Below are 54,886 nucleotides of genomic sequence, written 5' to 3' on the forward strand. Positions count from 1 at the left end.
CTAGCCGGCGGCACCTGGGACAGGATCGAGCCTCTGATCGTCGCGCACCTGTGCGACAACGCGGTCCCGGTCACCGTCTACGACCCGATCGGGCACCCACCCTCCCCGCACCATCGAGCATCGGAGCCGACATGATCTCGGCGAGCCCCACCTCCGACCGCGAGCCGAACTGGGCCGCCCAGCGGCGAAAAGCGCTCGCAGCATTCGAATTCGGGAAACTCGCGAACCCGATCCAGCCGCACCCGCGGCTCCGGGTGCGCACACCACTGCCCTCGGCGGACACCCGCCCGAGCAGACCGACCGGCACGGGACCACGCCGGACCGAAGGCCAGGCCACCGACCCAGCCATCGCCGAGGCTCAGCGCGCTGCGCAGCAGTTCGTCGACACCCTCGCCGGCGCCCGCACCGCCTGGTGGCGGGGATGCTGAACGCAACGACACAGCCCGAATCGAACAACCTTACAAGGCCGAAATCCCCTCTGCTGTGCAATGCTCCTGAGTTTGCGCGTCGCCGCCACCGGCCCAGCGCCACGATCTCCAACGCTGCCGAGCTGTATCGACTTGCGCTCAGCCGCCCGACTGACGCCAGCACCCTGCCCCGGGACGTGTCATCGCCGCAGGTAGAAGGCTCGCCTCAGGTGCGTGCAGGAGCCGACTCCGTCGGCCACCCACCCCCAGATGATCATCAGGTTCGTTACGCCTCGACAGGAGTGTCGAGGCCTTTCCTCCTGACCCGCAACTGTTAGCAGCACACCGACCCGCAGGAGTGGTCAGGCGCGTCCGTCGACGTCGACGATGATCTATTCGTCGCGCGTCGCCCGCATACAGGGTGCCCTCGTACTTCCACATGCATTTGGGGTGGTACCCCGTGGAGTCAGCCCAGGCGGTGGCGGGCATGCACCATGTCGCCGACGAGCGATTCCGAGTCCTCGGGGCAGTCGCAGGGCTTGCGAACAGCAGGGATGTTGCATTCGGCGATCGCCGCGCCGTTCAGTGTGACCCGTACGGGTTCATCCCTGGCGATGGGAGGCGCGACAGTCGGGGTGCGGGGGCGGCGTTGATGTCCTGCGGGCTGGTCAGTTCGGTTCGGCCGACGCAGTCGGGGACCGCTGTCGCCCGGGCACGCGGGCAGCGGCCCGGCGCCCTGACTGGGCCGATCCCGGACCTGCCGCGCCCAGAACGGAAAACAACACCCACCCACCCCCACACCGCCTCGCTAGCGAGCCAACAACAACCCCAAACGCCTGTGCAACAACATAACCCAACTAACACAACTCCAAATACACTCCCATACAGCAGAACTCAACAATGCACACCAATGCAACGGGCTACGCCGTCGTCAACACACTACGTAACAGAACCGGTATCTCACACCGAATAGACAATACCCCCCAATAGGGGGTATTGTTGGAGCAACGGGGAAAGCCAGCCGAAAACGACGCAAAGGCAGAAATGAACCAGCGCCCGCTGCACACCATGACCACCGAAGAACTCATCGCCGAACTCGCTTTGACCGACCCACGCGCAGCCGCCGAATACCAAAAGATCACTAAGGGCGAGACCGACGCGGAATTCACCAAGCGAATCAGTAGCGAACTGCACGCGATTGTCAACGAATTCAGCAGCACACCTGCCCGAAAGGGACTGCTGAGCAAGCTGTTCCGCCGCTAGCCACCAATACGCTAAACCTTTTCGCACTGCGCCACCGGAACCAGAAGGGTGACAGTAGCGCAGTGCCCATACGAGCCTGAAAGGTGTCGAAAATGAACGCCACTATCAACGCCGACAGCACACTGTTCGACATCGTTACCGCCGAAATCGGCATCGGCACACAGACACCCGGAGTCGAGGCTGAGATTCGCCGACTCGTCTCGAAAGCCGCTGACATCCTCATCGCCCAGGACGGCTTCACCCCGCTGTCACTCAATCAGCGCGTGATCCTCGACAAGGCTGCCCAGATGGCAGAGGCCATTGCATACTTCGCCCTTCCCGAGGACCGCGACCTCTACAACACCGTTCATGACCTTCTGGTCATCGCCTGATCTCCTGCCCCACTTGAATTTCCAGGTCCGGCCAAAAGCGCGCAGAGTGAGCACCTCTCGGCACGCTATCGCCGATGACCACATCGTGCTCTACCGGAGGGAAACATGACCAGCATCGAGGCTCAGAGCAAGATCTGGACACTCACAATCGAGCCGCTCCAGATAGTTGACGGCGAATCACTCCCGAAATTTTCTGTCATCGTCACCGCCGAGGATGAGACACAGGCCATTCGGCGAGGTAAGCGCAAAGCCGCCCGCCTCGGACAGAAAAGCAACGATGACCACATCAACTACTGCAAATACGAGGATGACGGGCTGTATCACGCTCTCCGAAGATCCTGACGAATACGCTGCCATTGAAGTCTCCTACAAGCTGACCGGGCACACTGCCTCCCCCTTCGACTCCGACGCATTAATCGCCGAGTTCCGTAGCCTGATGGCCGAAATGCCGACCCTTGAGGGCACCGCCCGGGAGCAGGCGTTCGAACGAGCCACCGCAGCTATGACGTCCCTTGACTGGTACCTGAGCCGCTCGGGCAGCCATTTTCCCCGCGCTTGGACACGCAACCGGTAATTGGGACGGAAGAACGGAACGGATAGATGGAATGGTAAGTGCCCCGCCTGCTACTACTCGCACATCACCATCGGAGACCCGGACCTATCACGCCACGATCGAAGCGGCCGACCGCACGCAGTAGTCGGGCGGTGTACCAGCACTTCACGAAGAGGATGGGACGCAATGACCACCGAGGCGACCCGCCGCCGCGAGTACGCCCAATTCGAGACCCAACTCAAGGCCATGCCCCCGCGCCGGATGACCGGCGCCCTGCGCCGCTATGTAACCGCGACCACCCCGGCCGGACTCGTGTACGTCGTCATCATGCCCACCGGCGCACGGCACCACATCGCCCACACTGCGGACGGGCGCCGGTGGCTGATCGTGCGCCGCTGGTGGGGCCGGATCGCGCTGCGAATGCCGGTAGGCCAGTGGTCCACCTCGGTTTCCGAGGTGCAGCGAGCCGGCGGAATCCGGTTCCTCGCCACCGATTTCGCCGCCAGCTGGAGAGCCGTCCGCGACCTGATCGAGTGAAAGGGCACGCGATGACCAGGCAAGCCGTGGTCGCGGGCGACGCCACCCCTGGCCCTGCGCGTCGCCGACGAGGAGTAAGCAGTGAGGAGTAAGCAGTACAGCACCGCAGAATTACCGAACCGATTGGAGTGAAACATTATGGCGGACAAGAGCTCTGCTGTGAGTGAACGCAAGAGTGGGCCGCAGACCGAGGGGCCGGATTGGGCGCTTCGGTTGTGCCCGATATGCCGCGGCCGCGGCGTCGCCTCGATGATCGTGCTGCGCGGCACGGGCGAAACCGATGCGGATCCGGTGATATTTCCCGCGCACGGCGACGGGGGATGCCTGGACCGAGACACCCCCGCGCGGATCGTGATCGATGCCGTCCTCGCCGCGGGCGCTCACACCATGGCCGAGGTGACCGAAGATCCGGCCATGGCTGCGGCGGTGCTGCGGATCATCCGGTCCCGGGAGGTCGAGCAGTGAACCAGCCACACACCGCGGCGCAATTGGTCGACACCGGGCCGATCTGCTGCACCGCTTTCGACGACCACCGGTTGGTGTGGCGGCCCTGCCGCACCTGGCACACCCCCGAGGGCTACATCAGCGTGGTCACCGAGATCGGCCACGACGGCCCCTCGGTGACCAACGCCACCGGAAAGGTCTACGCGGCCCTCCAGCGAGTCAGGCCCGGATGCCGCGTGATCGAGCACTACCTTGCCGACAGCACAAGCCCCGAGCGGTTCGCCGAAATCCTGCCCGCCCCACCAGGAGTCACCGCAGGGGTCCGGGTCGGCGACGGGATCATCTGGCAGCACATCCCCATGGCCGAGCTGCGCGCGGTGCTCGGCGACCCCCTAGAGACCACCCGCCCCGCCGGACCGGTCGAGCACGGCACATGGCCCACCGAGGCGGGGCGATGAACCGGCCGTCGGTGCAGGCGGATCCGTCTACCGCCGGTGCACTGACCCCGCAGAAAGCGCCCGAACCACCAGGTGCCGTGTAGTTACTGCAGCCAACCGCAGCTACATATTGCAAAGCTGGCCGGCGGGTTCCACCGACCGGGGACCTGCCATCTGCACAGGTCAGACCCGAAGGATGGACAGTCGACCACAATGGCCACCGAAGTGTGTGACGCCTCAAGCCCGCTGGTAACCGAAGATGCGTACCGGTGCCTGCTTGACGAACTCGATCGCTATCGTCTGCAGGACAGTCGATCTCACACCCGCGTTGGACATTGACCACGGACGACGGCTGGATTCGCCTGGTTGCTCATCAGGCCGGGGGTACTTGACGGGTTTCTCGTCCGCTTTCGCTCAGCGGGCGCAACAGGCCGGTACGAGGCTGACCGTGGCTATCGACACCGAGCCGAGCCAGTGGTGGCGGCGCCGATTCTTCGAGCGTCAGGGATTCGTGAATATCCAAGGCAGCGCAGTGCATTCCGCCAAGCCTCTCCCCTGACCCGCCCAGCGTGGTGGCCCCTGCGGGGGCCCAATGCGGCGCCAGCCACCGCCGTCGGCGGGATCGGCGGAACCCACTCCTCCATACCGTCCTCGACCACAAGCTTCTCCCCTGGCTCGAAGTGCCATTGTCCGCCAGGCCGCCACCACGCACGAGCTTCAGCAGGAGATGCTGTTCGTGGACCGGCCGGTCGTCCCATCTCGTGGTGAGCGCCCGGAGCCCCGAATCACAGGCTATCGTGATGAACATGGCATTGCCCAGGCCCACCACAGCGGTCGCTCCCGCGTTGGTTGCACCGACCACCCCCGAAGCGATCCGAGACGCCCTGGTGGGACCGGAGCGCGCCGAATTCGAACGCCAATACCGCGAGGAAATGACTGCGGCGGCCGAATCGCTGAACCTCACCGGCGTGCTGGCGGTACTCGCCGCATGGCGCGAGATCGCCGACATGACCCAGCGCCAGGGCGGCCCGGCCCACGAACGGATGCTCGCCGTAGTCCAGGATCTGCAGCTGGGCAATCCGGTACCGACCATCAGCGCCGCTCAGGCCCGCGCGTCGATCACCGCACGACTGGCGCAGTAACCCCGCTTGTACTCCTACGAGCAGACCCTTGAGGTCGGCGAATCTCTCCAGACAATGCCGGCCGAGCTCCTGGGACACTTCGCCGAGCTGATCGCCTTCCTCGAACTCACCCCTGGGGCCGGACAGCCCTACCAGCCCAGCAATCCCGACGGCGCCATGCGCAAAATGACCTTCGGCCCGAACAACGAAGCCCTCGCGACATACGTGATCCTCGAAGAACAACGCCGCGTCGTCCTGGTCAGCCTGATCTGGATTTGACCAGCTCAGCCGGGCGCGTGCCTCACGACGGTTCCGCCGAGCCATCCCCACCCGACAACCGACAGGGCCTCACCCCAATGTCCTTCGTGACGGAGCCGACCGGGCTATTCGGTCTCGTTCGCCGCTGCACACAGTTGTGTGCGCAGCAGGGAGAAGGCCGCGAGGGCTTGCCGACACACCACGCCGTTGCCAATCAGCCTGAGTTGGTCTCGGCGTGAGAGTCCGAGGTCGGGGTCGGTGACCCATCCGGCGGGCCACCACAGCATCCACTCGCTGAACGCTGCCGCCAGGCGTGGCCGTCCGTGGGTGTTCGGTTCGGTTGCTGCTGGCGCGGGCCGGGACAGGAGTTCCTGGCGGCGGATCGCTAGCGTGTAGCAGCCCCAGCGGTCGCTGCCGTCGAGCAGTGCGTAGTCGGTGAGTTGGCGGGTGTGGCCGTGGCGGCGGTCGGGGTGCACACCACCGCCGCTGCCATCCGAGGCGGTAGGGGTGGGCAGCAGTGCGTTGATCGCGGCCAGCGATGGGGATCGGCGGCGGCACTCGGCATCGCTGTCGCTGCGACGGCTGTCGCTGGCTTTGGGTGTCGGGAGCATCGCGATCACCGCCGAGGACAGCATGAGATCGCCGGAGCTGCCGCGCTGGCCTGGGCTGCCGTGGGTACCATCGCTTGCGCGCGGGGTCGGCAGCAGCTTGCCTTGGGCAGCGGCGGCGGCGATGCCGCCCAGCAGTAGCTCTCTTGCCCTTGTGCCCGAGCGTGAGCGATGGCCCCCGGTGGCGTCGGCGACGGTAGGCGTGGGCAGCAGCCGGTCCGAGCGGGCGTGGTGTTTATCGGTGCGTTCGGGTTTGGCGGCTTCGCCGGCTTGGCGGCGCCGGGCGGGCGAGGATGAACACCCGCGCGCGCTGGTGGCAGGCTCCGACGTCAGAGGCGCGTAGCACTGTCCAGCACGCATCGAACCCGAGGCTGGCCAGATCGCCGAGTACGACGCCGAAGGCCCGCCTGCCGGGTTGGGATCGGTTGTCTCCCACTGCATTGCCGTGTGGTTCCAGGTCGCGAACGGTTGCTTGGGCACGGGCATGGAGTAGACCCCTGACATTTTCGATGAGCACCCACTGTGGGTGCAGGGACTCGATGGCGGCGGCGGCGTGGGACCACAGGCCCGAGCGTGTGCCCGGTCCGAGCCCGGCGCGGTGGCCGGCGGCGCTGACGTCCTGGCAGGGGAACCCCGCGGTCAGGATGTCGACCGGCTCGACGCCGCTCCAGTCGACCTGGGTGATGTCGCCCAGGTTCGGCACGGCAGGCCAGTGGCGGGCCAGTACGGCGCACGCTGCCGGGTCGGATTCGCAGTGCCAGGTGATCGCGGCGCCCGGGAACAGGCTCAAAGCGGCCAGGTCCAGGCCGCCCACACCACTGAACAGCGATCCGACCCGCAGGCCGGGGGTGGAATCGAGCGATATCGACCGAGCCATGCCGGACAGCATCGCTTCGTGCAGCGGGTTGTTGAACGGTCGAAGTACCGGAATAACGCCCGGAGCTTGGAGGGAATCACCTCCAGTGGAACACTTTTCGCTGACATGCATCAAAGTCGGCGACAGGCGAAGGGTCTGTATGAGGGTCACATGCAGCTTTCCCACGCGCCGATGTGGCAGATTCCCTTGCCCAGCAGCGCTTTCCGCACTGATGACCGTGAATACCGCGTACTACCTGACCGACGACGATTGCGGGCGCTCGCTCACAGGGCTGACCCGCCTGCTGCGTCCGGGAGGGCGAGTGGTGGTCGGTCTCGGCGACTCCGATTACATGGGCCCCTGCCCGTCAGCACTTCGGCCAGGCTGCAGCTACGGCAGCAGATCATCGAAGCCTTGAGCACGGCCGGGTTCAAGTTCACCGGCCATACCCGGATAGGGAACAGTGCCAAGGCATTTCATGTCTACACTGCACATGCTGCCGATCACCAGGCATAGGGGTCGGGCCGACGGGCGGGGAGCTGTCTCGCCACGACCGCCGGCGCCGGGGATTCGCCGACGGCGAGGGCCACCCAAGCGCCGGTTGACCAGCCCCAGCTCCCACGCGGTCCGGCCCAGCAAGACCTCGAGCGCGCACCGGGTCGCCCTCGTAGGCCAGCTGATCAGGCCCCGCTCGAGCCGCGAGACGTAGTCGGCATCTATGCCCGTGGTTTTTCCGGTGCTTGCGAGAATGTGCTCGGCCACCGCGGCGGCCAGTTCTGCCTGTGTCCACCCCAGCGCCAGTCGAGCTTCGGTGAGTTGCTCGTTGGCCACCCGGCCGCACAGTCGCCTGGCTGATCGGCTTGGAATTGCGTCTCGCTGAAGGGCGGCCATGCGCGGCGAGGGGTTCGCGAAGCACGTGAATTCGTTGGTGCCCACAGGGTAGTACTTCCTCTCCGGCGACGGCCGTCTCGGGTGAAATTGCCTGCATCCGTAGTCATTCCCAGAGTGACATCACACTGGCAGACCAGGCGTTAGGAGCGCCGGGCATTCGAACGCGGCGCGCCATCGCAAATGGGTGCGGCACAGCCTGCTTGACCGGGAGGCAACCTTCTCCTTTCACTCCCGGCCAATCCTGCTGCGCTGCAAGCTCTCGTCGAGCTTCCGCGACCAGCGGGTGCAGCTGCTCGGCATTGCCAATCCCGAAACCCACTGAATCCCTTGCTCTGCAGAGATTCTCGGCGTCCATAGGGTCAGTTGAACCCGTAATGATGACCCGCCCGAGACCGAGTCATATCCCACGCGGGGGACCTGTCATCCGCACAGGTCAGGGCCCTCGCCGGTCCCGGCCTGGGCTCTGGCAACAGCGAAAGCGAAGATGCCGCGGCCGGAGATCGAGATAGCTTGGCAGCGGGCTGGCCACCGAGTAATCCGATGGTCACCCCGGCAAGGTCGCGACCAGCCGCGGGACCCGCGCGGGCGGCATCCGCCGGTCGGCCCGAAAACTGCTGTCGTGCAGATGTCGGCCAGGCCACACGCGACCAGCGCAGATGACGGCGCCCCGGTGAAGTCGGTCAGAAGCACCTGCAACCCGCAGCACAGCACGTTGACGGCCACACCCGCACCTTCGCTGGCACGCCGCGACGGGCATGTCGACGGTGCAATAGCCTGCGCTGCAATGCCTATGGGCTCGGTCTCTGAGCGGTCGGACGGTTCTCGGCGCGATTCAACTTCAGCCAGGTATGCAACCTCGTCACACAACCGTGACTTCCCCCAAGTTGAACTATAACCCCTATAGAGGCGTATAGTTGAAACTATGAACGGAGCGGGCAACGCCGCAGCGAAACAACGAAAGCTCTGGCGTCTGCCACGCTTCTCCAAGCGAGTAAAGCAGGACGACACAGCTGAACTTCTGAGGGCAACCGAAAAGACCAACGATCTACTCTCGGACATCTTCGCCGTACTCGAGGAGATTAGTTCTGGAATTAGCGCAGGCCAGGCGGGAAAGGCAGGAATCAGCGCGAAATGATAAGGGCACTGACGGACAGACCTTTCCAGTTTAATTCTGCCGATGAAATCCTTGTCCGGCCGGATGAGGATGGCGCAGACGCCAACGGGCGCAGCAAGTTCACCGTGTGCTGGATCGATGGCGACATGATCCACTGCCAGAATCGACACGACAACATACCGCACTACATCCACCGCATCACCCACAACAGCAAGCGCCCCTGCCGATTCGTCTAACGACAGCCATCGGCGTGCATATGCGCATCGGAATATTCACTACAGACATTCAAACTGCCGAATGCAATCGACACCGAATGTTGCGGATACATGCGAATCGACTGGATGGCTGCATAGGCAGCCTGTGCGGTGCCTGCCATTTCATCTGCCGAGGCGATGGGTATCGATTCTCCGCCCGACGTCAACTTCACCAGGATGGTCCGCGACCAGCTCGAGCGCATGACTCCCGTCGGCGGCTACGGCAGCTGACCCTCGCGACCGCCACAAGCCACCTGAATCGGTCCACCGGCCCCCTGCCTCCCCCTCCGGCCCCCGGGGCCGGTGGACCACCCCTGGCCAGCGGCACTCGCGCACCGCGATTTGGGCCACGTGGCGGTGTGCTCGGCGGAGGATTCGCCGCACCTGCTCGACCGGCTTCAGCACCTGGAGTAGCCGCTTCACATGATCGACGATTCCTCATTGCACGAAGACACCGTTACTTTCCCGGTCGCACGAGACCTCGATTCAGCACGGGACATGCCATTTGCATTGTTCATCACCCGTGGTGCCCGTTCGGCGACGCTGACGACATGGCCCCTTCAGCTGGCAGTCAGCCACGAGATCTGCTCGGCCTGGTGCCGTCCGATCATGGCACGGCACCAGGCCCGTTTACCGCCCAAAGGGTGCGCTTCGCCGCCCAACGCCCCGACGAGGCGCCGATTACCCACACCAGGGCTCGGCCGGATATCTCCCGTATACCCGTCGACCACACCTCCAGGAGGTCCAAAATGCCGGAAGGCTACCACCTTGCACACGAGTCGCTACGGCTCCTGGTGCCAAACGAATTCAACAGCGAGTGGGTTGAGTACAGCCCACGCTGCGACAGCGTCCACGACCTGATCCAGTACGTGAAGGACGAGAAGATCCCGTCCCGACTGCGCAAACGGATTGTGCAGGTGTCCAGACGCGACCAGATGGAACGCGGCGTGCCGTGGTACCTGCTGACGACCGTATGGGAAGGCACCCGCCTGCCAGCAGGCATGGGTGAGAGCGTCGCCGTCTACCGGCCCGAACATCCCGGGGACTACGACGGGAGATGGCGAGGCCCGCTCCGATAAGGGGTCTGACCAGCCGCAGAAGGTACGGCGAATCTCCTAGCTCCCTACCCGATTCTCCTGAGCGGGCCTGGCCTGCTGCGTCGATTTCCGTGCTCGACGATCGGCCCCACCTCCGTGGACCACACGAGCTGATTTCCCGGACATCCAACTCCGCGGCCGACTACCGGCCAGCAAGCCGTACAGCCCGCAGACCGACTGTGCCCCAGCAACACCCGCCCCTTACAGCCCGTCATCAAAGGATCCGACATGGACCACACCCGCCCCGCACCCCAGCAGCGCCGCTTCGAACTCGGCCAGACCTATCGGCCCATCAACCTCCAGCCCGGCACGATCGTCGTCCGCGAAGCCAATCGCAGCCCCCGGCAGATTGTCACCGGCAGCCCCTGCTGCCGCCACCTCGTGCATCTGGACCTCGACGTCCTCGAATGGCAGATCACCCAGCGCGCCAAGGGATTCGCCGTCGTCGACTTCCAGTCCCGCCGCTGCCCTGACTGCCGCGCCGGCTACCGGCTGCGCTTTCCGGGCATCGACACCGTGGCCGCGCTTCACCTCGCCAGCACGGTCGAATGGGAAGTTTTCGACTAACCAGCGTGGCCACACCCGCTTCGGCGGGACATGCCATCACCGCAGATCAGAGCGCAGAACACGTGGAAACACTCAGCCGATAGCCAGCAATTGAGCGGGGCCACCACAGTTCGGCGGTACCGGTTGTCGGCCCCACCCGTATGCCCAGTTCTCCGGTGAGCTTGTATTCCTCGACCGGCAGCGGGTTGATGCACGGGCGCATTCGCGCCGCGTACAACTCCCCGGCGCGATGGTCGACCTGCCGCAGGACCAGCCTGACGAGCCCGTGATGATAGCAACCGGTGACGAGTTCGCCTGTGAGCGTAGCGGTTTCGACCGCAATATACAGTGGGCGAGGCATCAGGCCACGCACGTCGAACATCCACAGGCAACCCTCGCATTGCTCGTCGAGTTCGTCGGACTGCTCGATGATCCGGGGGCCAGGAGCACGATCGCCGGGGCATCCGGGGCGGCGGGCCGCACGACCGCGGCGCATCGATCGATTCGGCAGAACGCGACACAGTCCATAAAGCCGCATATCGCCACGGCGGTCGACGAGGCCAAACACCTCGACGGAATGCGCGTACGCCCGGCCGCCGCGCAGACGCCTGATTCTTTTGCGCCGCACCCGCTCCGGTGGGCGCGGCGCTGACCACCAGAACACCCAACTCACACAGGAGTTTCAATGATCACCTACTCGCGCACCGAGATCTCGCTGCTCACCGACGCCGACTTGGGTACGGCAATCATCGATGCCCTGAACTCCGACGACGCCGAGCAGCAGGAGGCTCTGCTTCGGGAGCATGACCTCCGCGCGGTCGAATGGTGAGTCCTGATCATTGCCTCCCGCCCGGACCAGTGGCCGGACGAGGGGTTGACCACCAGGCCCGCACACACAAAGGAGATCAGAGATGCCCGAACTGTACGACGAGCAAGCCGAATTGGACGCGGTGTACTGCGACCGCTGCGGCACACACCACTCCGACCCTGGCTCCTGCGACAACGACGAGGAGGTCGAGGACACCGCCGTCGAGGTCCACAAGCCCATCCAGCTCGACACCCTTGAGGAGATCGGCCCGGACGCCTACGAGGTGAAGTTCGCGCTGCTGGAGTGCCGGACCTGCCGGGAGCGTGGCCCGATCGCGCGGGCCGACAACCACACCGCAGAGGGTGGCATGTTCGACGTCGACCACGCGAAAGCCACCGGCCACCGCAACTACTATCTGTTCACGATCACCCGCAACACGGCACAGGTCTACCTCTGATGGCAAACACGCCCGCGACACCGACGACCGTCCCGATGATCCAGGTGCACTGCCCCTCCGACTGGAAGGGATTCACCCCCGGCGCTGATGCTCACGGACGACAGAAGACCGTAATACCCTGCGGTACAGTCAAACTCGTCTCGCCTGATGGCCTGGGACATGCTATCCGCCCAGGTCAGCACATCGGCCTGGACTATCACCCCCGATGCCCGCCAACGTCGACCGGCTCCGACGACGGTGCCGATGAGGACGACAGCGAAACAGGATTTCGCTACCGCGAGCGTGCGCTTCTGGGTCCGGTCAGAACGGTGGATGGCCGTTCTCCTCGTACCACTGCTCTTCCAAGCCATTGTTCTCATTCCAGCCCTTCGGCGGCACATCTGTACCGCCGGGCCCGACCAGGATCCCCTTCTCGACAATGCGCGCGTTGGCTTTCGGATACGCGTCCAGCACACACTCCAGGGCATTGGTCAGGGCCAGCTTGTACTTGCGGATGGCCTGCCGACTGCTGGTCGGCGTGACGGTGCTGCCGAACTGGAGCATGGTGGCGTTCCAGCTCACGAGACGGAACTCCTCTTCGTACGACATGCGCCGGGTCAGCCACACGTACAGGTCGAAAGCCATGGCCGATCCGCGGGCGTCGCCTCGCAGTTTGCGGATGGTGTTGGCGTCGACCGGCACCGGGTTCTTGATCGCCATGTCGTAATACTCTTGGGAGAGAATCACCGTGGACTCGAGCATGTCCATCTGGTCGATCTGCGTCTTCCGGCGCCTGGTCTCGCTCTGTTTCAGCCAGAGGGTGTGACCAACGGCGACCGAGGTCTGATGGTGTTCGAGGGGACGACTGCCGTCTCTGGCAGCTTCGACGCGGACACTGATGTGTGAAGAGAAGAGCTTGTCGGCTTGCTCCCGGACCTGAGTGATGTTCCCCCGCGCACCGCCGGACTGCTGCTCTCGTTCGATTCCGATCTGTTCCATGAAGTCGGCTAGATTATCGCCGAGAACCAGCTTGCGGCTCCTGGTGCGATAGGCCTCGCTGGCGCACCAAATCCCGATCAGACGGGCCATCATCCCGTACGGGAGCCCGATCGACACGGTCTCACCGTTCTCGTCTTGGCCGGTTCCGGCCTGCCATGTGACGGTCTCCGGACCGTTTTTGCGTACCCACTTGTCGACGGTGATGTCCGGCTTCTTGTACGGCATGCTGGTGATGGCCATATGCTTCGGCGCCAGCCGGACCTTGCGCCTTTTCGGGGCGTGCGGCTGCGATACCGATAGCAGCGGTATGGTTTCGCCCGGCGGCAAGTCCAGCCCCGACTGATCGCTGGTAGCCATGCTCGCGATCATGCCACCCCTCGCGTCCCTGTCTGGGATTCAGCGCTGGTCGTGTCGTGAGATTCAACCCGGTCAGCGCAGCTTTGGTTTACACCCCGAATCGCCAACGAATGCTTTGCAGCGAAGAAACGGTTTCTTCCCTCTTCCGCGCACGACTGGGTTGGCCAGCGCGTTGTTGCGGGTCAGGTCAGGACATGCATGCATGCACGCGCGCAACGAAGAAACGGTTTACGTCCCTGAGCGCGCGACCCCGCCAGGTGAGACAACGCCGCAACCGGCGCAGCGAAGAAACGGTTTACCGGGGTCAGCGACCTGCGACGACCCAGACGGCCAAGGCGCCTCCGAATACAGCGAAGAAACGGTTTCACCCAGATTCGACCTCGCCGCCGGCCCGGCGAAGAAGTGGTTTCCCGGAGCGACAGCCCGGCACGCGGAGCACTCCAGCGAAGAAACGGTTTAGGAGCGGCGAAGAAACAGTTTCCCGCCGTAGCCTGTGGATGAGTACGAAGAAACAGTTTCGTCTGTGGATAAGTTCAGCTGCCCCGAGCGAAGAAACGGTTTACCGAGCACACCGCGTTTCCCCAGGAAGAAGCGAAGAAACAGTTTACTGACCAGCGAAGAAACAGTTTACGCGACACCCTTGAAACCGCAGGTCAGAGTGCAAAAATCGCGACGCCCCTGTATTTAAACCCCCCTATGAGAGATACCTGTTAGGGTGGCTTCCGGATCGGCTGTGGATAGCCACCCCAACAGGATTCCGACCAGGACCAGTTTGTCCAGGCCCCTCTCAGCGACTCGGCAGGGATAGGCCGCTGGTGATCCGAGATCGGGCAGCCCGATCGCCGTTCGCCGGTACTCCCTGGCCCACGCCCCCTCTGGCACGAGGGTCGTGGCGGACTGGGAGCGAAACGGCAAGCGCCCCACCAACCGCCGTCGAACCATGCGCGGTCGAGGCCCTGCATGCCTAGATCACCGTCTAAACCCGACCTCTCGACATCTTCCGCAGCCAGCTCGAGGGATCGTGGAACACGCAGCACCAGTTGCGCTTCGGTGCAACGAATTTCGAAAGAGACGCCATCGTGGGCGCCGACCGTCGGTCGCAGATTTTTCCGGTTGCGCGGGGCGGAAGTACTTTCAGGCCAACATCTCTCGACTCGGGTTATCGGCACCACCCACAGTGGTTTCGCCCAGTGCCGAATCGACCCAATTGTCGATCGTGGAGATGTGCTCCGAGGTCAAGCCGACCAACGGATGCGGCTGAACAATCACGGTGGAAAGGCCCAAATCGCGAGTGCGATCCTCGGCCCAGCCGGGCTCTTTTCCTCCGAAGTCATCGTCGACCCACGCCAGTGCCCTGTCCGCCGCGTAATCCGACACCGGCCCGAACTTCGATGTCCAGCCGAACCGAGACCATCTCGAACGGCCTACGTCGATCACCGGCAAACTCTGCCGCAACCCAATCCTCGGTGCGATCCACTCGTTGGCCAGGTCCAGCCAACTCGACCCCCAAGCCACCTCGATGCCCTTGTCCAGCACCATGTTCAGCCACGCGCCGTGCTCCGCGTTGAGCAGCACCGTTCCGGATACAAGCGAACCATCAGGACCGGGGCCGTTATACATATGGGCACGAAAGCCCTCGCCTACGCTCGACGGAGCGAGGACGCCGTCCACATCCATCACCAGCAGCGGCCTTCCCGTCACCAACCAACCATAACTCTGTCATTGCGCATCGCTGCCTCGTCCGAGCGCCGACAGCGGCGGTCCTCCGCCATGCGCGTCGATTCCGCTGAACTGCCTCGGCGATCCGAGCCAGTGCCACAAGGGCCTCCGCGGCGTCTGCCATCGCCATGTATTCGCCTGCGACACATCGGCACAGCGCATGCGATGGAATGCGCGGTGCCGGTGCCATCCGGCATCCTCAACAGACACCACTGTTTCACCACCCGCACGGAGCGCGCCATGCCGTCTCGACCCACCGAACAGAACTCCTTGTCCGACACCGAGATCCGGCAACTCGCCGCAGCTCTCGCGGCAGGCCGCTCGCCGACGGTCTGGTTCACCTCCGCCGCGGTCGGCATCGCCGAAGGACGATCCGGCACCCTCGTCGCGGTCGCCGACCCCTCCGAACCCGACCACCTGCGGGTGCGGCCCAGCCGGTCCGCAGATACCCTCGCGTTCTCGCCCATCGAACTCACTCTCGCCCGGCCCGCCCCCCGGACCACCCGTCAGCAGCCCGGCGCCCTCCCCGAAAACCACCCACGATCAATATCTTGAACGCGCCCTTCCGTCAGAACCGACTGAACCCGACCGGCGATCCGGGTGCGTTGTTTGTGTTGTGGGCTGTGACCTGGTACGACGGCACGTCCCAACCTGGCCGCCCTCTCACTCGGCCGGCGGATCCGGCGCTGGCGCTATCGGAGTGCCCGCCGGACATTCCGTCTCCGAAGCTGCCTCGATCTTGCGAGCGTCAGCGATGGCCTGTGCTTCGGCGAGAACGGCTCGTCCGTGCTCGAGGTCGTCGAACAGGGTGTCCACGAGCTGGGCGGCCGGGTCCGCGTCCGGGGGAAGCCGGTAGACGACATACGCCAGCCAGGCCGTATGGCCACGGCTGATCCACTGCTGTTCCGGTCGTCCGTCGAACGGCTCGATGCGCCGGTCGACCCGCGGCGCACTGTCGGGATCCAGAACCCGCAGCGCCGCGGTGTCCTCGTAGATGAGACTGTTGATCGCAATGCTGCGGGTGAGTTTGTCCATGTCCGGGGCGTGCTGCTCGATCACGGCCTCCAGTCGGCCGATCGTATCGGCCTCACCGTCACGCCACGCCGCAAACACCCGCCGCAACAGCGACTCCCGGTACCGCTGATCGACGGGCACCCGCAACCGGACCAACTGGTTCAACGCATGCGCCACAACGACCTGCCCCGAACCGCCGATACCCTCGGCGTCGACGCCATCAACCACACTCTCGATCGCATCACCGGCCGGACCGATGCGGTCGCGGCGACGAACGTAGGCCACCGCCGGCTTCCCCGCACCCGGGCGGCGCTGGCTGATGTCGAATGCCCCCAGCGCCTGCACCAGCGGCCTCAGCTTGGCATAGCCGTAGGTGCGGGTATCGAAGTCCGGCTGCGCCTTCCCCAGATAGTGGCCTACCGCTCCCAGCTGCGCCCACCCGTCCTCGTCGGAGGCTGCCTCGGCCGCTGCGGTCACCAGGCGGACCAGTTCCGCCCCGGGCATCGGCGCGCCACGCTCCCCGGATGCTGCGGACGCGGATTGCCCTGCGGCAGTGAGGTTCTCGGCATACACGAACTTGTCGCACGCGGCGACGAACGCGCGCGGCGTCTTACGCTCACCGATCCCGAACACGGTCAGGCCGGATTCGCGTAACCGGGCCGCGAGCCGGGTGAAGTCCGAGTCGCTGCTCACTAGGCAGAACCCGTCGAACCGGCCCGAATACAGCAGGTCCATCGCGTCGATGATCAACGCCGCGTCGGTGGCATTACGCCCAGTCGTCCAACCGAACTGCTGCACCGGCTGGATCGACAACTTCAGCAGTTGAGACTTCCAGCTGGTGAGGTACGTACTGGTCCAGTCTCCGTAGGCACGTTTGACATGCGCAGTGCCGTACTTCGCGACCTCCGCCAGCAGCGGCTCAGCCATCGCCGGCGACGCATTGTCGGCGTCGATCAGCACAGCCAGACGCATCGAATTCTCCGTCGCCACCAACATCCCTCCCCATCGTCACTCGGGTACGAGCACCATTTTCACGACGCACACCCAGACTGGCAGCAGAATCTCCCAATCCGCCCGGACCTGCAGGGGCGCGGCACTATCGGGGCAGCCGCCTGCACCGATCCCCCTCGAGGGACATGCTATAAGTGCTGGTCCACCGGGTGCCGTCGCCGCGCCGGATTGTCGCCGAGGCCAGCAGTGCCTTGCGGGCAGCCCGGGCGCACCGCTCCCCGACGAACGACGCGGACTTGTCCAGGCGGCCTGCCGTTGCGTGGCCAACATCTCCGCGCACAATGCGTTCAATGCCGCCGCATCGCCATCTGTGACGGCCACCAGCAAAGCATCCAGAGCGTATGCACACCGACCCATGCCGGTTCGACACGAAATAACCTGCTGCACAACACAATCTGACTCACACCCACGTGGCTAGGATCGCCTGGTGTCTACAATGCCAGCCGTGAATTCCTATCAGGCCACGTTGCCAGGTAGCCGCTCGGCCTTCCTCATCGCGCACCTTCTGCCCGGCGATACCCTCACCGTGCAAACCTCCCTCGGCGAACGTCGCTACGACGACCGTGACGACCCACCAGGGTCTTGGCTGACTCTCTACGACGACGAGGACGGACTCCGTGAGATGCGGTTCGGCACCGAATCCCGCGCCGCTGGGAACACTACGAAACGACTGCGCGAACCCGTCTCTCGAGCCGCACGCGACATCCGCTCGGGCGGCGTCGCCATCGTGCACCGCGAACAGCGGACGTACTACACCAGCACCGAATGGCAGCCCACCACCCACGAGCTCGTCAATCCAACCCCAGCCTGATCTTGGGTTCGTCCTCGCGCGACCATGTGCAGAGTGTCGATGCCCCTTCCGGCCTCTGCGCCCGGCGGTGAAATCACCAAAGTCCCGTCGTAGTCGCCGGTTTCAAGCACAGCGACCGCAGCCAGGTCCAGCAATGCCCCGAACCCGCGGCGAACACTCACCCGCGCCCCTGGCGGCACATCCTCCGCCGCGCCGGAGGCGACACTGGGAGCTGACTCACCCGGCCGGGATAGTGCTGTCGGGCAATGGGTTTCCAGTGATCGAGCCGTTCGTCCAGACACCGGTCTGCTCGTCGAAACGCAGCCACATCGACCCGATCACAACCCATAGCGTGTCGATCTCGACTGGTAATCGCAGCGACACCACTGGCAGGAACTCCAGCCTCATATCTTCAACCGCGCGGGCTTCACCAACAACCGACTCGGCCACCACCAGCACTCCGTGATGCTCACCGGGCACACCGTCGAGGGACTCCCGCATGTTGGCGCTCCTGCGATCCAGCCACATCTGCACCAGATCCGCGAAGACGTCCGGATCGCCTGTCCGGGAATGCCCCCACCCCAGGCCCAACACGACCACACCCGGTGAGAACGGTGGCTCACCCTCGAATTCGAATCGTGTGCACCACCCGCCTCTCAGCAGCCAGCCGATCCGCTCGCACGCCTGCCGCAGTTCTTCCGACACCGCACCAATCCCGATCCGGTAATCGGTGACGCTGTGCCGCTCCAGCACTTCCAGCGGGCCGACCAGATCCTTGGGCAGCCGCTTCACCCTCGGCTGCCGAGCAGATCCCGGTTCGCCCAGCTCCAACTCCTCCACAGCGTTGTAGGCCGGCACGAGGCACCCCCAAACCCCGCTCAACCGTGACAAGGGCGTATGCACCGGAGCCTTGTTCACCGCCTTGCCCAGACCCTTCCAATCCTGGCTGGCGAACTCCTTGACCTCGAACGCCGCCTCCGGCGCACACAGTCGATAGTCCGGACTCGGCGGACCAGACGGGTCCGGCTCGACCAGCTCGAGTTCCACCCCCAGCGCGTGCTCGAGCACCGCGCGAGCACGCAACTCACTCGACTTCTCCTTACGACGCGGCATCCTCGAAACGCTAACGAGCCACCCCAGCGACCGCACGCGAAATAGGCACGCGCACACGAACTTCCTCGGTCACTCCAACCACAGCCGTTCCCACGCCAGGCGCGCCCGCGATGGCGGCCGAATCGCACGCGAGTTGTCGCAGTCGTGCTCAAACGTCGCCAACAGGCGTCGCTCCGACCGCCAGCAGCAGCCCACACACCTGGGCTGAGGATCTCAATCACATCGGTGAACTCGACAGCATCCCCGCGCACCGTTTCGGCGTCCGCAAAACCCTATGTCGCATCGAAACCAGGAGCCGCCATGGATCCCGAGACCGCATGGTCACCGCAGAGCTGCCCGTTCCGTGTCGCCGTGACCAGGTTGCGCGTCACCGACACCTGTGGCCAGGTACACCACCGCGACATCGATAGTCGCAACGCCCGCGGGCAGCGGCTGCTCGCCGCCGTGCGCATGGCAGCGCTGACCGACCCACGCGTGCTGTCTACCTACGACGGGCTGCTCGACGACAAACAGCTCCGCCATCCCGACGACGACTGCCCACTGTGCGCGCTCCACCACCGACCCGGTCCACGAGTCTGGGGCCGCTGGATCACCGACTCATGGCAAGGACATCCTCGCTACGCCGACCACACCAGCGGCGGACGACCCATCCACAGCCACGTCGAGTTGTTCGGAAACCTCGACCACGCCCGGGAAACCATGACCGCTCTGGGCCGGGTGATCACCGACGCCCGACCCGACTCTGTGCGGAGCAGTTGGGAGATCGGCGATCTGCATGCGTGGACCGATACCGACCCCGACTACCGCAATCGGCTGGTTTCCAGCACGTCGCAGCTGTGGGTGTGGCGGCGGCCGCCGAGGGAGTGGTGGCCCGAACTGGTCTTCGCCTTCGCCCCTGACTGGTCGATCACCGAGACGACCGGCGCCGAGCTTCGCCGACGGCATACAACCGGCCGTATTTTCTCCGGCGTCCTCGGTGACCCGCCGCCAGCCGGGGCACCAGAGACGATCCAGCTCGACGGCCTCACCGTGCGCTGCACCGGCGGCGGCCGCGACCTCCGGGTGATCTCCATCCACGACACCACCTCCGTGGCACCTGCGCGGCGCATCCTGCCCGACGGGCACACGACCCCGCTCCCGGATACCGTCGCTGGTCTCACCGTCTACGGACGGTGGGAAGGCGAACGGCCGGCACTCGACTGGCTCACCGAACTCACCCCCGAATACGCCCCACACCTAGCAGCGATCCGGCAACGCCTCGCCGCCGTAGGCCGATGACCCGAACACGGCAGACCGAGGAAACAAGGGCCAGCGAACCGGCCACAACGTTGAATGCGCTCCGAGCGCGCCGTTGCCAATGGGCCATTCGTTCTTAACGTGATCGATCGCGTTGGCCTCTGCTCCGGAGCCTCGCCCTCGCCAGGGCGAGGGACATGTCATCTGCATAGGTCAGGGCGGTTTAGGGTCGCTCTCTGCTAGCTCCGCTCACCGGAGGCCGAGGACTTGTTCGGGCGCTGGCGGATCCTGCTCGGGGAACAGCGCTGCGAAGGCGGCGCGCGCGGTTGTGTGGTCGCGGGAGGCCTGCTCGAACAATTCATTCCACTTGCGCCACACATCCGAGCTTCGGTCAGACGGCTCGCGACGCAAGTGCACGACGACCCAGTTGGCTGCTTCGATGCATTTCGCCGCCGCTTCGAGCTGCTCTGGCGAGCGGCCTTCCGATTCTCCGCGGTAGCTACGGATCACTCGCTCATGAGAGGGGCGGCCGTGCAGGTCGAGACGCGCACCGCGGCCCACTCGCTCCCAGGCGATCGCGGTAATCGGCAGCCATCCAGGGCGGGGGCGGGCTTTCGCTTCTACCTCCGGGTCGAGGCCGGGCACCTGGCCGACGAGTGCGTCGCCACCGATCATGACGTCGGGCGGCACCACCAGGTCCTTCTTCGTATAGAACTTCAGCGATTCGGGGCTCAAGTTGTGGATTCGGGCGACCTGATCTCGCGACAGAAAGTGCATAGTCATGACCTTAACCCTCATTCGGGGGTATGGTCACGTATTCGGCACGCGTCGTGACCTGCGGATATGACACGTCCCCCTCACGTCCACCGTGAGGCCGGCACTCGTAGAGCCGGTGCGCCGGCGGTTTCACACACCGTCGACCTCGTGCCGGGGGTCCGGAGTGGGGTTGGATGGCAGAGCCGATCTCGGGGCGGTCGAGAAAACCAGTGAACGAAGCGGCGGTGCTGCAGTCGGCGAGGCGGTCGATGGTCATCTTGTCTCGGACGTCGCGCTCCTCGGTTGCGCCTGTTTCGTCGTGGCGACCGCGAGCGAAAGCCTCGGTTCGGTATGGCATGTCGGTCTTTTCCTTTCCGGGACAGCGGTTTTTAATGATTTCCGCCGAAACGCAGCAACCCCCACCAGGGCGACCGGGTGGGGGTTGCTGATCGATCGAGCGGGGGAGGCTACGACTTGCCGCCGTGGACGATGACCTGGGCGCCGATGACCTCCAGGGTCAGCACCACCTTGCCGCTGCCCTGCGGGCCAGCCACCTCGGCCGCCGGAGCCGCCGGGGCGGGCGCGTCGGCGAGGCGGACACCGACGGCACGGTAGCCCTCGTTGAATTCGGGCCGCTTGGCCGCGCCGGGGTGATCGGCATTCCAGTCGATGGCGCGGCTGACCGCCTTGCGGACACCGCGCCGAGCCGCCGAGTCGTAGGTCTCGGCCTCGACCTTGATAGTGAACACCTCGTTCTTGAACTCGCCGAAGCCGTTGCTGGGCTGGATGTCGACGTTGAAGACGGTCTCGGTCATGGTGGCCTCCTGAGTGGCTGGGATCGTGTTCGTTCTGCTCAACAATACCCCTGTTGTGGGGGTATTGTTGAGTTCGATTGTGGTGACCTCGGTCACACCTGCAGGAGGTGGTTCTGCGTCGACGCCCGGCGGTGCGCGTCGACTATCTGCAATCCCCTTCGGCGGCAAATTGGATCTCCAGGATCCGCGTGATCAATTCGTCCCTGGTCCACGCGCGGTGAGATTCGCCGAGGAACTCCACCACCCGGCTGTCTGGACGTTCGATCCCGGTGCGGCACTTGGCAATCAACTGCTGCTTGGTCAGCCGGTGCAGCTGAGCCGAACGCTCATCCCGTGTCGTCACGATTGACCCTTTCACTGGTTCACGCTCAATGTATCGGCGCGTGGTTGAGGTCGGCCTGTGCCCGCGCGCCCGCGCCAGACTCAGCGGTGGCACCTGCGGTCCCGGTCTCGTCCACGGACGACAAATCTCGGGCATCGGCCTGCGCTTAGCGGGTACCAGTATTTGGTCCGCTCGGCCGTCGGAATCACTCAGACAGGCGCCGACGCTACCTGTTGGGGACATGTCATTTCCACAGCTCAAGCAATAATTCAGGGGCTTGTGTCACTCTTCTGCTCGTCGGGATCGGACCGATTGCGTTGCGCCTCGATCCGCGCATAGGCACGCGCCCGGCCCGTTCTGGAGTGGTGGTGGATGTGCGCGGCGGAGAGGGTGAAGTTGCCCAGTTCGATGAGGGTCGCGAGCACGGTGGCGACGTCGTGTTGCTCGCCGGTCAGGCGTATTCCTACGGCCACGGGATTCCCGCCCTTCATCTCGGCTGTCGGCGGAATGTGGCCTCGCCAGCATCGACGATCTCTTCGGCCTCGTCGACGAGATCGATGCGGACCTCGGTGCCGTTGTCGATGTTCAGTAGGCCGGGGAGGGTGTGGCCGGTCCATTCCTGGACGGGCTGGCCCGGATACGCGGCATCGGACCAGGCGTGCTGCTTGCCGTCGCCATCGCCAGTGGGGACGCTGATCACGAATCGTGTTGCGCTGGTGCTGATCACAACGTCACCACTGTGACAGCCACGGCGCCGCGGTCGGACTGCTGGCATCTTTCGAATGTCCATACTCCGGCGTCCAGGTCGACGTGGCGCAGGTAGACGTGCTCGAGGACTTCGGCCACATCGCCTGCTGTGATGTTGTCGGTGCTGTAGCCCTGGGCGCGGTTGTTCTGGTTGATGGCCTCGGCGATCGGGCCGGGTTCCTGGTGGCCGTAGGCGTACCACTGGTCGCCGTCGTCGACCTCGTACAGGTGGATGCCGTTGCGGGCTATCCCGAAGTCGTCGGCGGTCAGTTCGTTGGTGAGCATCGCGGAGTCCTTTCCGAGAGTGGTTGTCAGCGTGAGGATTTGCGGATGCGCCACCAGCGGGATCGAGCTGGGCGGCGAGGGCGGCCAGGGGCTCGACGAACTCGGCGGCGGCATCGCCGGCTATGCGGATCGTGGTGTAGTCGCCTCCTCCGACCGACAGCGTGCGGGCGCCGTCGCGGCCTGCCCAGGTGGTCTCGGTCAGGGTCGCGATGCGATCGGCTTCGTTGTCGGTTTCGGGATGGCCGGTTTCGACCGTGAGGTAGTGGATGCCACGCACGGTGTCTTCGGCCTCGGCGATCACTGATGGTGCCAGCAGGAACTGCCATAGCTCGTGGGCGGGGTTCGCCGGTTTCTCGCTGTTCATCGCTGTTCCGCCAGGCTGCGGATCAGGTCGTGCTGTTCGTCGGTGATCGCGACCGGGTCGAACTGTGACCAGTCGATCGGCAGCAGCTCGAGGTCGGCGGCGAAGCGGCGCAGGTCGGTCCAGCCGGCGTAGGTGAGCGGGTATCCGCTGGGGATATGGGTCAGCAACTGTCCGCTGTCGGCCAGGCCGCATGTTCCGTCAGGTCGCAACACGACCGCGGGGGTCAGCGCGAAATGCTCGCTGATCTGCTCGGCGGTCACGCAGACCCGCGAGTGGTCGGCGAGGCGGACAGACAGCAGGGCGAGGGTCATGGTGATGGTGCTCCTTGGGACGGGCCGTGAGGCGAGTTGCGCGTGGAATCCCCTTGTGGAAGTCGGATTTCGTGGTCAGGAGTCTTCGCCGGGCGACTGAGCTCGACGCTGGTCGTGCCGGTCGGCGGCGATCTCGCGTTCCCAGAGTTCGAAGTCGCCGACTTCGGCGCCCTGTGGCGAGCCAGGCGGCATGCGGGTACGCGCGCGAGGAGTGCGCGGGCGGCGGACTGCGCGGCGGGGCGTCAGACGGCGAGGTGTGCGGCGGGTCGGTCCGCGGCGAGACAGTGGGTCGAGCATGCGCAGCAGTGGTGTGCGTGCGACGATCGCCTGGGCCAGCCGCGAGCGCCATGTGCGCTTCTTGTAAGCGGTCAGGATGTGCCCGAGCAGCCACAGCAGGACGCTGAGCATCAGGGCCGATATCCAGCTGGCGCTTCCGCCGGTGGCGAGGGCAGCCAGGCAAACGAGCACGCCCAGGCCGCCGACGATGCGGGCGGTGATGGGGCCGACGGTCCACAGCACGACAGCGATGAGCACGGCGATGGCGAGGTATGCGATCAGCGACATTGCCGCCTCCTTCGTGATTGTCGGGTCATCGGACCGGGAGGGTCCATGCCTGGTCCGGGTCGGCCAGGACCTGCAGGGCTTCGTCGATGGTCAGCTCGCGACGACGAGCGCGTATCCACGGGGCGGGGTCTTCGACGAGGTCGACCAGCCACGGCAATCCGAACGCTCGGCGGTGGATGACCATGTGCATCGACCGGTTGTAGGCCGGGGAGTCGTGGTGGGTCCGATGCTCCATCGGCGTTGTGCAGTGTTCGGTGTAGATGAGGGTGATCAGTGGGCGGCTGACATTCTGTGGCACCCAGGGACCGCCTTTCACGGCCTCGGCCACCGAGGCCAGGAGCGCCTGCTGCTTGTCGACATGCGCGTTCTCGGCGGGACCACGCCGCAACCGCAGCCACGCAACGTGCATCACTCGCGGCGAGCCGCTGTCGAAGCGCCACAGCCCGATTCGGTAGATCGCGACGACCCCGACGGCCTCGGCGATGAGCCACATGCGCGCGTCGGTGCCTATGTCGTCGAATGCGGCGACCGTGACGGTGACAGCCATACCTGGCACGGTTGCGGGCATCAGCCAGCGCAGTGCCCTGCTGGCCTCCTCACGTCGGCCGCGCCAAGCGAGCCACAGGAATCCGCGGATCGCGATCGCCGATGCCGGCGCCCAGGCAAGGAAGAGCAGCAATGGGTTCATGTCGGATTCTCCTTGTTCTGTCGGTGGACTCCTCCAACAATACACCCTTAACGGGGTTATTGTCTTACCGGGTGTGCAACTCCTTGTAGAACCAGGTGCCCGAGCGGCTGATCTGCGCACGCCCCAGAACGTTCGCCGGGCTGGGCAGGTCGGTCGCCGTGACCGCGATGCGGAATCCCAGGTGCTCATACAGGCCCAGGGCGTGTCGTTCACGTGCGTCGACGAATCCGAACCAGACACCGACGCCGTCGGCGCGATGACGTTGCTCGGCAGTGGCCACGAGCGCGCGGGCGTAGCCGCGGCCTCGCGCGCGTGGCGCGACGGCCAGGTGCTCGAGGAGTTTGGTCTCGGCAATCAGCCGCATCGCCGCGCCGACGTCTGCGAGCATCGTGGCGACCCCGTGGGCTATGCCGATCGGCGCGTGGGAATTGATCGCGGCGATCGTCGGAACTCCGGATCGGATCTGCAAGGCGACGCCGGTCGGGTCCAGGGTGATGCGCAGCGCTGCGGTGCCCATCACCCGGGGTGAGACATCGCTGATGTGGGTGGCGAAGAATTGGCCCACCTTGCGTAGTGCGGCATCGGTGGCGATGTCCTCGATAGCGGGCGGCTCGTTCATCGGCGCTCCTGGCTCCTATTGCATAGAACGGTGTTGTCCTGCTGTTGTTTTCAACGGCAGTCGACGTGTATAGCGATGTAGATCCGGCCGACGCTGGTGGGTGATTTCCAGTCCTTCGGGGCATCGGCGGTGACGGCGATGTCGAGCTGGTCGGCTTCGGACCAGTCGACGGCTTTGAGCGCCTCGAGATAGCGGTTGGTGGTGTCGATGTCACCTTTGAGCTTCTGCTCGGTGTTCTGCACGGTGAGCCTCTGCGAGGGGTTGCGGGCGGTGATGATCCAGCCGTGTGGCGCGCGGATGTCGACGGCCAGGTTGTCGCCTCGTCCGACGCAGCGGGCATCGACGTCTTCGGGCTTGGGCGTGGTGATGGCGGTGTCGGCGTGTTTGTCGCCCCAGCCGATGATGATGCTGCCGAGGTCGGTTTGGTTGCCGGTGACGACGGTTCCGCTGGTGGATGCGGACACGGCGGCCGCACGGCCGTTGTCTCCCCCGCACGCGGCAGCCGCCAGCGCGGCGGCCGCGATCACAGCGAGGGTGGTAGCGCGATATCTGTTATGGGGCATGGAGGTTGGCGTTCCTTTCGGATCCGGCCGGCGCGGCGGCACGGGATGAGGGACTCATTTGAAGACGTCGACGTACCAGCGGCCGTCGATCTGTTTGGTGGTGATGGTCTGGGTCCACTGCTGTGGTGGCTGATCGGGACGCTTCTCGGACAGAACGGCTAGGAAGACGTCGCCGGTGATCGCGGTGGTGTGCAGGCAGTAGGTCGTTGCGGGCGGGATCGCATCGATCACCGCCTGCAAGGCCTCGGCTGGCTGGACCGAGGACGTCGGGGTTGCGAGCGCACGCGCCCGCTCGCCCGACCGCGCGACGTAGTAGGCGTATTCGAAGGCCTGGATCACCGCTTCGCTGCTGTTCTGATCGCCAGGATCGGCACCGCACCCGTCGGCTGCGGTGGCGCTGGTCGAGGTGGGCGGGTGGGCGGTGGTGGCCGAATCAGGGACAGCGCTGGGCTGGGTCCCAGGATCCCGCAGCGCCCACACCGTCAGCCCGAACGCGACCATCATGGTCAGCACGGCCGCGGTCTTGATGCCGGGGCGCCGAGCGTGGTGCCCGGTGTCGGTGTCCTCGTCCGCCGGGCGGGGCGTGGTGGATGCGGGAGCCGCACCGAGCGTGTCGATCACTGCTGGGTGCCGGCGTGGCCGACGGCTTTTGTTCGAGATCTTCATCAGGTCGCAACCCCTGCTGATGGCGGACAGGTCGAAGGAAGGTCAGCGCGCGGCCGTCATCAGCTCGACGACGGTCGCGGCGATCACGGTCAGCGATTCGGTGGTGGTGGCGCGCATTTGGCTCGTCACGATGGGCTCGCCGCCGGCGAACAGCGGCTCGTAGGGCATGCGCAGCACCTTCGCGACATCCAGTCGCACGAAGGTGTCGACTGCTTCGGTTTCGACCATCGGCTGGTCCCCGGGTCCGTCGGTGACGATCACGACCGTGCGGGCCAGGACCTCGGGATCGATGTCGGCGATGTCGAGCAGCATGCGTGCCGCCGCTATGGCGGCGTCGCGGCGCAGCGGCACGGGTACCACGAGGACGTCGGCGCGCGACACGGCCCACTGCCAGCTGCCAGCGAGCTGGTTGTTGCCGGTGTCGGCGATCAGAATCTCGCGGTGACGAGAGACGATCGCGGCGAGGGCGGCAGCCTGTTCGACCTCCAGCGGGGCCGTGCCCGCCAAGCCCTGGCGACCGGCGATGAGGTCCTCGCCTGTGGGTTGGCGAGTCATCAGCCTGGTCAGCGTGGCCGGGCGCTGGCGGATCTCGTCGGCCGCGGACAGCAGGGCGATCACGTTCTGGTCTGGTGTGGGTGCGGCTGCAGCTCTGTCGGCGAGGCTGCCGCCGACTTCGCTCAGGTCTGCACACACCACGCTGCTCGCGCCACGGTGGGTGGCCATGGTGCTCGCCAGGCCGATCGCCATCGGTGTCTTGCCCACCCCGCCTTTGAGGTTGGCAACGGTCACCACTTTGAACTCAGGTATCGGCCCGGCGATGATGACGGCCGCGGTGCGCAACCGCATCTCGACCGAGTCCGGTTTCGGTGCCAGGCTCAGATGCAGTGCGGCATTGAGCCGGCCCCGCACTCCCCGGCGTGCCGGTTCGAACATGACCGGTGCGGACCGCTTGGCCGCTAGTGGCGCAAGGGTGCGCGGGACTACCGCCGGAGGCCGCGCCGCCGCGGTTCGGGCGCCGACAGGCTGAGGCGGCGGCAAGGGCGGGGCGGCTTCGGCTGCCGGTGGCGATGTGGTTCTCGGCTGTATCGGCGGCGTGGGTTCCGGCGCGTCGGTGTAGATGATCGGTTCAGCGGCTACAACCACGGGTTCGTCTGCCGGTTCCTGCGGTGGCGAAGCCGCATCAGTCGGTGCGGCGGCCGCGGTGGGGTCTGCGGCTTCGGTGGTGCTGGTGTGGTCCACGGGGGGCTGCGGGGCGGTTGGTGTGTTGTCGAGGATCGGGACGGGGGTGCTGGGAGTGGACCGCGTCGCGGCACCGTCTGGTGTGACGGTGACGAAACGCTTGCGGCCGCCGTCGGTGATTGTGACCTCCACCGATGCCCCCGCCTCGGCCGCGCGGCGCGTGCTGAACTTGTGGATCTCCACCGACAACGCGGTGCGGTCGCTCGCAGTGAGTTCGACCGGTTCGGCGTCGGGCCACATGGCCTTGGCGGTGGTCTGGGAGGTGATCTCGACATCGAGAGTGGACATCACCCGAACGCGCCCGCGCCCGACAGCTCGGTGGTCATCTCGGCGGCAACCGATTCGGTCTTGTCCAGCACCGAGAGCGCTTCGCTGCGCACTTTGCCTTCGGGCAGAAGGAATTCGATCAGGCGCCGGTAGGTGTCGACGGCGCTCTGCACCTCCTCGAGGCGAGCAGCGGTGAGCTCCTGGCCCTCGTTGAGCTTGTGCACCCACGCGGGTACGGCGTCTTTGAGCTGGCGGCGCAGCTCCGCGATCACCGGGTCGTTGGCGCCCTTGGAGATGAACGGTGCGCGCAGGGCGGCGATGTCGCCGCTGTTCGGCGTGATCGACTGGGAGATACGGCGATTCATTGTGTTCCTTCCTCGAGGGGATGTGCGGCGGATATCGGTGTCGGTCACAGGTTCTCGACGAAATCGTGGAGTTCGGCGCTGTAGAGCGCGGACCGCTCGTCGCTGGCGAGGGGGTAGGCCAGCAGGGTGCGCGTCGGCGCGCCCGGCGTTCGCCAGACCGGCACGCGGCGGAGGGAGGGGATCACCTGGACAGACGGCGGTGTCCCCCGGGTCGACACCGAGGCCGGTGAGCTGTCGGCAGCCCTGGCTAGACCACGACCGGGGGCGTCGTCGGCCTCGGTGTCGGGTGTGTTCCACAGCAGCTGCGCGCCGTCCTGGGGTGGATCAGCCAGATTCACGCGGGTGGAGAACATCTCGCGCAGATGCTGCGGCAGCGGCGCGGTCGGCACGGTGGACAGCACGGTGACGCCCGCGTCGGGGGCCCGGCCGATCAGGGCGTGCAGCGCGGCTTTCGGATCCGCGACGGCGAGCTGGCGGCGGTCGTGTCGATCGCCCTGCTCGGCGATGCGGTGCCATTCGCCGGCCAAGCTCGCCATATCGTCGATGCACACGACCAGCGGAGGGATATCCGCGGCGGCGGTGTTCTCGTCGCGGATGTAGTCGAGACGTGCGGCTGCTTCCCGGTCCAGCGCACGCAGCAGCGCGGCGCCGCGCAGCGGGTCGTACACCGCGACTTCGGCCCACTGGCCGGCCGGGATCCACCATTCATCGACGATGATCGCAACGGATTTGCCGAAGGGTTCGGTCGCGGTCTGGTTCATGGGCTGAGGGTCCTTTCGTTGTGGGGGAACAGGGTTCGATCAGGCGGCGGCGGGTACGGGGTCGGGTTCGGGGAGGAACACGACCTCGCCCACGGTGAAGTGCAGGGTGGTCTTCACGCGGCCACTGGTGGCGATCACGATCCGGGTCTCGGTGACCGCGCCGGTGGTCTCGTCGCGGATGACGGTGACCTGTTCGGCGGTGACCGGGACGAGGTTGGAGTCCTCGTCGTCGACCAAGATGGTCATGCCCTCGGTGACCGCCGAGGCAGGGATGGCGTCGGCGGCATCGTCGTCGGAGGCACCGAGTACGAACGGTTCGGGCGCCTCACCGCGCTCGCGGGCCTGCTTGGCCAGTGCACGCTCGGATTCGATGAACTCGCGCAGCTCGGGGCTGTAGATGGTGAACTGCGGTGCCTCGGCAGGAACAAGTCCCTCGATGAGCGCTTTCTCGTCATCGGAGAGCTGATTCCACTTGTTGGGGTGGCGATCGACGTTGGGCGTCCACCACATCTGCGCCGACACCGGTGACCCGTCGGGGGCGGTGACCATGCCGCGACCGGGGATGGAGGTGTCCACGTCGCGGCCGACCTGGGCGTCGCCCCACATCATCAGCGCACCATCCTGTGACAGGTTGCCCAGGCTCATGCGTGTGCCGAAGTTGTCGCGTGCGTTGCCGGAGCTGGAACCGAACAACTGGGCGTCAGGACGCTGCACTCCGAGCAGCAGGCGGATACCGGCCGAGCGAGCGAGCACCGCCAGATCCGCCCACGCCCCCAACGGGTCCAGCTCGGCGAGCAACTTGCGGGTGGCTTCGTCGCCGCTCTTCATCAACCGCTGCCACTTGCCCGAGAGGATGAAGAACTCGTCGAGCACAGCGATCAGCAGCGGCAGCTGGGACGGCTCGATCTTCTTGACGTGCACGTAGTGGTTGCGCGCCATCATCTCCGCGTGCAGGGCGCGCACCATCATCGCCGCACGCATCGGGTCATAGACGATGGCTCCACAGCCCGGGTAGCCCTCGAGCCCGTCGAGTTCGATCATCTTCGGATCCACACCGAGGAACGGGATGCCACGGCGGGCGGCTTCGGTGAGCAGAGTGCGGATCACCGAGGTCTTGCCGCCACCGGTCGGGCCGACGATCAAACAGTGCGGCTTGTTCGACTTGGTCGACACATCCCAGAACACCGTCAGATCCGCGGCACCGGTGCCGAAAGGCAGATGACGCAGGTCCTCATCGACCAGTTCCAGCGGGTGGTCCACGCGCCGCGGCAGCGGCGCCTGCAACCGCATGACCAGATATCCGTCGTCGGGATGCCATTCGGTGACCCACTGCCGACCCGACACATGCCTTCCGGCCAATGTCGCCAGCGACTCCTCGACGCGGGTCTGGAACGCTTTCGCGCCGGTGTTCAGCGTCGGTGTGAACGCGATCCGGTAACCGGTCTCCACGCCGTCGTCGTCGCGGGACTCGACGCTCACCACGGGATCCTTGAGCGGGCTGTCACGCACGACGCGATCGAGAGTGCCCAACGCCGAGCGGTTGCGCTGCGCGAGCAGCGACCGCGTCACCACCAGCAGGTCGCGGTGCGGTTCGTGCCGCACCATCAGCGTCCAGCCCTTGGAACGCCCCTGCAGCGCGGGGACCTGCTTGGCCAGCACATCGAGCACGAGCCGGCGCACCGCCACGGCTATCCGGCCATGGCGCAGCAGACCGGATTTCTTGATGGCGGAGGTGAGTTCGTCGAATTCGCGCGGACGGATGATTGTGCCCGGCGGCAGCTTCACCGTCGCGTGGCGCACCGCGAAAACACCGGGCGGGAACCACACCGTGACCCGCACTGGTTCATCGCGCAGCGCTTGGCGCACCAGCGCAGTGAGCAATATGCGATAGCGGCGGGCGAGGTAGCGCGCGAGATCGACCACGGCCACCGCGCCAGCCACGACGATGAGCAGGACACGGTAGTCGTGAAGGCGTGCGGCGATGTCGGTCAGGGCCGGGACCCGGTCGGCGACTTTCGCAACCAGTACCGGCCCTCGCAAAGCCAGCACGGCCGCTGCGGCGACGAGGACTGATAGCGGGAAGATCCGCTGGGTCGGATCGTAGGCGCGGTCCTCGGCCTTCTGCGCCGGGTCGCCGACGATGGCACGGTAGGTCTCGACGAGCCAGTCTTTGACTGGATCGTGCTGGCCGTTCGCCATGCACTCCCTCCGCTTGCTCGCCGGTCCCCTCGCAGGGCTGAACTGTGTGGGCGAACAATGGCAAGAAGGGCGGATAAATCTCAAACATCGTTCTCCACACCAGCATGCGAAGAGGCGCTCGGCACGGTGCCGCCTGCCCTTCCGATTCGGTCTGTTCGATCGCTGTTTTCAACGCTGATTCGAGCGCTGTTCACGACGCTTGGAACAACGGTGAAATCAGCGTCGAAAACAGCGTCCCGACACAGCGGTCGGTGTGGTGCCCCGCATCGGCGCACACACCGGTGTGCGGACCGCTCATTGCAGCGTGTGAACAGGGCGTTCGAAACCATGTTTGAGAAACGCAATTTCCTGAAGTACACTCCCCCGTAGGGGGAGTGACCCCACAGGGGCACCCAATTATTCGCCTTTTCCGGCATCCAATTCCACCGCTTCAACACAGCGTTATCATTCGCCCGTTTTCGGACGCGCTGTTTTGCGCGCTCGCAGCACCGCTGCGGCGACCGCTCCGACGAACGCCGCCTTCCAGCGGTCCACGCAGCGGCCTTCTGCGCCGCTCACGCCTGCGGTCGCGCAGAGCGCGGCAGCGACCGGCTGGCAGCGCGGCGAGCCACGCCGAGGCAAACACCGAAGCCTCCGCGGAATGCCCGCAACGATGTTTGAGGTGACGAGCTGATTTTTCCTACCGTTCCGGCAGCCACACCTTCTGTGGGGCGGAGTCGAATGGTTTGGAGTGCGTCATGTCCCTCGCTTCACACATTGTCGAGCTGTCATTGACAGCGCCGCCCGAGCGGCAGTGGACAGGCGCATTGCAGGTCCTCGCTCAGGAAACTGAAGTCAGCACTGGAGGGCTTCGGAAGTGGATCGAGGACAACATCGTCTTCACGATCCTCATCCTTATCGCTTGCGCGGTTCTGTTGGGCGGGTTGAAAGGCAACCTTTCGCGGGTTCTGACCGTCGGCGGATTGTCCATGGTGGGTCTGGCGTATCTCGGAATCGCGACGAGCGAAAACGCAGCGCAGGGAATCGGCTCGTTCATTCTCGGTCTCATCGGGATTCACACGTCCTAATTCCGAAATCTGATGGAAGGGAACAGGGCGTGATCGAGAACGATGATTTGCTGCACCGGGTCGACCCGCACTATCTGGGCCCGGCAGGGCACACGATGCCGTTGCGGATCCGCTACCAGGCCGCCGGTGTCGGGTTCGTGGTGTTCACGACGGTGTTCGTGATCGCCCGCGCGGTCCTGCACGCACCGCTCGGGTTCCGATCCCTGATGGTGATGTTGCTGCTCACCATCTACTTCACCACCCGGCTGACCCGCTACATCAACGCCGATCGCCCACTGCGGTCGGTGGTTCGCGCCGCGTGGAACGACCTGATCGCTCCGCGCCCGCCCAAGACGGGCAAAGCCTTGTCGATCCGGCTGCCCGCACCCGCTCACCGAACCAGCCGAGCTCCGGCCGCCACCGAGCACTCGCTGTCCACGCCGACCCAAGGTGAGCTCCGATGAGCGTGAACGACAACGACATCGCCTCGCTGTTCGACCCGAACTTCGATGAGCCGGTGCATGTGGTGCCCCCAGGTGCACTGCCGCCATCGTGGGCCGCCGCGCGCGCAGCCGCCACGCCCGCGCCCCCCGACAACCGGCACCTCGCGTGGTCGAAAGCCCAGCCCGCGCCTCCGCTGCCGATGGTCCCCGACCACGACACCGCGACGGCCGAAGCACCCGAGCCCGACCCCCGACCGCGGCGGCGACGCAAGAACGACCGCAAACGCCGCGACCGCACGGACGTGCCCGAGTTCGACAAGGACGTCGCCGCCGCCAAGAAACGCGCCGATCGAAACCGCAAAACCGTGCGGCTGGCACTGACCGGCACCCAGGGCCACATCACCCGCACCCGCAAGAGCTCCACGGCGTGGTTCGTCCAGCCGCCCGGCCCGTGGAACATGCGGCCAACCGCCAAGCAGCGCCGCTACATCCGCGACGAGGCGCTGGTACTGGCCAACCTGTCCAACGCCGGGGTCACCTCGCTGCACCGGCGCCTGGTGCGCACACCGTGGCCCGTGCGGCAATGGGCCCAAGCCCACGACACCTGGGCTGACCCGATTCCCGACGTGCCGGGCGCCCTGTCATGGGCGGACTACCTGCACGGCCAGCAGCACGCCATGCTGTGGGCCAACCCGACCCTCAAAGGCCGTTACTGGGGCATCGACCTGCACCCGCGATCCGCGCTCGGCCAAACCCTCGACGCCATCGCCCAGGTGCTGGCCTACGTAGCGAACTGGCCACTGATGGGTCGCGTCGCGCGCCTGGCCGCCAAACTGGCCGATGACGCGTTCGCGCGCGAACGCGCGGACATGGCCGAGCACCTGGCCACACTCGAGCGGGTCATGGCCGGTCGCGGTGTCGGGGCGCGGCCGGCGTCCGAAGCGCAGATGGACTACCTGCTGCGCCGGTCGGCCACCATCGGTCTGCCGCTCGACGTCGACGGCGTGATCGCCGGCGGTGGCGACTGGGAGGAGACCGACGTCGCGGCCCTCGAGGACGTGACGGGGGTCTGGGTGGTGCCGGGCGACGGTTACACCACCGTCAACGGCGCGGTCGACGGCCGCGCCTATACCGGCTACGTCATCGTGCTGACGATCGGCCGGATGGCGCCCTTGCCGATCCCGGAACGGATGCTGCCCTGGCAGGTGATCGGCGACCCGTCGGGCGAACCGATCGAGTGGTCCGAGCGAATCCGGTTGATTTCCAAGCCTGAGACCATCCGGCAGATGCGGCGGCTGGCCAACAAGATCAAGTCGCAGTGGGAGCACTACACCGTCGAGCACGACGAGACACCACCACAGGAACTCACCGAACAGTACGGGCTGTCGCAGCAGGTGATCTCCGACGTCGAAGAAGACCACTCCGGGCTGTCGGTGCGCAGCGAAGGCTGGTACCGGCTCGCGGTAGTGGGCGCGACACCCGACCAGGCGCGCCGCAAGGTCGCGCTGCTCAAGGAGATGTACGCCCCGCACATCTCCCTCGAACAGGAGCACGGCCAATATCAGCTGCTGCGCGAATTCCTGCCCGGTGAGCCACTGGCGAATGTCGCGCACAAACGCCACATGAGCGTGTACTCACTGTCGTCGGGGATGGCCGCGGTCGGTGACCGCATCGGTGACCGCACCGGCGTCGTGCTCGGGCAGACCGCCTCGATCGCACCCCGACCAGCGGTATGGGATCTGTTCGCCGCGCACGAACGCAAGCACAAATCCGGGCTGACCCCGATCGTGGCCGTGCCCGGTTCGGGCAAGACGTTCCTGGCCGGCATGATCGTCTACCAGGCCGTGCGCGCGGGCGCCTTCGCGGTCATCCTCGACCCGTCCGGGCCGCTGAAGGAACTGGCCAACCTGCCCGAGTTCGCCGACATCGCCGAAGTGCACGCACTGACCGGTCGTTCCTCGCGTCCCGGCTCGCTCAACCCGTACCGCGTGATCGTTGACCCACGTCGCGACGACCCGGAGTATTCGCCGGACAATCCCGACTTCCGCCGCGACCCCGACCCTGTCGCTGCTGGGCAGGCCCAGTACGAGGCCGACGTGCGCGCCGCGGCCGCCGAACGGATCTCGGTCGCGGTGAGTGTGCTGAAGATGATGCTCCCCCCAGCGCGGCTGGAACTGGAATGGACCGAATCGGTGCTGCACACCGCGGCGAACATGGTCGGCGGCGAGCGAGGCCACAACCTGCGCGAAGTGCTCGACGCGATCGCGCGGATCGCCGAGACCGACGAGGACGTGACCGTGCGAACCTGCGCGCGCAGCATCCATCAGGACCTCGACATCATGTCGCAGCTGGCCGAGGCGCGCGTGCTGTTCCCCGACCGCGACGCGGGCACCGAGGTGAGCGACTTCGATGCCGACGTGCGCCTGACGATCCTGACGATGCCGGGCCTGCAGCTGCCGCCGGAGGGGGTCGATCCCTCGCAGTGGACACCCCAGCAGCGCATGACCGGCCCCCTGATGCACATGGCCGCGTGGCTGGCCAACCGGCTGATCTACGAGAAGCCCCGCCACGTGCGCAAGGTGTTGTTCCTCGACGAGAACAAATACCTCGAATCCACCGGCGCCGGTCGCACGCTCAACCTGCGCATCTCCCGCGACTCGCGCAAGTACAAGGTTCGGGCGCTGGTGTGCAGCCAGCTGCCTGACGACTATCTGGGTCTCGACGGCACCGACGACAAGAGCGCACTAGCCTACGAGGTGATCATCGGTGATCTGGGCGGCAACGAGCACGCCATCCGCGGCGCGCTGCAACTGCTGAATCTGCCGCTTGATCAGGGCTACGAATCGATCCTTGCCGACCTGGGAGGAGGCGGTGAGGACACCCTCGACGAGGACACCGACACCAGCTACCAGGACCAGGCGCGCCGGTTCGTGGTCAAGATGGCCGACGACATCGAACTCATCCGCTCCGACTGGACCCACTTCGTCCACTTGGCCCACGTCTTCGAAACGCTCAACTCCAGCAGCAGTATTCACGTGCTCGGCGGTGGGGCATGAACCGCTGCCCCCGCGGGAGCGGGCGGTCGACCGGCTTGGCCGCGCGGTTGGTCCGGATCGCCGCGGTGCTGGCGCTGGTGATGCTCGGCCAGTTCGGTCCCGGCGAAGCGACCGCGGCCGCGAGCGGTTTCGACTGCAAGGACGTCCCGGTACCGGAGTTCCCCAAGGCCGCCTTCCCGGCCCGCATCGACGGCTCCAGCGCCGACCGGTCCGCCCCGACCAACGCCAACCCCACCGGCTACCAGAGCTACGGCTGGGCCGGATTGAACTGGTACACCTACGACCTCGGTTGCGGGTCGGATCTGGTTCGCGCGCCCGGCGTGGTCGCCGAGAACAGCTGGGGCAACAACTTCCTCACCATCGGCAAGACGCTGGCGGCCGCGGCGTTCTGGCTCGACGACCAGACCAAGACCGGCAAGCAAGCCGAGCAGGCCGGGGTGAAACCGGCGCTGGCCGAGTTCGACACGATCGTGAAATCGGTGTCGCACGGCATGCTCGGCGTCTACGGCCAATGGCTGGGTGTCGCGCTGACGGCGGCGACCGCGGTGATGCTGTGGCAGGCGTTCAAAGCCAACGCCGCAGGTGTCACCAAGTCCGCGGGCGTGGCCGCGGCCGGACTGGCGTTGGGCGCGTTGATGATCGGCGCCCCGGCCAAGGCGATCCAGCTCACCGATGACACGTTCGGCAGCGTCATCACCGACACCCAAGACCAGATGTTCTCCGTCGCCTTCAACGGCCAAGACGCCACCCTCGCCGGCGGCGCCTACGACCCCCGCAACGTGCTGATGGACCGGATCTTCCTCGATGACTGGCGCCAAGGCTGGTTCGGCCAGAACTACGACGACAGCGACAACCAGCTCGGCCCGAAGCTGCGCGAGTCGCTGGCGTTCAGCTACGCCGAGCAACGCGAAATCCAGAACGACCCGAGCGCGCAGGATCGCCTCGTCACCCAGAAGGAGCGCATCTTCCGCGACGAGATCGTCAAGCCGCTCGAATCACACAACCTGTCCTTCTACACCTTCCAGGGCAAAAACAGCCACCGGGTCGGGATCGGGGCCATGGCCATGCTCAAGCTCGGTCTGCCCTCGATTCTGTGGATCGGTGCCTCGATCCTGAAACTCAGTGCGCTGCTGGCGATCCGGTTCGCGATCCTGCTGGCGCCGGTGTGGGTGCCGCTATCGATCGTGCACGGCGGCTGGCTGGCGCGGGTGTGCCGGATGCTGGCCAGCGCCTACATGTGGGGCGTGGCCGGCGCGATCATCGTCGGACTGTATCTGATGGCGCTGGTACAGCTGTATGTCACCGACAACGGCTCCATCGACGGCTCGTGGCGGCTGTGGTTCATGGTGCTGCTCACCTGCTTGTTCTGGTTCATCATGCGCCCGTTCAAACGGATCTCGCAGACACTGACCCAGAACCACGCCAGCATGCTCAACCGCCGCGCCCGCTACGCGCAGCACTCGCTGAAACGACAGTTCCTGCGGGGCGCCGCAGCGGTGGTGGGCGGCCCGGCCGCCGCCGGAGCGGAAAGGGCCGTAGGCGGTCTGCGCCGAGGAGGCCGCGGGGAGCCCGATAGCGACCCCGATACCGATTCGGTGCGGCCGAGCCGGCCCGAGGGTCGCGACCTGACCCACCGCCGCCAAGCCGACGCCACCCGGGCCCGCGCCGAGGCCCGCCGCCAGCTGCACGGCGGCCGGGAGCGACGGGCCGCATCCACTGAGGACCGCGACGCACGGATCGCCGGGATCGCCGCCTCGGCAAGCAGCGAGCTGGCACGCGACAAGTCCGGCAAGTTCACCGGCGGCGGGGACGTCAGCGAGGCCGACGCGAGCCGGGCGGCACAGCTGGGCACGGCCGCGCGGCAGCGACTGGATCGAGACAACGAGGCCGCCGACAGGCGTGATCGTCGAGCAGTGTCCCGGGCGGGATCGGTCAGCCAACGCTGGGACGGCGGTGAGGACTCGATCATCGCGCCGATGAAGGTCTACACCCCGCGCCGCGGCAGCAACACCCCCGAGTCGATCACACCTTTGATCGCGATCTCACCGCCACGGCGACCCTCCGACCGGCCGCCGCGGCGGCCGCGGCTATGGGATCCCGATGACCCCGGACACGACCGCGATCGTAGGGACTCGGACAACTGATGGCCGGATCCCGGGGAAATCCTGTGCTCGCGCCCATCCGGCGATGGGTGCTGTACTCGCGCACCAACCTCGTTCTCACCGTCGCCGGGATCTTCCTCACCCTGGTGGTGGCGGGATTCTTCTTCGGCGAATCTTCGTCCACCACAACCATTTCCACCACGAACACGACGTCCTCACCGAGCTCGGAGCCGGTACAGCCGATCAGCTACGAGTTGGTCGAGGTCAGCGAGGCGTCGGTGGCGGGCCGGTCCTCGCAGTGGGTGACCTCGAGCGCGCCGGCCGCCGCGATGGCCTACGCGCACACCTACCTCGACCAGTCGATGACCAACGCCAACTGGACCAGCACGTTGGCCCGCTACACGGCCACCGCGCCAGGTGAGTCGTTCACCGCGGCCAGGCCGCAGGCCCCGGTCGCGATCACCGGCCCGACCCGCAGCCGGCTGGTCACCAGTGAAGGTGGGACGCGGCTGGCTCAGGTGTCGATTCCCACCCAGGCCGGGCAACTGCAGATCACCCTCAAGGTCACCACCTCCCCCACTGGCCCGAAATGGCTCGTCGACAACCCGCTACCGACACTCGACCTGTCGCAGGTCGCACCCCGGAGCGGCCAGCCCTCCACCCCCCGCACCGGTTCCGGAACCACCCCCGCATCGCCGAGCGCACCGAGCACCAGGCCCACGCCCACATCCTCGACAACGACCTCGTCCACACCGGCGCCACCGTCCAGCCAGCAGCCGCAGCCTGTCCCGCCGCCGCCGGGACCGATCCCCGCACCGGACCTGGACACCCCGTTGCCGGGGTCGCTGTGATTGTCGGTCAGGCCCTGCGAACGGTAGTGCTGATGGCGGTGGCCGCGACCGCGGTCGGGATCGCCGCGTGCGCGCCGGCACCGGTGATTCCCCCGAGCAGATGCGGCGGGGACGTGTCATCGTCGCAGGTCAAAGCGTCGGGAAAGCTGATGGAGTCGGGGGCGATCCGGCCGCCTACCGCGCCGGGCACCACACAGATCAGCTCCCCGTTCGGGATGCGGTGGGGCACCATGCACCAGGGCGTGGACTTCGCGGGCCCGATCGGCACCCCGATCTACGCCGCCCTCGACGGTACCGTGGTCAAGGCGGGCCCGGCGTCGGGGTTCGGCAACTGGATCGTCATCGACTCCCTCGTCGAAGCCAAACCCGTCTCAACCGTCTACGGGCACATGGAGGCCTCCGGGATCAAGGTCCGCGAAGGCCAGCAGGTCCATGCCGGCGACCCGATCGCCGAGATCGGCAACGCGGGCGAATCCAGCGGCGCGCATCTGCATTTCGAGTACTGGATCGGCGGGCGCCTGCAGGAAGGCGGACAGGCGATCGACCCGATGACCAAACTCGGCGACACCGCCACCTCCGCCAGCACCTCTACCGAAGGCACGGCCGCGGCAGGCCCTTCGACGGCGCAGGTGGCGCTGGCCGCCTCGTCCCGATCGATCACCTGCAGCGGATTCGGCACCGCCGGCGCCGGTGACCTCAAGCCCGGCAGCGTCCCCGCCGACCTCGAACCCTGGATCCGCAAGGCCGGATCACTGTGTACGCAGATCCCCCCGGCCCTCATCGCCGCTCAGGCCGAAGCAGAAAGCGGTTTCCGGCGAGGATTGACCTCGCCGTCGGGCGCCGAGGGTCTGACTCAATTCCTTCCCGGCACCGCCGCGGCGATCGACCCCGACGACGGTAAGCCCTACCTCATCGACGCCGACGGCAACGGCCAGGCCAGCATCTGGGACGACGGCGACGCGCTCGTCGCCCAAGGCCGCTACATGTGCGCGATCGCCCGCAAGATCGACGGTTGGATCGCCGAGGGCAGCGTCCACGGAGACCGCACCGCGTTGACCATCGCCGGCTACAACGGCGGCGAAGCAGCGGTCCTGGCTGCGGGCGGCATGCCCTCCGGAGGTGACTACGACACCCAGACCCGCCCGTATGTCGCCAAAATTCTCGCGGGCATGGCCAAATACCAATCCCTCAGTGGCGGTGGACGATTCGTACCACGCGGATCCGGGAACGGGGCACAGATCGTCGAAGCCGCGCGGCAGTTCCTCGGCACCCCGTACGTGTGGGGAGGCGGCGGCCCGGGCGGGCCCAGCAACGGCGGCTTCGACTGCTCAGGGTTGACCAGCTACGCCGTGTTCACCGCCAGCGGCGGCCGGCTCACCCTGCCACGCACCTCCGAGCAGCAATGGACCGTCGGGGAGGAGGTGCCGATGGACCAAGCCCAACCCGGCGACCTGCTGTTCGGATCCTGGAAATCCGGCGGGCCCGGCCACGTCGGCATCTACGCGGGAGCCAACACCATGGTGCACTCGCCCGACAGCGGGCAGAGCGTCACCGAAGCTGCGGTGCAGCCGGACATGCGGGCACGGAGAGTGCTATGAGGGGACATGCCATCACCGCAGTTCACGCAGGGTTTTTAGGGTTCTCATGATATCTGTTCCCAGCAATCTGTCGCCGAGACTTCCTGTGCGGGAGGCCGCGACATGAGGCCTCCGTTCCCGTACTTCGGCGGCAAGATGACGGTCGCCGCGCGCATCGCTGACCTTCTTCCGGCGCACCAGCATTATGTAGAGCCATTCGCAGGCAGCTTATCGGTTCTGCTGGCCAAGCCTGCGACCCGGTTCGAGACGGTCAACGACCTGTATCAGGAGTTGATGACGTTCTGGAAGGTGCTGCGCGACAACCCAACCGAGTTGGCGCGAGTGTGCGCGCTGACGCCGCATTCTCGGGCAGAATACGCCGCCGCTGCCGATATCGACGGTGACGATGTGGAGGTCGCGCGGCGGGTGTGGGTTCGGCTGTCTCAGTCCCGCAGCGGCTTGCTGGGGAAGAAGACAGGGTGGCGGTTCTACATCGACCCCGCTGGCAGTAGTTCGTCAATGCCGGACTACCTGTCGGGCTATGTGCAGCGGTTCGCCGCTGTCGCCGACCGCCTGCACGACGTGAGCCTGGAGTGCCGGCCAGCGTTGAAGGTGATCGACGCCTATGGACGCATCCCCGAGGTGTGTCTGTACGTCGATCCGCCTTACCTCGGATCGACACGGAACGGCACGAACTACGCCCATGAGATGGCATCGGATGCAGAGCATTCCGAGCTATTGGAGAGTTTGCTGCGCTGCCGGGCGTCGGTAGTGCTATCGGGATATGCGTCGGAGCTTTACGACACAGCACTGGCTGACTGGGTGCGAGTGGAGATCCCGGCGTTCAACGGCAACGCAGCATCGGGGAAGCGCACAGAAATCGTGTGGTCCAACCGTGAAATCGGGCAGCCCACACTGGATTTCGACCTATTTAGCGGGAAGCGAGTGCACCCGTGACCATTGCCGAGGTCCGGAAGAATCCATGCGAACGCCGTGGCGCTGACCGGCCGACACCACGCGACTCGCAGGGTCGCGAGTTCGCACAGGACGCCCGCCGTCGCTGCCGGCCATTCGAGCCGCACGTCGCGGTCCTCGACCGCCACAGCTTCAGCCTCGTCCGCGCGCAAAGAGGTTGTCCAGGACGGATTTTCGCCGACACCACTGAGTTGGGACATGTCATCATCGCAGGTCGAGCCGTAGGGTTCGCGGCAGCACCACAAACCAGGGGGACCGACCGATGAGCCGACACACCACACTGCTGCTGATCGGCCTCGTCGCGATCGCCATTGTCACGACGACCGTCACCGCAATCGTATTGACCAATCCGGATGGCACCGAGCACAATCCGTCAACGGCGCCGACACCGAGTTCGTCGCCAAACCTGACTACCACCGCGACGACACTGCCCCCGGCGCCGTCACCCGCCGCCGAAGCAGCCGAGGACTCAGCCCGCCAAGGCCTCGCCGTGGCCTACACCTGGTATCCCCAAACGGATTCCGGGCCCCGCGACGGGTTCGTGCGTGCGCGGCAGTGGATGTCGGCGACGCTCGCGCAGCGGATCCTCACCGACGTCCACGCCGAGCGCGGACCAGGCATTGAGTGGGGCCGGTGGGCCGGCGACGGCGCCAAGATCGTCGCCGATGTCGCGATCGGCTGTTCGGGTTGCCCGCCCGACACCGACACAGTCATCCACCGAGTCGCTACGATCCGCCAGACCGCCATCAACGGCAACCACGCTGTTGCGGTCGAGCCGGACACCATCGTCTGGGTGACCATGGCCAAGGTCGCGGATCGATGGTTGATCGACACCATCCGGTATTGACGCCGACAACGAAGAACAGGGGAGAAACGATGTCGAGGAAGAAACGCAGGGCCACTATCGGTTTGAGCGGCGCTGCGGCCATCACCGCCGCCGCAGTAGCGCTCACCGCATGCAGCAGCGATTCGGGGCCGACACGTGACGACGGCGGCCGCGCCGGCACCGTCACCGCGGCCTCGAGCAGCGGCAACGCCGACCCGCTCAAAGCCTCCGGAATCGCCATCGGTGTCGGCGACCGGCCCGGCGCCACCCTGGTCACCCGCCCGACACCCGAGCAGGTCACCGCACGCTGCCACGGTCAGGGCGATGGTCTGACCGCCGAGGTCACCGCCCTGAACGGATGGCACGTGCTGCTCAAGCAGGGGTCGCAGACGATCACCGTGGAGAACAAAACCCTCCACTACCCCTCGGCCGACATCACCACCGCGGCCACCACCATCGCGATGTCGAAAAAGCTGTCCGGGAACAGATTCCCGCTCGGCCTCACCTGGGGACGTCCCGGGCCCGGCGATGTCGAGATCCAGGTCAGCGAAGACGCGCCGACCAGCTGGACCACCACCTCACCGGACACCGACTTCACGATGTTCATGCACATCAGCTGCCCAGCAGCCAGCTGAACCCGGCGGTCGCAGCGCCACCGCAGTTACTCAGTGCCGCGCGCGTGGGGACGTGTCATCTACGCAGCTCACTTCACGTTTTCCGGCCCGCTCATGGCAGCGGAAGTGATGGCCCTCAAAACAAGTCCAGCAACTTCTCGACGTTCATTCCCGACGATCGCGGGGAACCGGAAACCTGACGACCATCCGGATGCCGCATCACATAGTCGCTGCCTCGGACTCGATCCTGCTTGAAGCCCGCCCGCTCGAGCGCACGAACTACATTGTCTCCGCGAACCGCTGGCACGGGCGGCATCCGGCGCACCCTATCGGAGAGCGAATCACGCCAGGTCGAGTTCCAGCGTCAATTCATTCGGTGGACCGACCATCTCGAGCAGAGCGAGAATCCCTTCTCGGAGGTCCGCGAAAGAGCCTCGGACGTATTCGCCCGGCGGCCCGCAACACCAGGAGCAGCCATTCGGCGCGGCGCACCCCTGGGGACGTGTCATATGCGCAGGTCACCTCAAGTTTTCCAGCTGCTATATGGCACTGAGCCGGCCGCGGCCGCGGATACACAATCCCGCACCGCAGTGCCACTGCCGTGGATCGAGCTGTCCTCCGCAGCAAGAACGACGGCACACACATCAACCACGCGTTTGTTCAAGCGAACCGGCCGGACTACCTCGCCACAGGCAGCGGGCGGGTGGAGCGCGATGGCCCAAGCTGGCTGCCTTCCAGGCACACGAAATACTTTCCGGCGCTGACCAGCATGACAAGAACTGGACAACTGATTGAATCAGCCGGGTTATTGTCCGGCTGACTGCTGCGAGCCGAAAATGCTTACCGCATAGGGCGTTTCCCCCACCCAGACCGGGATCGCTTTCCGACCCTGGCAGACCGAGCAACGCCGACTCGATGCGGACTCCCGTCATCCAAACGGCGTCGCACTGTGATGCCCTATGCCCGAAATGTAAGGATTGGACCTGGATGACACAGTCGCCTTCTCACCGCACAAGCGGCAATGATGTTGCCGCCCACGTCGAGCTGGATCGGTCTCCGGTGGTTGTCGACATTCGCGCCGGACAGCGCCCCGATGACGTCCTGGCGCTGATCCTGGCTGCGGCAGGGCTTCCGGTGTCGCTGGTAACGACATACGGGCCCGACAGCGCCCGGCTCGTTCGCCATATCTTGAACCTGACCGGTTGTTCCGAGGTGCCAGTCGCCACCGGACAAGACACCACCCACGTCGACGATCAGTGGCTCGGTCACGGACTGACCCCCGACGACATCGCCCAACCGCCACACTCGGTCACCTCCGCGGTACAGGCCGCACTGGGTGGTAGACGGGGCCGATGGATCGGGCTTGGCCCGACAAGCAATCTCGCGACTGTGGTAGAGGACGTTCCGGAAGCGGCCGAGCAGCTGATCGTCACGCAGTTCGGTGGAACGACCAACGAACACGACCCGGAGCACAACTTCGCAAGCGATCCTGCAGCCGCCGCCACGGTGCTGGCCGCGGGACTGGACATCACCGTGATCATGCCCGACACCGTCTACATGCCAGAGCTGGAAGTCGACCGCGACAGCTACGTGTACGGCGTCCTGTCCGACGATGACGCACCTAGCTGGGCACACGTGCTGCGCGAGATCTACGACCGGTCATACTCCCAAAAGCGGCCGCTGCCGGTGTGCGGCGAGCCACTGGCAGTGGCGACCGCGTGCGGCTTGAGCTTTGTCCGGTTCTCCGAGCAGCCATTCGACATCGGCAGCGCCGCACAACTGCGCCTGAAACCGCACGGCCGATATCGCGCCCTGGTGTCGACCGACATCGACGAACAACGCTACGGGCAGTGGCTCAACAGAGCCCTCGGCACACTGTGCGCCCCCCACAACCGTCATGGCTACCAACCCGGCCTGTTCTGCCAGCCCTCATGACCGTAGGCGCCGTGCCGTACCAGCCCGGCGCCAGCGGACGTTGTTCTCGCCCCCTCGCAGCGGCATCCGACGTATCTTCGCCCGACTTCTATCCGATGACCCAGCGCTACATTCCGGCTCACGCCGGGCGCTGACAGATCGAGGCCGCCAGTGGAGCCCCTGGGAGGGAGCTACCAGGCTCGCGAGAGTCCTTGTCGACGACCGCCGTATGGCCCCCGGCATCCAGGAGATCGGGGTGATCGAATCCATCGGCCGCCTTGATCGGTGTCAGCGACATCTTCAGTTCTTCCGAGCTCGACCACCAGAATGTCGAAAAGGTCAGCACCATCGACTGTATGGCGTCTGTTTTCAGATTGGTGATCGGGAGTACCAGCGGAAAATTCGTCGCGGGCCGGCGCACCGTCCACAGCTGTGAAAATTCGTGTGCGGCTCGCAGAGTGGTGATCATTTCCTCCCGCTCCGCCCGCGGCACGATCCCCACCGACAGATAGTGGAACCAGTAGACGAAGACTTCAGCGAGTGTCTGCCATCCCGGTGTGCCGAGCACCACTTTGGACCGCGGCTCGAACATGAGCCAATAGAGCATGTTCCCGGCCTCGGCCAGACGCGGCAGAGCACCAGCACCGGCGGCGTTGACATACGCGACGTCGCAACGGCCCGCGCCGAGCAACACTGCTGGATGCGGCGATTCACGCAGCTCGACCAGAGCCGCGTTGATCGGGGGTTTCGGATCGTGCAGCATCACCGGCTCCTCGCTGGTCACTCCCGCCAGTCTGCCGAGATGGGCGACAACTTCTGGCGCCATGCCCAGCGGCCCGGCCAGCCTCAACAACGCAGTGCGCGAAAGACGTTGCTCACCTCGCAGCATCCGACCGATGTACTGCTTGGACAACGACGTGGCCTCAGCGAGCTGCTCATGGGTGAACGGACGATTCTGCACGAATTCGCCCTCGAGTTGCACATGCTCGTTGAGGATCTCAGCGACCAGAAACTTGACATCGTCGGCGTCCGGCGCGCGTTCGGCGTAGCCACTGCGGAGAGCACGAATCGGCGGGCGCACATGAGACCGCCTTGATGCGCGCCTGATGGGCACAGCCTCCGCCGTCGTCGCCTTCTGCGCATGTCCGGTCACCGTGCCTGCCATCTGCTGTCGCGCGCCAAGCTGTTTCGCGGCCCGCCCGGGCCGGTTGTCATCTCCATTGTCCGTCGACGAATGAATTGCGCCATTCCTTCCCCCGAGCACCCAAATGTGAAGCTAGACAAGTAGTATCGGATCGAAGCTTGTGGGAGCTCGATCAGATTCCGTCGATCCTGTTCGATGCCATGCCGCCCGGCCGCGACAAGCGGTACAGCACCAGACCCGCACGCGAAGCGCGAACTCTGGACCACCGGGTATCCATTCCTTCCGTGTCCAGGACACTGCCGACGATGCGACGGTGGCCCCACCCCATGGCTCCGAGATCCTGAAGCTCGCCCACGCCGCAAGGTATCTGGCGTATGGCCCGGCTAATCGCCAGGACATCTTCTTACCCACGTGCGTGAACGGAGCCATTACAGCCACGCCTCTCGCGCCAGCTGGACCTTATCCGCAGCCACCAGCACCCGATACGCAGCAGCTTTCCGTGCGCAATCGCCGCGGCAGCACGACCGGTGCAGGCTGACCTCACGCCATGCCTCCGGAAGCGTGAAATCCCTGTCCGGAGCACTATGGCTCAAAAACTGCGCCAATACAGCCTGGTTCCCGGCAGCCGCCGACACGACTGGTCTGCTCGACGAGGGTGCGACTGTCGTGGTCGATCCCCTACCAGCGAGCACGACGAAGGCGACTAGCACAGGGCCGATTACCGCGACAACCACAGCGACCGTGCAGACCATCTGCCATCCCGACATCGCGAACACCGCCCTCCCGACCGCCGGTTGCGGAGTCGGTGCGACGGTGCCAAGCTGCCGCATATCGTGATCATGGCAACGACCTAGTTGGAACCGCCGCGACACTGGCCGAGCAAGCCCACAGCTGCTGCGGTGACATCGTGACGACAAAGCACGCCCGGCACACCATCTCCAGGCAGTCGTGGCCCTGCAGATCGGTCAGGTACCGGCGGTCGGGCACCACCACCGCGTCGGCGCGGCGCTTGCGCACCACTTTCAGTAGATGCTCGATCGGATCGGTCATCTTGTCGGTCTCCGGGGTTAGGTCCAGCGGACCCAGCACCGTGACCACCCGCCATCGGTGCTGGTCGGCGATCGCCCGAATCGCCCTCTCGTCCGCGGCTACGGCGGCCTGCGCGGCCGCGCGATTCCGGGGAACGCGCAGGTTGCGTAGAAGGCCGACGGCGACGGTGTGTGGACGCATTGCCGCTAGCGCGCTGAGCGGCAATGGCCCTCGTACCACACACGCGGACTGGACCGGCTCAGCCGCCTGGGCGCCACCGGGACTGCACTCGATGGACATACGATGTCTGCCGACGTCGTCGGCGAGCAGCAATGCGCCAGTCGGTGCGTGGCTGTCGGCAACACGAAATCTGAATCCGAGGCCGCCCACAGAGGTTTCGGCGAGGCCGATGCACCGTTGATGCTGGGAGGTCACGTCAGCACTACTGCCTGCTCGAGCAGGGCGAGAATCACCTCGTGCGTAGGCATTTCGCACCGCCAGCTGATGTAGCCGTCGGGCCTCACCAGAACCGCGGCGTCGGTTTTCTCGGCGCCGTACAGTTTGTGGGCAGCATAGCTGTCGGCGACGATCGCACCGGCGGGCGCGGCGGCGCTCAGATCGGGTGGGGTGATCACCTGATAGCGCACACGCTCACCGAAACGCCGCGCGACCTGGCTTTCCAATGCTTTCAATGGTGATGCGGACTGGGCGTCGCGCTGGAAGACCAGCAGCGTATGCCCGGTGTGACGCAACTGCTTGTGCACATGCTCATCTGGGGTCAGCTCCGCCTGTGGGGCACGGTCCCCAGCGGCTATCCCATCGAGCGGCGTAACTCCAGGCACTGCCGGGACTGTCTGGTTATAGGTGATGGCAATCCCTGAGACTCCGTTCACCGCCCGCCGCACGAACTCCGGATCGGCGATGATCGCCAGACGTTCGGGAACCGGCGTGGCGTGATGATCCATGAGGAGGTTGTGCTGCCATCGCGTCCTAGCGATGACCTGTTCCGCCGCCGGGCGCCGCTCCGGCTCATACGTGTCGAGCAGCGTCTCTGGGGCTTCTCCCTTGACGACCTGGGCGAGCTTCCAACCCAGGTTGACCGCATCGGCCAATCCGAGATTCATTCCTTGTGCGCCGATGGGTGAGTGGATGTGGGCGGCATCGCCAACCAGGAAGACACGGCCGCGCCGATATGCCTCGGCGATGCGGGAGCGGATGCCGAAGTTCGATGCCCATTCGGGCTCGCCGAGAGTCACCGTGCCGTGGAAGTGGGTGTCGAGCGCCGCCTGGAATGCCTCGCGGGTGATCTCGTCTTCGGGATCCGCGTTCATATCGCTGATCAGAAACCGATAACTGGGGCCAGGGAGGTTGAGGAGCAGGATCATGCGCTCGTCGTCGATGAGGTAGTGGGTTTCGTCCTCGGACAACGGGAGCCCGTGCACCGGCACATCTGTCATCCTCATCTGATCGGCGTGGTACTCATCGCCCACGAAGTCAATGCCCATCTGCTCGCGGACGGTGCTGCGTAAGCCATCGCACCCGATCAGCCACTCAGGATGCAGCGTCTCCTCGCGACCGTCGACCGTGTTGACCACCCGGGCGGTGATACGACCGGCATCGTCGGTCGTGACAGATCGAAGCTCGCTGTTCCATTCAATGACGCCTCCGAGCTCGGCGAGGTACTCACGCAAGATCTGCACGATGGTGGCCTGGCTGATATTGAGTGAGTAGCGGTAACTGCTGTCAAGTTGTGTGAAATCCAACTGCGCGGTTTCGCCCACTTCCAGGAAGTGATAGTTCATCCGGAAAGAACGACGCCCCTGACGAACAAAGCGATCATCGATCCCTAACTGAGCCAACAGTTCCAGTGACCGAGCATGCAAAACGCACGCACGCGAATCAAAGGGCTGCTCGCTCGCCTGCTCGAAAACTCGGCACGGCACCCCATGCCTCCACGACACGATGGCATACATCAACCCGACCGGGCCCGCTCCGACCACGGCGATCCGATCGTGTGAAACGGAATTATGAGACATGGGAAATCCTTCATGCCGTGTCGGATGCCCGACGATTTATACATGAACTGGGAATACCGTCTAGTTATTCGCCGGAGGTGAACACCTTAGAAGAATGTCGCGCATGGAGCCTCCTCGTGTCGGCGTCAGGAGCTGGTCTCTGGCGGCTCGACTGTCACACAGACGCGACGAGAACGAAATAGAGGAATACCCATTGGGTACCTACTGGGACTACGCATGCCTAATGGTTGATCCGAGGCACTGCGGGCGCTCGTGGCCTGTCGATCAGGACGGCTAGTCGCGAAAAACACAGGTCACACATGATGCAAATGGAGACCCAACGGCGGAAGCGTGGTGGTGATCCGAACGCGCTGTGGCCGCAAAAATGATCGAAGGATTTCGCTCTGCGCCAGGCTCGGGCCGCGACAATAGAGGGATAGGTAGAGTGAGTGAGTCGCCAGCGCTGCACCGCCGGGAATCGAGCCGTCAGCCCGAACCGCACCACGACATCTTGTCGCAGCCAAGGGCAAGTTCGCTCGCTGATGAATCCCGCGCAGCGGGTGTAATTTACAGTGGCTGCTGGTTCTATATGCTGGACACGGGCCGTAGTCTTATTGCCGCCTCGACCTGATGCTGGATGTGATCAGGTATGTGGTCGGCTATGCTCTTCCGGGAATCGATGTCCAATTTCTTCAATATAGCTGAAATTTGGTTGTCGACAGTCCTGGTGGATTTGGTAAGAGACCCGGCTATTTCCTCATTGGTATACCCCGCCGCGGCCAGTATCGCGACCTTCCGCGTTTCCTCTCCCAGACTGAACCAGCGGTCGCCGCCGCTGTCATCGGAGTCCATGGTCACCTCGCCACGAGGAAGATGAGGCAAATTGAATTCACCCAGACCGAGACGATGGACCTCGTTGTCGTCCGGACGTAGCCGGCGGCCGCGCTTTTCTTCCTTTTTATAGGCGGCGGAACCGAGCACTCGTCGCGCGACCTCGGTTGCGTGGCGGGACGCGTCACCGAACGTTCCCATCGAAGCGATCTTGATGCCGAGGAGGTTCCGGACCTCTTCGATCCCTCCGGCGATCTGGGCTATTTTGGTCGCGGTCGCGATATGTCTGCGGTCGTCGGAGGCGGCGGTCGTGTCGAGGGGAATACTGGCCGCCATCGCCCAGGTCAGTATCTCGACAGTCCAGGCCGCGCCCCAGTGGTCGCGCATCGAAAGCTGGTGGGTGAGCGCGTGGCGTAGAACATCCGCTGCTTTTTCGGGGTCGCCGTGTTTGGCCAGTGTCGCTCCCCAAGCCATCTCGGCCCAGGATGTTGCCCACGTAGCTCCCGATCTGCGGGCATGGCCGAGGCATCGGGTCGCGATCTCATGGGCCTGCTCGGAGGTTCCCAGCAGAGCGGCAGCGAAGCTGGCGAACATACCAGCCATCATCTCCGAGCCGCCGTCGCCGAGATGGTGGAACTTGTCGCGAGCCCCGACCAGGACGTCTATGGCCGATGGGTCACGCCCGGACATGAAAAGCAGTGTCCCCCGCGCCATGTCGTTCAGCGGCAAGCTGGCAGCTTCGGGCGCGTAGTCGGCGGCGCATGCCTCTAGCAAGCGTTCGGCGTCCGCGGACTGGCCTTGGCGCACAGCGAGCCAGGCAATCGCCGACCTGGCCCGGATCTGAAGTTCGGTTGGCTGCGGGGTCAACCCCTGTGTGACGTTGAGGCAACGTTCGGTCCAGTCCCGGATATCGCGCATGCCCCCTTTGATAAAGGGGATACGGAGGCTGATCAGTCCGAGACAGATCTGCAGTCCCGCCTCGACCTCGCTCGCTTGGGCGAGACTGGTCTCGATTGCGGTGAGCAGGTTGTCCCATGCCGACCGCGCCCAATCCACGAGGGCTCGTTCGGTGGGGCTGAACCAGTGTGCCGCAGCGTGGCTGACCTTGTCGCGGTAGTAGCGCAGGTGCCGGCTCTCCAGGCGCGCTGGTTCGTCGGCCCCACGTTCGCTCAGCCGCATCCATGCGAACAGCCGCAGACTCTCCAGCAGGGAATAACGCACGTCTGTGGTGGTGAGGTGGACGGTGACAAGTGACTGATCGGCGAGTCGCTCGAGCAGCTCCTGGATTTCGCTTGTGGCCAGGGTGGTCGTTTGCTCGCCGTCAGTCGCACGCTCATTCTCAGAGCAGATTGCGTCAGAGCAGATTGCCTGGATCGCCTCCAGTTCAGCTCCGACATCGGCTGCGTCTTCTGTGCCGTCGTCGGGATTGGTGACGTAACCGGCGGCGAAGACCGACATGCGATCGAAGAGCAGTCTCTCCTTATCGCTGCACCGGTTATAGCTCCAGCCGATGAGGTCCGTGACTCCCATTTGCCGTGGCTCGGCTCCCGCACGAGGTCCGTGCCCCCACCTCAACCGCTTGTCGTCGGTTGCCCGGCCGGTGAGTTCGTCGCGGATCCGGGCCAATGGCTGGTGCCGCAATTTTGCCGCTGCCAGCCGGATAAAGAGCGGGTTGTTATGAACGTGCTTACAGATCTCGCTTGCGATCTTAGCGTGTTCCTCATCAGCAAGGGGCCAGCCGATGAGTTCGGCGCGCTGCCGGAAAAACTCCAACGCGTGTTCGTGCGCCAAAGGCGGAACCTGGACCACGTGCTCATCGATCCAGCTGATAAGGCCGTGGCTGGTCGCCACGATAGTCAGGTCCGGGATGGCCTCGAGCAGCGCGGCGATCAGGTTCTGAACGACAGTAACTACGTGTTCGCAGTTGTCGAAGACCACGACGGTTCGCCGCGTGTGCCCTGCCGAGTCGGCCTGGCCCAGGGTTTCGACCAGTGCATCCCATGTGGATCGCTCGCCGCCGTCGAACTTGATCACCGCACGCGCGGTTTCCTGTTCGACCTTCGCGTAGTCCGACTTCGTGCTCAGCCGGGCCAGACGCACCCAATGCACCCGTGCGTCGCGATTGCCGGCTTTGAATCGGCGTATAGCCTCTTCGGCCAGACTTGTCTTCCCGATGCCTCCTGGTCCGATCAGGGTGATCAGCTGGCCCGACCCGTTCAGCAGGTTGTTGATCTTCTCCAACTCGCGGTCACGACCGACGAAGCGCACGGTCGGTGCCGTTGCGTCGCCGGTCCCCGCCCCGTGCACAGTCACAAACAGGACTATATATCCGCCGGTGGATGTGTGCGCCTTGCTCGACCTGCGCCGACACCACATCCACATGGTGCGATAGTTGTATGTCGTTGTGCTGCAATATGGTTCGGCTAGGCGCTTGACTCTGATGGCTGATGGTGTTGGAAACCAGGGTATTTGGCGCGATGGGTGTAGACGGCGCCGGTCGTAGCGGCTGGGGCTGGTGTGGCGGCACATCCAAGCACGGCGCAGACTTACGAAATGTGGTGTTGCCCTGCCGCCAGATTCGTCGGACCGCGCACTGCGAGGCACCGAGCTGAGACCAGTCGTCGCCGGTTTGATGCCCCGACGCAGGCAGTACATAAGTGGTCGAACCGGCAGGGCTCCACCTACTATGTTCGCCGTATTGATGCCCCGACGCGGGCAGAATCATCATAGGTTGCAAGCATTTTCAGTGCAAGATCACCCATCTCACCGCCCGCGCGCACGCCGCAGCATGATCACCGTCGCCGATGAGTCGGGATCGTATTGCCGCTTGCAGCCTTCACATCGCACCGGCGGCGCCTTGTACCTTTCATCAGCCGGGTTCTGGTGCCCGCAGCGCGCATGCGTCCGGGACAACCCCGTAGCGGGCACCACCGTGACGGTGACTCCTCTGCGTACACACGCAGCTTGGATCGTGTCGCGTAATGTGCGGGGTGCGGCTATTGCCAGCTGGCGGCCGATGGCGTGTTCCACGTGCGTCGGCAGCTGGGGCCTTCGGCGAGCGGTGTCGGCGATCGAGGTGTCATCGAGCACTATGCGTCCGGCTTGACCGGCCAGGATCGCGGCGATGTTGCACCACATATCATCTCGTCTGCGCACGGCTTTGCGCAGTCCGTGGGCTTGCCGCTCCCACCGCCTCCGGTCGACGCGCCTCCATGTCTCCAGATGTGCGGCGAGACCCGCGCCATCGGCAGGCGATTCGTCTCGCCATCGCAGCGCCACTGCTGCCAGACGGGCCGATGATCGCCAGTTAGCGACGGTCGCGGCATCTATCTGGTCGCCCTCTCGAAGTGGATGTGGCTTCGGACCGTGGTGGCCTAGCCACGTCATGAGCTTGTCCTGAATTCCGGTGAGAGCGTTGTCGCGGATGCTGGCCAGTCTGTCGGTGGTTCGTCTTCGTCGGATGGCACTGTTGCTGAATTCGATTGTGCCGGTGACACCACCGCGATCGACGCGCATCACGTGCTGCCACGCTGGCGGCACATGAATTCGGCTGGTCGATCTCCATGTGGCTACCGTGATACCGCGGCTGGTCTTGCGCCATCCCATGTGCACGGCCACTGTTGGCCCGTCCGTAGGAGCGACCGGTTTGGGATCGGGAATGCGTGCGGTGACCGCGAGCCGAGCTCGATAGGTATCCGCGGTACGGGTAACAGTCAGCTGGACACCAGTGATGTCCGCATCGGCCGGCAGCATGCGATTCGGCATCTGCACCGGGATGTCGACCCATTGGGCAACACCCCCGGCGGATCCACAGCGCATGCGAACCGTGTCGCGGCCCGCGTGACGGCGCCCGGCGCGACTTAGCTGCTCCCACCGCTCGGGCTCGGTCCACGGGATCTGGATTACATTGCGATATTTGCCGCCAGGCTCGGCTACCAATGCCGGTGTGCGTGCCGGGTCCTTGGACTCGCGCGGCAACTCCACAGCGAGGGTGCCGGTGCCGTTGTAGCGATGATGGCGCAACTGCGCAGATCTGCCCTGTTTGCGCGCTGCCGAGATACGCCTGACGGTGGCGGCGTGGTGATTCTTGACAGCGTTGAATGTCCCCCAGTACAGGTCTCCGGACCGGCAGTATTTGGCATACAGGACTTTGCGGCTGGCTTCGAGGGCCTCGGTGAGTTCGGCCAGTCGGGGGTCAGCGTCGGCTTTGATTTCGGCGATCGCTGACCGGCGTTCGGCGCGCAGCCTCGCCACTTCGGCGCGCGCTGAGGTCAGTTCGGAAGCCAAGGGGCCAGTTATGCGTGTGATGCCCTGTCGGGACCGCTCCGCGGCCACCTGTGCGGCGAGCTCTGTCGCGCGGGTTTCCGCGGCGACCAGCACCTTCTCGACGCTGACGACATCGGTGAACGACGACCACAGGTCCTTGACCGCCTGTTCGTAATCCAACTGGAGCGTGACCAGGTCCTCGCGCAGATCATGAGCCAAACGCAACTGGGAGCGGACCTGGTCGGGAATCTCCCAGCCCGATGGCCCGTAGGGAATCCCGATGATGTATGTGGTCACTGCCATCATGTGTCCCTTCGGGGTCGAGCCTTGAAGCACAGGAGTCAACGGCCGCAGTCGTGGGTCGGTGTCTGCGTCTTGCTTGCGGGTCTGGCTTCGGGACGTGAGCAGAGCCGAGTGACGGTGATC

General features: G+C 65.4%; 59 protein-coding genes and 1 pseudogene. 29 read left to right on the top strand and 31 right to left on the bottom strand.

Translation table 11 applies throughout. From position 1 onward, the window contains the following. The first annotated feature begins 131 nt into the window (after positions 1-131). The 9 genes from NP3_RS30045 to NP3_RS30090 all read left to right on the top strand — a co-directional run bounded on the left by NP3_RS30045 (position 132) and on the right by NP3_RS30090 (position 5,412). On the top strand, positions 132-428 hold the full coding sequence (locus NP3_RS30045; protein ID WP_063044975.1) for a hypothetical protein: 297 nt from the start codon (positions 132-134) through the stop codon (positions 426-428). A gap of 1,023 nt (positions 429-1,451) precedes the next feature. After that, on the top strand, positions 1,452-1,670 hold the full coding sequence (locus NP3_RS30050; RefSeq protein WP_063044976.1) for a hypothetical protein: 219 nt from the start codon (positions 1,452-1,454) through the stop codon (positions 1,668-1,670). A 92-nt stretch (positions 1,671-1,762) separates the two neighbouring features. Further along, entirely contained in the window at positions 1,763-2,041 is a 279-nt protein-coding gene (locus tag NP3_RS30055) for a hypothetical protein (RefSeq protein WP_063044977.1), read from the top strand. Positions 2,042-2,146: 105 nt separating this feature from the next. Beyond that, positions 2,147-2,383, top strand: a complete 237-nt coding sequence (locus tag NP3_RS30060; protein ID WP_063044978.1) for a hypothetical protein — start codon at positions 2,147-2,149, stop codon at positions 2,381-2,383. Between the two features lie 397 nt (positions 2,384-2,780). Continuing rightward, positions 2,781-3,131, top strand: coding sequence for a hypothetical protein (locus tag NP3_RS30070; RefSeq protein ID WP_063044980.1), 351 nt, complete (start codon positions 2,781-2,783; stop codon positions 3,129-3,131). 159 nt (positions 3,132-3,290) lie between these two features. Beyond that, on the top strand, positions 3,291-3,596 hold the full coding sequence (locus tag NP3_RS30075) for a hypothetical protein (protein ID WP_157124624.1): 306 nt from the start codon (positions 3,291-3,293) through the stop codon (positions 3,594-3,596). Next, positions 3,593-4,033, top strand: a complete 441-nt coding sequence (locus NP3_RS30080) for a hypothetical protein (protein ID WP_063044982.1) — start codon at positions 3,593-3,595, stop codon at positions 4,031-4,033. The genes NP3_RS30075 and NP3_RS30080 overlap by 4 nt, the downstream gene beginning before the upstream one ends. A gap of 785 nt (positions 4,034-4,818) precedes the next feature. Then, entirely contained in the window at positions 4,819-5,154 is a 336-nt protein-coding gene (locus NP3_RS30085) for a DUF6247 family protein (RefSeq protein ID WP_157124625.1), read from the top strand. A gap of 54 nt (positions 5,155-5,208) precedes the next feature. Then, positions 5,209-5,412 (top strand): hypothetical protein, encoded by a 204-nt coding sequence (locus NP3_RS30090; RefSeq protein ID WP_157124626.1) that lies wholly within the window; start codon positions 5,209-5,211, stop codon positions 5,410-5,412. 822 nt (positions 5,413-6,234) lie between these two features. Here NP3_RS30090 and NP3_RS50735 read toward each other — a convergent pair. Continuing rightward, the gene (locus tag NP3_RS50735; RefSeq protein WP_063045033.1) at positions 6,235-6,876 is read right to left on the bottom strand and encodes a DNA cytosine methyltransferase; all 642 of its coding nucleotides are present in this window, start codon (positions 6,874-6,876) and stop codon (positions 6,235-6,237) included. A 369-nt stretch (positions 6,877-7,245) separates the two neighbouring features. Continuing rightward, complete coding sequence (locus NP3_RS30105) at positions 7,246-7,686, bottom strand: helix-turn-helix domain-containing protein (protein ID WP_063044986.1); 441 nt, start codon at positions 7,684-7,686, stop codon at positions 7,246-7,248. Positions 7,687-8,668: 982 nt separating this feature from the next. Between NP3_RS30105 and NP3_RS48295 the strand changes: the two genes are divergently transcribed. Beyond that, positions 8,669-8,881: a hypothetical protein gene (locus NP3_RS48295; protein ID WP_157124628.1), complete on the top strand. Its 213-nt coding sequence runs from the start codon at positions 8,669-8,671 to the stop codon at positions 8,879-8,881. A gap of 211 nt (positions 8,882-9,092) precedes the next feature. On the opposite strand, the gene NP3_RS48300 is transcribed toward NP3_RS48295, so the two are convergent. Next, positions 9,093-9,287 carry a hypothetical protein gene (locus NP3_RS48300; protein WP_157124629.1) on the bottom strand — a complete coding sequence of 65 codons (195 nt, stop codon included), beginning with the start codon at positions 9,285-9,287 and terminating at the stop codon, positions 9,093-9,095. A gap of 378 nt (positions 9,288-9,665) precedes the next feature. On the opposite strand from NP3_RS48300, the gene NP3_RS30115 reads away from it, so the two are divergent. Further along, positions 9,666-10,193, top strand: coding sequence for a hypothetical protein (locus NP3_RS30115; protein WP_157124630.1), 528 nt, complete (start codon positions 9,666-9,668; stop codon positions 10,191-10,193). A 246-nt stretch (positions 10,194-10,439) separates the two neighbouring features. Then, the gene (locus tag NP3_RS30120; protein WP_063044989.1) at positions 10,440-10,778 is read left to right on the top strand and encodes a hypothetical protein; all 339 of its coding nucleotides are present in this window, start codon (positions 10,440-10,442) and stop codon (positions 10,776-10,778) included. Between the two features lie 46 nt (positions 10,779-10,824). Here the strand turns inward: NP3_RS30120 and NP3_RS51630 are convergent, their stop codons facing one another. Next, positions 10,825-11,295 (bottom strand): peptide deformylase, encoded by a 471-nt coding sequence (locus NP3_RS51630; RefSeq protein ID WP_373864796.1) that lies wholly within the window; start codon positions 11,293-11,295, stop codon positions 10,825-10,827. Between the two features lie 147 nt (positions 11,296-11,442). Between NP3_RS51630 and NP3_RS48305 the strand changes: the two genes are divergently transcribed. Then, complete coding sequence (locus NP3_RS48305; RefSeq protein WP_157124632.1) at positions 11,443-11,586, top strand: hypothetical protein; 144 nt, start codon at positions 11,443-11,445, stop codon at positions 11,584-11,586. Between the two features lie 82 nt (positions 11,587-11,668). Beyond that, positions 11,669-12,022: a hypothetical protein gene (locus tag NP3_RS30135; RefSeq protein WP_063044992.1), complete on the top strand. Its 354-nt coding sequence runs from the start codon at positions 11,669-11,671 to the stop codon at positions 12,020-12,022. A 300-nt stretch (positions 12,023-12,322) separates the two neighbouring features. On the opposite strand, the gene NP3_RS30140 is transcribed toward NP3_RS30135, so the two are convergent. Together NP3_RS30140 and NP3_RS30145 are read right to left on the bottom strand one after the other, a co-directional pair. Then, entirely contained in the window at positions 12,323-13,357 is a 1,035-nt protein-coding gene (locus tag NP3_RS30140; protein ID WP_063044993.1) for a replication protein RepA, read from the bottom strand. 1,134 nt (positions 13,358-14,491) lie between these two features. After that, positions 14,492-15,058, bottom strand: a complete 567-nt coding sequence (locus NP3_RS30145) for an HAD domain-containing protein (protein WP_157124633.1) — start codon at positions 15,056-15,058, stop codon at positions 14,492-14,494. A 258-nt stretch (positions 15,059-15,316) separates the two neighbouring features. Here NP3_RS30145 and NP3_RS30150 point away from each other — a divergent pair, with 258 nt between their 5' ends. Then, positions 15,317-15,631 (top strand): hypothetical protein, encoded by a 315-nt coding sequence (locus tag NP3_RS30150; protein ID WP_157124634.1) that lies wholly within the window; start codon positions 15,317-15,319, stop codon positions 15,629-15,631. A gap of 108 nt (positions 15,632-15,739) precedes the next feature. Here the strand turns inward: NP3_RS30150 and NP3_RS46255 are convergent, their stop codons facing one another. Continuing rightward, positions 15,740-17,062 carry an NYN domain-containing protein gene (locus NP3_RS46255; protein ID WP_245721173.1) on the bottom strand — a complete coding sequence of 441 codons (1,323 nt, stop codon included), beginning with the start codon at positions 17,060-17,062 and terminating at the stop codon, positions 15,740-15,742. 484 nt (positions 17,063-17,546) lie between these two features. On the opposite strand from NP3_RS46255, the gene NP3_RS30160 reads away from it, so the two are divergent. Further along, on the top strand, positions 17,547-17,912 hold the full coding sequence (locus NP3_RS30160; RefSeq protein ID WP_063044996.1) for a hypothetical protein: 366 nt from the start codon (positions 17,547-17,549) through the stop codon (positions 17,910-17,912). 216 nt (positions 17,913-18,128) lie between these two features. On the opposite strand, the gene NP3_RS30165 is transcribed toward NP3_RS30160, so the two are convergent. After that, positions 18,129-19,004 carry a hypothetical protein gene (locus NP3_RS30165; RefSeq protein WP_063044997.1) on the bottom strand — a complete coding sequence of 292 codons (876 nt, stop codon included), beginning with the start codon at positions 19,002-19,004 and terminating at the stop codon, positions 18,129-18,131. Positions 19,005-19,304: 300 nt separating this feature from the next. Between NP3_RS30165 and NP3_RS30170 the strand changes: the two genes are divergently transcribed. Beyond that, the gene (locus NP3_RS30170; protein ID WP_063044998.1) at positions 19,305-20,282 is read left to right on the top strand and encodes a hypothetical protein; all 978 of its coding nucleotides are present in this window, start codon (positions 19,305-19,307) and stop codon (positions 20,280-20,282) included. Positions 20,283-20,489: 207 nt separating this feature from the next. Here the strand turns inward: NP3_RS30170 and NP3_RS30175 are convergent, their stop codons facing one another. The 6 genes from NP3_RS30175 to NP3_RS30205 all read right to left on the bottom strand — a co-directional run bounded on the left by NP3_RS30175 (position 20,490) and on the right by NP3_RS30205 (position 23,165). Continuing rightward, positions 20,490-21,023: a hypothetical protein gene (locus NP3_RS30175; RefSeq protein WP_157124636.1), complete on the bottom strand. Its 534-nt coding sequence runs from the start codon at positions 21,021-21,023 to the stop codon at positions 20,490-20,492. A 440-nt stretch (positions 21,024-21,463) separates the two neighbouring features. After that, positions 21,464-21,811: a hypothetical protein gene (locus NP3_RS30185; protein ID WP_157124637.1), complete on the bottom strand. Its 348-nt coding sequence runs from the start codon at positions 21,809-21,811 to the stop codon at positions 21,464-21,466. A 142-nt stretch (positions 21,812-21,953) separates the two neighbouring features. Next, entirely contained in the window at positions 21,954-22,154 is a 201-nt protein-coding gene (locus NP3_RS30190; protein ID WP_063045002.1) for a hypothetical protein, read from the bottom strand. Between the two features lie 248 nt (positions 22,155-22,402). Then, complete coding sequence (locus NP3_RS30195; protein WP_157124638.1) at positions 22,403-22,606, bottom strand: hypothetical protein; 204 nt, start codon at positions 22,604-22,606, stop codon at positions 22,403-22,405. Between the two features lie 14 nt (positions 22,607-22,620). Then, the gene (locus tag NP3_RS30200; protein WP_063045004.1) at positions 22,621-22,860 is read right to left on the bottom strand and encodes a hypothetical protein; all 240 of its coding nucleotides are present in this window, start codon (positions 22,858-22,860) and stop codon (positions 22,621-22,623) included. Further along, positions 22,857-23,165: a hypothetical protein gene (locus tag NP3_RS30205; protein WP_157124639.1), complete on the bottom strand. Its 309-nt coding sequence runs from the start codon at positions 23,163-23,165 to the stop codon at positions 22,857-22,859. Before NP3_RS30205 ends, NP3_RS30200 begins: the two co-directional genes overlap by 4 nt. Before the next feature lie 31 nt (positions 23,166-23,196). Here NP3_RS30205 and NP3_RS30210 point away from each other — a divergent pair, with 31 nt between their 5' ends. Further along, entirely contained in the window at positions 23,197-23,469 is a 273-nt protein-coding gene (locus NP3_RS30210; RefSeq protein ID WP_063045006.1) for a hypothetical protein, read from the top strand. A gap of 56 nt (positions 23,470-23,525) precedes the next feature. Here the strand turns inward: NP3_RS30210 and NP3_RS30215 are convergent, their stop codons facing one another. From NP3_RS30215 to NP3_RS30260, 10 genes are all read right to left on the bottom strand, one after another. Next, positions 23,526-23,840 (bottom strand): hypothetical protein, encoded by a 315-nt coding sequence (locus NP3_RS30215; protein WP_063045007.1) that lies wholly within the window; start codon positions 23,838-23,840, stop codon positions 23,526-23,528. 75 nt (positions 23,841-23,915) lie between these two features. Next, positions 23,916-24,404: a hypothetical protein gene (locus NP3_RS30220; RefSeq protein WP_063045008.1), complete on the bottom strand. Its 489-nt coding sequence runs from the start codon at positions 24,402-24,404 to the stop codon at positions 23,916-23,918. Positions 24,405-24,429: 25 nt separating this feature from the next. Next, the gene (locus NP3_RS30225) at positions 24,430-25,092 is read right to left on the bottom strand and encodes a hypothetical protein (RefSeq protein ID WP_063045009.1); all 663 of its coding nucleotides are present in this window, start codon (positions 25,090-25,092) and stop codon (positions 24,430-24,432) included. Positions 25,093-25,156: 64 nt separating this feature from the next. Beyond that, positions 25,157-25,711 (bottom strand): GNAT family N-acetyltransferase, encoded by a 555-nt coding sequence (locus NP3_RS30230; protein ID WP_063045010.1) that lies wholly within the window; start codon positions 25,709-25,711, stop codon positions 25,157-25,159. A 50-nt stretch (positions 25,712-25,761) separates the two neighbouring features. Beyond that, the gene (locus NP3_RS30235) at positions 25,762-26,238 is read right to left on the bottom strand and encodes a hypothetical protein (protein ID WP_245721174.1); all 477 of its coding nucleotides are present in this window, start codon (positions 26,236-26,238) and stop codon (positions 25,762-25,764) included. Positions 26,239-26,328: 90 nt separating this feature from the next. After that, complete coding sequence (locus NP3_RS30240; RefSeq protein WP_063045012.1) at positions 26,329-26,895, bottom strand: DUF8176 domain-containing protein; 567 nt, start codon at positions 26,893-26,895, stop codon at positions 26,329-26,331. 87 nt (positions 26,896-26,982) lie between these two features. Continuing rightward, the gene (locus tag NP3_RS30245; protein ID WP_063045013.1) at positions 26,983-28,467 is read right to left on the bottom strand and encodes a CpaE/TadZ family protein; all 1,485 of its coding nucleotides are present in this window, start codon (positions 28,465-28,467) and stop codon (positions 26,983-26,985) included. Beyond that, complete coding sequence (locus tag NP3_RS30250) at positions 28,467-28,811, bottom strand: hypothetical protein (RefSeq protein WP_063045014.1); 345 nt, start codon at positions 28,809-28,811, stop codon at positions 28,467-28,469. Before NP3_RS30250 ends, NP3_RS30245 begins: the two co-directional genes overlap by 1 nt. Before the next feature lie 44 nt (positions 28,812-28,855). Next, positions 28,856-29,572: a hypothetical protein gene (locus NP3_RS30255; protein ID WP_063045015.1), complete on the bottom strand. Its 717-nt coding sequence runs from the start codon at positions 29,570-29,572 to the stop codon at positions 28,856-28,858. Positions 29,573-29,611: 39 nt separating this feature from the next. Continuing rightward, positions 29,612-31,771, bottom strand: coding sequence for an FtsK/SpoIIIE domain-containing protein (locus tag NP3_RS30260; protein ID WP_063045016.1), 2,160 nt, complete (start codon positions 31,769-31,771; stop codon positions 29,612-29,614). A 737-nt stretch (positions 31,772-32,508) separates the two neighbouring features. On the opposite strand from NP3_RS30260, the gene NP3_RS30265 reads away from it, so the two are divergent. The 5 genes from NP3_RS30265 to NP3_RS30285 are packed head-to-tail and all read left to right on the top strand — an operon-like array spanning position 32,509 to position 39,269. Continuing rightward, complete coding sequence (locus tag NP3_RS30265; RefSeq protein ID WP_063045017.1) at positions 32,509-32,838, top strand: hypothetical protein; 330 nt, start codon at positions 32,509-32,511, stop codon at positions 32,836-32,838. A 29-nt stretch (positions 32,839-32,867) separates the two neighbouring features. Further along, positions 32,868-33,281: a hypothetical protein gene (locus NP3_RS30270; protein ID WP_063045018.1), complete on the top strand. Its 414-nt coding sequence runs from the start codon at positions 32,868-32,870 to the stop codon at positions 33,279-33,281. Continuing rightward, positions 33,278-36,316 carry an ATP-binding protein gene (locus NP3_RS30275; protein WP_063045019.1) on the top strand — a complete coding sequence of 1,013 codons (3,039 nt, stop codon included), beginning with the start codon at positions 33,278-33,280 and terminating at the stop codon, positions 36,314-36,316. Before NP3_RS30270 ends, NP3_RS30275 begins: the two co-directional genes overlap by 4 nt. Continuing rightward, complete coding sequence (locus NP3_RS30280; RefSeq protein ID WP_063045020.1) at positions 36,313-38,460, top strand: hypothetical protein; 2,148 nt, start codon at positions 36,313-36,315, stop codon at positions 38,458-38,460. Before NP3_RS30275 ends, NP3_RS30280 begins: the two co-directional genes overlap by 4 nt. 23 nt (positions 38,461-38,483) lie before the next feature. Further along, positions 38,484-39,269 carry a hypothetical protein gene (locus NP3_RS30285; RefSeq protein WP_307679488.1) on the top strand — a complete coding sequence of 262 codons (786 nt, stop codon included), beginning with the start codon at positions 38,484-38,486 and terminating at the stop codon, positions 39,267-39,269. 7 nt (positions 39,270-39,276) lie between these two features. Here NP3_RS30285 and NP3_RS50745 read toward each other — a convergent pair whose 3' ends face one another. Continuing rightward, a complete protein-coding gene (locus NP3_RS50745; protein WP_245721177.1) occupies positions 39,277-39,501 on the bottom strand; it encodes a hypothetical protein in 225 nt (74 codons plus the stop codon). On the opposite strand from NP3_RS50745, the pseudogene NP3_RS51905 reads away from it, so the two are divergent. From NP3_RS51905 to NP3_RS30305, 5 genes and pseudogenes are all read left to right on the top strand, one after another. Next, a pseudogene (locus NP3_RS51905) lies at positions 39,500-39,727 on the top strand (M23 family metallopeptidase); the annotation flags it as partial. The gene NP3_RS50745 and the pseudogene NP3_RS51905 sit on opposite strands and share 2 nt — an antisense overlap. 90 nt (positions 39,728-39,817) lie before the next feature. After that, entirely contained in the window at positions 39,818-40,867 is a 1,050-nt protein-coding gene (locus tag NP3_RS30290) for a C40 family peptidase (RefSeq protein ID WP_507762170.1), read from the top strand. A gap of 102 nt (positions 40,868-40,969) precedes the next feature. Continuing rightward, entirely contained in the window at positions 40,970-41,803 is an 834-nt protein-coding gene (locus NP3_RS30295; RefSeq protein WP_063045022.1) for a DNA adenine methylase, read from the top strand. Between the two features lie 280 nt (positions 41,804-42,083). Continuing rightward, positions 42,084-42,668 (top strand): hypothetical protein, encoded by a 585-nt coding sequence (locus tag NP3_RS50750; protein WP_063045023.1) that lies wholly within the window; start codon positions 42,084-42,086, stop codon positions 42,666-42,668. 29 nt (positions 42,669-42,697) lie between these two features. Next, entirely contained in the window at positions 42,698-43,282 is a 585-nt protein-coding gene (locus NP3_RS30305; protein ID WP_063045024.1) for a hypothetical protein, read from the top strand. A 115-nt stretch (positions 43,283-43,397) separates the two neighbouring features. Here the strand turns inward: NP3_RS30305 and NP3_RS51635 are convergent, their stop codons facing one another. Beyond that, entirely contained in the window at positions 43,398-43,577 is a 180-nt protein-coding gene (locus NP3_RS51635) for a type II toxin-antitoxin system HicA family toxin (protein ID WP_063045025.1), read from the bottom strand. A gap of 671 nt (positions 43,578-44,248) precedes the next feature. Between NP3_RS51635 and NP3_RS30315 the strand changes: the two genes are divergently transcribed. Then, on the top strand, positions 44,249-45,196 hold the full coding sequence (locus tag NP3_RS30315) for a nucleoside hydrolase (protein ID WP_169814602.1): 948 nt from the start codon (positions 44,249-44,251) through the stop codon (positions 45,194-45,196). A gap of 118 nt (positions 45,197-45,314) precedes the next feature. Here the strand turns inward: NP3_RS30315 and NP3_RS30320 are convergent, their stop codons facing one another. The 5 genes from NP3_RS30320 to NP3_RS30345 form a co-directional block, all read right to left on the bottom strand. Beyond that, complete coding sequence (locus tag NP3_RS30320) at positions 45,315-46,256, bottom strand: helix-turn-helix domain-containing protein (RefSeq protein WP_063045027.1); 942 nt, start codon at positions 46,254-46,256, stop codon at positions 45,315-45,317. Between the two features lie 900 nt (positions 46,257-47,156). Next, complete coding sequence (locus NP3_RS48315) at positions 47,157-47,549, bottom strand: hypothetical protein (protein ID WP_157124640.1); 393 nt, start codon at positions 47,547-47,549, stop codon at positions 47,157-47,159. 230 nt (positions 47,550-47,779) lie between these two features. Then, positions 47,780-49,384: an FAD-dependent monooxygenase gene (locus tag NP3_RS30335; protein ID WP_084509173.1), complete on the bottom strand. Its 1,605-nt coding sequence runs from the start codon at positions 49,382-49,384 to the stop codon at positions 47,780-47,782. Positions 49,385-49,948: 564 nt separating this feature from the next. After that, a complete protein-coding gene (locus NP3_RS30340; RefSeq protein ID WP_169814603.1) occupies positions 49,949-52,507 on the bottom strand; it encodes an AAA family ATPase in 2,559 nt (852 codons plus the stop codon). A gap of 450 nt (positions 52,508-52,957) precedes the next feature. Then, positions 52,958-54,763 (bottom strand): ATP synthase subunit B family protein, encoded by a 1,806-nt coding sequence (locus tag NP3_RS30345; RefSeq protein ID WP_157124641.1) that lies wholly within the window; start codon positions 54,761-54,763, stop codon positions 52,958-52,960. Positions 54,764-54,886: the final 123 nt, after the last annotated feature.

The organism is Nocardia pseudovaccinii NBRC 100343 (genome assembly GCF_001613225.1).
In the GTDB taxonomy this organism is placed as follows: domain Bacteria; phylum Actinomycetota; class Actinomycetes; order Mycobacteriales; family Mycobacteriaceae; genus Nocardia; species Nocardia pseudovaccinii.

Coding starts and splice junctions, on each gene's coding strand:
- NP3_RS30260 (WP_063045016.1), bottom strand. CDS start 31,771: ATGGCGAACGGCCAGCACGATCCAGTCAAAGACTGGCTCGTCGAGACC.
- NP3_RS30070 (WP_063044980.1), top strand. CDS start 2,781: ATGACCACCGAGGCGACCCGCCGCCGCGAGTACGCCCAATTCGAGACC.
- NP3_RS51630 (WP_373864796.1), bottom strand. CDS start 11,295: ATGCGGCTTTATGGACTGTGTCGCGTTCTGCCGAATCGATCGATGCGC.
- NP3_RS46255 (WP_245721173.1), bottom strand. CDS start 17,062: ATGCGTCTGGCTGTGCTGATCGACGCCGACAATGCGTCGCCGGCGATG.
- NP3_RS30275 (WP_063045019.1), top strand. CDS start 33,278: ATGAGCGTGAACGACAACGACATCGCCTCGCTGTTCGACCCGAACTTC.
- NP3_RS30060 (WP_063044978.1), top strand. CDS start 2,147: ATGACCAGCATCGAGGCTCAGAGCAAGATCTGGACACTCACAATCGAG.
- NP3_RS30090 (WP_157124626.1), top strand. CDS start 5,209: ATGCCGGCCGAGCTCCTGGGACACTTCGCCGAGCTGATCGCCTTCCTC.
- NP3_RS30185 (WP_157124637.1), bottom strand. CDS start 21,811: ATGACCGAGACCGTCTTCAACGTCGACATCCAGCCCAGCAACGGCTTC.
- NP3_RS30335 (WP_084509173.1), bottom strand. CDS start 49,384: ATGTCTCATAATTCCGTTTCACACGATCGGATCGCCGTGGTCGGAGCG.
- NP3_RS30045 (WP_063044975.1), top strand. CDS start 132: ATGATCTCGGCGAGCCCCACCTCCGACCGCGAGCCGAACTGGGCCGCC.
- NP3_RS30255 (WP_063045015.1), bottom strand. CDS start 29,572: ATGAACCAGACCGCGACCGAACCCTTCGGCAAATCCGTTGCGATCATC.
- NP3_RS30215 (WP_063045007.1), bottom strand. CDS start 23,840: ATGACCCTCGCCCTGCTGTCTGTCCGCCTCGCCGACCACTCGCGGGTC.
- NP3_RS30055 (WP_063044977.1), top strand. CDS start 1,763: ATGAACGCCACTATCAACGCCGACAGCACACTGTTCGACATCGTTACC.
- NP3_RS30120 (WP_063044989.1), top strand. CDS start 10,440: ATGGACCACACCCGCCCCGCACCCCAGCAGCGCCGCTTCGAACTCGGC.
- NP3_RS30230 (WP_063045010.1), bottom strand. CDS start 25,711: ATGAACGAGCCGCCCGCTATCGAGGACATCGCCACCGATGCCGCACTA.
- NP3_RS30250 (WP_063045014.1), bottom strand. CDS start 28,811: ATGAATCGCCGTATCTCCCAGTCGATCACGCCGAACAGCGGCGACATC.
- NP3_RS30175 (WP_157124636.1), bottom strand. CDS start 21,023: ATGACTATGCACTTTCTGTCGCGAGATCAGGTCGCCCGAATCCACAAC.
- NP3_RS30170 (WP_063044998.1), top strand. CDS start 19,305: ATGGATCCCGAGACCGCATGGTCACCGCAGAGCTGCCCGTTCCGTGTC.
- NP3_RS30290 (WP_507762170.1), top strand. CDS start 39,818: ATGACCAAACTCGGCGACACCGCCACCTCCGCCAGCACCTCTACCGAA.
- NP3_RS50735 (WP_063045033.1), bottom strand. CDS start 6,876: ATGGCTCGGTCGATATCGCTCGATTCCACCCCCGGCCTGCGGGTCGGA.
- NP3_RS30280 (WP_063045020.1), top strand. CDS start 36,313: ATGAACCGCTGCCCCCGCGGGAGCGGGCGGTCGACCGGCTTGGCCGCG.
- NP3_RS48295 (WP_157124628.1), top strand. CDS start 8,669: ATGAACGGAGCGGGCAACGCCGCAGCGAAACAACGAAAGCTCTGGCGT.
- NP3_RS30220 (WP_063045008.1), bottom strand. CDS start 24,404: ATGTCGCTGATCGCATACCTCGCCATCGCCGTGCTCATCGCTGTCGTG.
- NP3_RS30315 (WP_169814602.1), top strand. CDS start 44,249: ATGACACAGTCGCCTTCTCACCGCACAAGCGGCAATGATGTTGCCGCC.
- NP3_RS48315 (WP_157124640.1), bottom strand. CDS start 47,549: ATGCGTCCACACACCGTCGCCGTCGGCCTTCTACGCAACCTGCGCGTT.
- NP3_RS30050 (WP_063044976.1), top strand. CDS start 1,452: ATGAACCAGCGCCCGCTGCACACCATGACCACCGAAGAACTCATCGCC.
- NP3_RS30295 (WP_063045022.1), top strand. CDS start 40,970: ATGAGGCCTCCGTTCCCGTACTTCGGCGGCAAGATGACGGTCGCCGCG.
- NP3_RS30115 (WP_157124630.1), top strand. CDS start 9,666: ATGGCCCCTTCAGCTGGCAGTCAGCCACGAGATCTGCTCGGCCTGGTG.
- NP3_RS30150 (WP_157124634.1), top strand. CDS start 15,317: ATGCCGTCTCGACCCACCGAACAGAACTCCTTGTCCGACACCGAGATC.
- NP3_RS30225 (WP_063045009.1), bottom strand. CDS start 25,092: ATGAACCCATTGCTGCTCTTCCTTGCCTGGGCGCCGGCATCGGCGATC.
- NP3_RS30265 (WP_063045017.1), top strand. CDS start 32,509: ATGTCCCTCGCTTCACACATTGTCGAGCTGTCATTGACAGCGCCGCCC.
- NP3_RS30135 (WP_063044992.1), top strand. CDS start 11,669: ATGCCCGAACTGTACGACGAGCAAGCCGAATTGGACGCGGTGTACTGC.
- NP3_RS30165 (WP_063044997.1), bottom strand. CDS start 19,004: ATGCCGCGTCGTAAGGAGAAGTCGAGTGAGTTGCGTGCTCGCGCGGTG.
- NP3_RS30085 (WP_157124625.1), top strand. CDS start 4,819: ATGGCATTGCCCAGGCCCACCACAGCGGTCGCTCCCGCGTTGGTTGCA.
- NP3_RS48305 (WP_157124632.1), top strand. CDS start 11,443: ATGATCACCTACTCGCGCACCGAGATCTCGCTGCTCACCGACGCCGAC.
- NP3_RS51635 (WP_063045025.1), bottom strand. CDS start 43,577: ATGCCGCCCGTGCCAGCGGTTCGCGGAGACAATGTAGTTCGTGCGCTC.
- NP3_RS30305 (WP_063045024.1), top strand. CDS start 42,698: ATGTCGAGGAAGAAACGCAGGGCCACTATCGGTTTGAGCGGCGCTGCG.
- NP3_RS30345 (WP_157124641.1), bottom strand. CDS start 54,763: ATGGCAGTGACCACATACATCATCGGGATTCCCTACGGGCCATCGGGC.
- NP3_RS30205 (WP_157124639.1), bottom strand. CDS start 23,165: ATGCTCACCAACGAACTGACCGCCGACGACTTCGGGATAGCCCGCAAC.
- NP3_RS50750 (WP_063045023.1), top strand. CDS start 42,084: ATGAGCCGACACACCACACTGCTGCTGATCGGCCTCGTCGCGATCGCC.
- NP3_RS50745 (WP_245721177.1), bottom strand. CDS start 39,501: ATGGTGCCCCACCGCATCCCGAACGGGGAGCTGATCTGTGTGGTGCCC.
- NP3_RS30140 (WP_063044993.1), bottom strand. CDS start 13,357: ATGGCTACCAGCGATCAGTCGGGGCTGGACTTGCCGCCGGGCGAAACC.
- NP3_RS30245 (WP_063045013.1), bottom strand. CDS start 28,467: ATGTCCACTCTCGATGTCGAGATCACCTCCCAGACCACCGCCAAGGCC.